Here is a 41184-nt window from a genome sequence, read left to right as displayed (position 1 = left end):
CCCGACGGCCGGATCGTTGTGGGGGGCCTGCTCGGCAGCCTGTTTCAAAGCAGCGATGGGGGGACGACGTGGTCGCCACTGAAGGCGGAAACGAAGAACTCGATCACCGAGCTCGTTGCGACCGGGAAAGGACTGGTCGCGGTCGGGCTCGACGGACTGGTCTTGACGCAGCGCGCCGGCGGCGCGCCGCTCGAGGTCTCGCAGCGTCCGGATCGGGCTGCACTGACTGCGACCGTGATTGATGCAGGCGGAAAGCCGATTCTGTTTTCGAATGATGGTGTGCTTGCGGGACCGTGAGCCCGCATTTCTGTTTACTTCGTATGTCCATAGTAATCCACATAAATATCAAGCAAGGAGTGGCGCAATGGAAGTCGATGCGGCACTGAAGATGACCCGGCAGATGACCTCGAAACGCAAGCCCGATCCACAAACCCGTCGCCAGCTCCTGCGCCTTGCGGCGGTGGGCGCTGTGTCGCTCGCGGCAGGCGAGGTGTCGCTGGCAGCGGGCGGCGCAGCGAAATCCGCGGATCGCGACGTGCTGGACGTCGCGATCATCGGCGCCGGCCTGGCGGGACTCACAGCCGCACGCGACTTGAAGCGCGCCGGGTGTGAATCGTTCGTCGTCCTGGAGGCGCGCAACCGCGTGGGCGGACGCACGTACAACCACGATCTCGGGCGCGGCGTCATCTCCGAAGGCGGCGGCCAGTGGATCGGGCCGGGGCAGACGGCCATCTTCGATCTGGCTCGCGAGCTGGAGGTTGACACCTTCCCGACCCACTACGCCGGCAAGACCGTCGTCCTGGCAGGCGACGCTCGGGTCGCCCAGGACCTTCAAGGAGGCCTCGGCGGCGATGAAGCGATCGCCGCCAAGCTCAGCGCGTTGGCGCGTGGCGTGCCTTCTGCTGCACCCTGGGAAGCACAGCACGCGGCGGAACTCGACAGGCTCACGTATGGCGACTGGTTGCTGCAGCAAGGCGTGAAATATGAGGACGGATACTTCCTTGCACTGGCCGCGAAGCTGTCGCTCGGCGGGGCGCCGGCGCAGCTTGGCCTCTTGCACTACCTGTCGATGATCAACACCGCCGACTGCAGTTACGAGCGGCTGGAGTCGACCAAGGGAGGCGCCCAGGAAACGCGCTTCGTCGGCGGCTCACAGGTTCTCAGCATCAAGATGGCGCGTGATCTTGGCGACAAGGTCAGGCTGTCCTGCCCGGTGCGCAAGATCTCCGGCTGGGATCGCGACATCGTCGAATTGCACACGGATCAGGGCGTCGTGCGTGCGCGCCAGGTGATTGCTGCGCTGAACCCGGCCCTGTGCAACCAGATCGTCTTCGATCCCCCGTTGCCGGCCGGGCGATCCCAGTTGCAGCGACTTTGGCCGGCAAATGCACCGATGCGCAAGACGGTGCACGTCTATGAACGGCCTTTCTGGCGAGATGACGGATACAACGGGCAGATCTTCCAGGTCGACGGCCCTGTCTTCATGGCCTATGACAACTCGCCTCCGGACGGTTCGGTCGGCGTACTCAGCGCATTCGTCTCGCCGGGATCCCTGCCCGGCGAGCCCAAGGCCGCCGAGCGGACGCTGTCGGCCATCTATGCGCAGGCTTTGGGAGACAAGGCGCTGCATCCGAAGCAGTTCCACGATCTCGACTGGGGCAGGGTCGATCCGTGGTCGTTGACCTGTATCCATCCGATACCGCCCGGCTTCTGGACGAAATGGGGCGAGTTTCTCCGTCCCCAGGTGGGCCGATTGATCTGGTCCGGGACCGAGACCGCCGATTTATGGCCCGGCGCGATGGACGGCGCCGTGCGCTCCGGTCACCGGGCGGCCTTGCAGGCGCTAGGCGCCATGGCACATCGCAGTCGGGAGGCCTGAATGATGCGGGCAATGATCATCGGCGCTGTCGTGGCCGCCGCGGGAGTGATAGGCGCGGGCGCGCTCTTTGGACGCGATTACCTCGACGGTATGCGTTTCGAGAAAGCAATGAATCACATCGGCGAAACGAACAAGGCCGACGCCGGTCCCTGGCCGCAGGCGCTGGAGACCTGTTTCGTTTGCCACGGCCCGGGCGGCCGGTCCCGCAACGCGTGGTACCCGGCGCTGGCCGGCCAGCCGGAGGCGTACATTGCCGCTCAACTGCGCGCGTTCGCCGGCGAGCAGCGCCACAACGCGAACATGGGACCTCTCGCCAGGGCACTCAACGAAGAGCAGATCCAGCGGATGGCCGTCTATTTCGCACGGCAGGCGCCGGCGAGAAACGAGGACGTTCCGGCCGAGGCGGCGCTCGAAGAGCGGGGGATGGCTGTGATCCAGGCCAGGAGTTGCCAGGCCTGCCACGGCGCAGGACTGGTGGGCAAAGATCAAGCGCCTCGGCTCGCGGGCCAGGGAGAGGCCTATCTCGCGAACCAACTCTCCGCCTTCAAGACGGGAGAACGCCATGACCCGACCGGCGCAATGAACGGGGTTGCCGCCACTTTGTCGAGCGACGATATCCGGGCGGTGGCCCACTACCTGGCCAGAGCCTCACCCGGACACGACGACATCGGCACCCGATAGTTCCAGCGGGACATATTCGCGTTGCGGTGCCGAACAGGGCAGGGAATACCCGGTCTTTTTTTTGTCCAGTATGTTTGTCATTATTACCTAACATTGGTAGTGTGTTCTACAAATGGCGGCCGGAAGCGTTCGCGACTTGGTTGCCATCCTTCAGTTTTATCGACCCAACTTTCAAGAAACCACGTTTCAGGAGACAACCATGGCAAAGCACCCCGTCGTCGTCTACGGCGCAAGCGGCTACACCGGCATGTTGATCATGGACTGGCTGATCGACCAGAACATCCCTTTCACGGCCGTGGCGCGCAATGCGGGCCGGACGAAGGAAATGATGGCGCAGCGTGTCGTGCGCCTCGAATCGGCGGAATACGAGATCATCGAAGCGGAACATAACGTCGATTCGCTCGTCAACGCGTTCCGCGGCGCGAAGGTGGTGTGCAACACCGTCGGGCCGTTCTCCAATTTCGGGCTCGTCGGCGTCGAAGCCGCGCTGAAGGCGGGGTGTCACCATCTCGACACGACCGGCGAGCAATCGTACATCCGCGACGTGCGAGACCAGTTCGGCGAACTGTATCGGCAGGCCGGCCTGCTGGCGTCCTCGTCGAATGCGTACATGTACACGTTCGCTGAAATCGCCGCCGAGCTGGCGCTCGAGACGCCCGGCGTCGATGCGCTGGAGACCGCCACGCTGACGCGCGGCCCACGCGGTGCGGCGGGCGTGAGCGTGGGCTCGACGGCCACCATCTTCGACGGCTCTCGCCACGAGTCCCACTACCTGTGGGAGAAGAAACTCACCCCTCACGCCCCGGATGCGTCGTTCACCGTTGCCGCGCCCGAGTTCATGCAACCGGTGTTCTGCCTGCCGTGGGGCGGCACGTCGCTGCCCGTCTACTTCGAGCGCGATCCGCGTGTGCGCAGCTGCATCTCGTGCGTAGGCTTCTACGACAACAACGTGATGAAGATGGTGCATCAGTTCGGGCAGAAATGGGAGGCCGAATACAAGCACCTGCCGCGCGAGCAGCAGGACGCGATCCTGAAGCAGGTCGTCGATTCGACCACACCGTCGATGCCGCCGCGCGAACGCACGACGATCCAGCGCAGCGTCGATTTCGCGATCGGGCGCGGTCAGCTCGCATCGGTGCGCGCGACCGTACACGGGATCACACCGTACATCTCGACCGGCGCCATTCATGCCGCCGGCGTCATCAAGCTGCTCGATGGGGAGACCGCCAAGGTCGGCTTCGCGTCCGGCTCGAAGGCGTTCGGGCATCGCTACCTGCTCGGGTTCCTGGAGCAGCGCGGGCTCGCGCGCGCGACGGTGACGCAACTGTGACGCCCGTCGTCGATCCGGTGCCGAACCAAAGGACTACAAGACATGGCAATCATTGATTTCTTCGATCGCGGGTGGCGGATCGCGCCACACGGCATCGCGTATATCCAGGACGAGCGCAGCTATTCGTTCCAGGAGATCGGCGAGCTGTCCTGCCGCGTCGCCAACGGGTTGATCGCCGCCGGATTGGCGAAGGAGACGAAAGCGGCCGTCTGGGCGGACAACGATGTCACGGCCTGGGGCTGCGCGCTCGGACTCTGGCGTGCCGCTCTCGCGTATATCCCCGTCAACGGGCGCAGCACGCCTGCCGAGAACCAGTTCATTCTCGATCTGTTCGACTGCGAGGCGCTGTTCTTCCAGCAGGCGTTCGCGCCGGCCATCGAAGCAGTGCGCGCCAGCTTGCCGAAGGTCAAGCTCTGGGTGTGCATCGATGCCGACCTGGCGTGGGCGCCGTCGCTGGCGACGTGGAGCGCGGGCCAGCCGACGACCATGCCGCTCGTCGATTACGACATGGATGACGTCGTGACGCTATCGGCAACGGGCGGGACGACCGGTGCGCCGAAGGGCGTGATGAACACGCACCGTTCGTTTCAGACCTACTTCGCGCAGTTCATGACAGCATTCCCCTACGGCGTGGAGCGCCCGGTGAATCTCGCCGCGGCGCCCATGACGCACACTGCCGGGATGCTTTCGCTGCCGTGCACGGCGCGTGGCGGCACGGTGGTCGTGCTGCCGAAGCCCGATCCGGCGCTCCTGCTGCGCGCGATCGCGATGCACCGGGTCACCGAGTTCTTCCTGCCGCCGACTGTCATCTATCGCCTGCTCGACATCCCCGGCATCGCGGCGCTGGATTTTTCGTCACTCAAGTATTTCCTCTATGGCGCCGCGCCGATGTCGGTGGAAAAGCTCAAGCGCGCGATCGACGTGTTCGGTCCCGTGATGGCGGGCGGCTACGGGCAGACCGAAGCGCCGGCATCGATTTCCAACATGACGCCGGCCGAGCATTTCGTCGACGGCAAGCTGGCTTCCGACGAACGGCTGTCGTCGGTCGGCCGCCCCAATCCGCTCGTCCGCGTCGACATCATGAACGAGCGCGGCGAAGTGCTGCCGCAAGGCCAGACCGGCGAGATCTGCGTGCGCGGCGACCTCGTGATGAAGGGTTACTACAAGGCGCCGGACAAGACCGCCGAGACGATCATCGACGGCTGGCTGCACACCGGCGACATCGGCCATCTCGACGCCGAAGGCTACCTGCACATCACCGACCGCAAGAAGGACATGATCATCAGCGGCGGGTTCAACGTCTATCCGAGCGAGATCGAGCAGGTCATCTGGGCGCACCCGGCGGTGCAGGACTGCGCGGTGATCGGCGTGCCCGACGAGAAGTGGGGCGAAGCCGTGAAGGCGGTCGTCGAGCTCAACGCAGGCCAGAGCGTGAACGCGGAGGAACTCGTCGCGCTGTGCAAGGAGAAGCTTGGCTCGGTCAAGGCGCCGAAGAGCGTGGACTTCGTCCCCGCGCTGCCGCGAAGCACCGTCGGCAAGGTGTTGAAGAAAGACCTGCGCGAGCAGTACTGGCAGGGCCTGGAACGCAAGATCTGAGCCGACCTTACACCAACGACACACCATGAGCAAAATTTACATCGCTGGTATCGCCATGACCGTGTTCGGTCGGCACATCGAGCGTAGCGTTGAGGATCTCGCAGGCGAGGCGCTGCACGGCGCGTTGCAGGACGCAGGCTGCCGCGCCGACGCCATCGGCGCGGCGTTCTACTCCGGCATCACCAATGGCGCGCTGCAGGGCCAGTTGTCGATCCCGGGGCAGGTCGTGTTCAGCAAGATCGGGATTGAAGGCATTCCGGTGTTCAACGTCGAGAATGCCTGCGCCTCCGGCAGCACCGCGGTTCATTTGGCGGTACAGCGTCTCATGGCGGGCGCCTGCGACGTTGCGCTGGCGCTGGGCGCGGAAAAGATGAACGTCGCCGACAAGGCGAGGTCGTTCGCGCTGTTCGATGCGGGGTGGGACGTGTCCCGCGTGGACGAGAACTTCGCGACGCTGGCAAACCTGGGCGAAGGCATCGAGCCGCCGCCCGGATCGGAATCCGACCGTCCCTACAGCCGCTTCATGAAGATCTATGCGGCAATGTGCAGGCATCACATGAAGACCTACGGCACGACGCAGCGCCAGATCGCCGCCGTGTCGTCCAAGAACCATCTGCATTCGGTGCACAACCCGCATTCGCAGTTCCGCCAGCCTTTCACCATTGACGAGGTGCTTGCCGCGCCGCCGATCACCTATCCGATCACGCTTCCGATGTGCGCGCCGCTATCGGACGGTGCGGCCGCGGCGATCCTCTGTTCCGAAGAGGGCCTGCGGCGCATCGGTGCCGACCGCAGCCGTTGCATCACGATCGCGGCCAGCGTGATCCGCAGCTTCACCCACCGGCGTATCGACGAGCCGGAAAAGAACATCGGCCGCCTCGCCGCGCTGCAGGCATACGAGCAGGCCGGCCTGGGCCCCCAGGACATGGATGTTGCCGAGGTGCACGATGCGTCGGCGATGGGGGAAATCATCCAGGCCGAGAACCTCGGTCTGGTGCCGTTGGGCCACGGCGGGCCGGCTGCCGAGCGCGGCGAATTCACACTGGGTGGGCGCATCCCGATCAATACGTCCGGCGGCCTCGAATCCAAAGGCCATCCGCTCGGTGCAACGGGCATCGGTCAGCTTTATGAACTGGTCACGCAGCTGCGCGGGGAGGCTGGCGCGCGACAGGTGCCGGGCGCGCGTCACGCGATTCAGGAAAACGGCGGGGGACTGCAGGGCGTCGAAGAGGCGGCGCTTGCCATTCATATTCTGAGCAAGCATTGATCGAGGCAGCAATATCACTGCTGCAGGATCAGCCGTGCCGGCGAAGGCTTGCACGGCCATGGCTTTCACGCATTGCGGGGAGGAAAACCAAATGAGTGTGACGCTTGACACGTATCGCCCGCTCGGCGGGTGGGTAGAAAAGCCGGATAACCCGCAACCGCAGCTTGAGGCCGAGGTCTGCGCGGACGTCATCATCGTCGGCGCCGGCTTCGCCGGGCTGTCTACGGCGCTGGAGCTTGCCGCGCACGGGGCGAAAGTGATCGTCCTCGAGCGCGAGTTTGCCGGCTTTGGCGCGAGCGGGCGCAATGCGGGCTATCTCGCCGGCGCTTTGGGGCTCGAATTCGACCTTTTCCTCAAGCGCGTGGGCCGCGAGCAGGCGAAGAAGATCGTCGGTTTCTACGATGAGGGCGTCGCCTACGTCGAAAGGAAGTTTGGCGAATACGGGATCGACTGCGACTACAACGCCTCAGGGATAATCCGCGCGGGCGTGCATCCCTCCCAGGAGGGGAAACTGCGCGAGGGCATGAAGACCGGCATCGAACTCGGCTCCCCCGCCCAGTTCCTGGACCAGGCCGAGATGCGCGCGCGCGGCATCCCGCCGGCATTTCTGTTTGGTGCCTACGCGCAGCGCGGCGGCACGCTGGATCCTGGCAAGTACGTGATGGGACTGCGGCGCGCGGCGCTCCAGGCGGGCGTGCGAGTCTACGAGAACACGGCGCTGCTGTCCTATGCCGAAGGCGAGATCGTCAAGGTGCAAACCGCACGGGGCAGCGCGAGCGCTCCGTTCCTCGTGCTCGCCACCAACGCCTATACGCCGCAACTCGGCCTGCTCGGGGGCAAGGTGGTGCCGCTGCGGGTCTCGGCGATCGAGACCGAGCCTCTGTCCGAGGCGCAGCTGGCGGCTTTGGGCTGGCCGCGACGCGAAGGCATTGTGACCGCGCATTGGACCATGGAGAGCCATCGCTTGACGGCGCGCAACACGCTTGTGCTGACGACGAAGCGGCTCCACTATGTATATGGCTCGCAGACCCCGAATGTGCCGGACAATGCCGCCTATCGCGAGCTGGAAGTGGCGTTGCACGACCGCTTCCCCACCTTGAGGGACCTCGCCATCCGATCATGCTGGAGCGGCTACGTCAGCCTTGCCTTCGATGCGCTGCCGGTGGTGGGCGAAACCGGCGCCCAGCGGAACGTCTTCTATACCGCCGGGTGTTCCGGGCATGGCGTCGGCACCCAGTCGCTGATGGGGCACCTGCTTGCCGAACGGATTCGAGGCACCGAGCATCCGCTACTTTCGGCGTTGCGCCACAAGACGCCGTCGATGCTGCCCGAACCGCTGCGATGGTGTGCCGTCAATTCTGCACTGGGCATGACGAACATGCTCGACGGCCGAGTCAATCGCAAGGTACGCGCTGCCGCCCGATGACAGTGCCCATTGAGCAGCGCAGCCGCCGGAAACGGCGCACATCGAGCGCAGCGCCCGCAGGAACCGGGCATGACGGCGTGCGGGCCCAAGGCCTGCGCACCCGCCATGCCATCGTTCGCGTTGCGAGAAAGCTGCTGCTCGAAGGCGGCCCCCTGGAGTTCTCGCAGCGCGCAGTCGCGCTTGGCGCCGGGATCAGCATCAGCAACCTCCAGTACTACTTTCCGACAAGGCTGGCCGTACTGCGGGCGGTCATTGAGCCCGTCATCGACGCATATCTGGGCGATCTGAGGCGCGCGCTCGACAACAGTGTCTCCCCCCGCGAGACGCTTGACGCGCTCATGGAGCGGGGGTTGCGCGACGCGAACGATGCCGAAAGCGCGGCGCTGTGGGCGCACTTCGTTTCGTTCGCGTCGACCGATCCCGGGTGCTCCCGCCTGCTCGACGAGTGGTACGACACGCTGACGCGCGAGCTCGCACAGCTCGTCCGCGCCGCCAATCCGGAATGCCACGAGGCCGACAGCCTGCACGTCGCCACGCTGCTCATCGCTTTGGTCGACGGGGGCCTGGCGCTTCAACTCGGCGCGGGGCGGCACAAGCGCACGTACATGCAGGGGTTCGACGCCAGATTCCGGGCAACCGCCAAATACCTCGTGTGGGGAAAGTTGCTGGACGTCGGGGGCACGTAGCCTTTGGTCCGTCGCCGCAGTGCCAGGAGGACAGGGAATACCCCGTCTTTTCTTTTTCCTTATGTTTTGTATCATGACCTATAATTGGTAACGTTTTCTAAATACGAGATCGCTGGATGCATCGGCAATCCGGTTGGCATGCTTCCCCAGGAGGAGAACCGAAATGATTCGTCTGTACAAGACTGCAGCGTTGCCCTCGGTCGAAATGACCGGTTTCGAGACGCCGTTGAGCGAAGAGGAAAGCGCGATCCAGAATACCGTCCACCGCTTCGCGCGCGACGTGCTGCGGCCGATCGGACGGGAACTCGATCGTATGACGCCGGAGGAGGTGATCGCCCCCGGATCCCCTTACTGGGCCGCGATGGTCGAGAGCGCGAAGCTGGGGCTCGATCCGCAACTGATCGCGCAGTTTCCCCCGGAGGTCGCCGTGCGCATCGAATCGCTCATCGGCGAAGAACTCGGCTGGGGCGATTCGGGCCTGGCCGTTTCGCTGGGTGCGGCGACTGTGCCGTTGCTGATGGCTCAGTCGCTCGGCAATCCGGAGCTGATTGAAATGTGCACCGGCAAGATCGGATGCTGGATGAACACGCAGCCTGACCGCGGTTCCGATGCTGCGATCCTGTATCGGCAGGAACTCAGCGCGGTGGGCAAGCAGCCGACGGGCAACGTCACAGCGAAGGTCGGCGCCGACGAAATCGTCATCAACGGCCAGAGTTCGGCGTGGGTCTCGAACGGCTCGGTGGCGCAGGTCGCGCTCGCCTACATGGCGGCGGACTACGGCGACGGATTCTACGGTACTGGCGAACAGGGCTCGTTCACCAACGGTGTGGGCATGATCATTCCGCTCGATCTGCCGGGCATCTCGCGCGGCAAGCCGCTCGACAAGATCGGCCAGCGCGCGCTGCCCCAGGGCGAGATCTATTTCGACAACGTCAAGGTGCCGAAGCGCTTCGCCGTTGCGCTGAAGGACGAATATCTCGGCAATCTGGCCTCAACCTGGTCGTACGGCGGCACGCACATGTGCCAGGTTTTCGTCGGCGCGGCCCGCGCCGCGTTCGAGCTCGCGCTTGCCTATTGCCACGAGCGCAAGCAGGGCGGAGCGCTTCTCATCGAACACCAGATGACGCATCTGCGTCTGGGCGACATGCTGCGCCGGCTGGAAATGGCGCGTGCCATCGCCCGCCGCAGCCTGGCCTACTCACGCATGTCGCCGCAGAGCCACCCGTACGCGACCGCGCAGGCCAAGGTCAGCGTGACCGAAGAAGCGATGAAGATCACGCACGAGGCGTTCCAGCTCCTCGGCGGCAATGCCACGACCCGCGAATTCCCGATCGAAAAGCTGTTTCGGGATGTCCGCTCCGCGCTGATCGAAGACGGTGAGAACTACATCCTCACGTCACGCCTGGGCGTGCTGGCGGGACGGCTCTATCAGAACGGATGGACGCGGGAATAAGCGCCGCGCGCAGACGCTCGCGGCAGGCTCGCTGCCCAAGCCGATGCGAAGCCCTTGCAAACACGGTATTTGAAACGGGGGCGTGGTGAACCACCACGCTTCAAAACAGTTACGCGATGCAACATGGACAAGATCTCGTCCTCTGACACTTCAATCAACATGCAGCGAAGGCAATTGCTCAAACTTGCCGGCGCCTCAGCGGCCGTGGGAAGTATCGGCCTGAGCGCCGGGCAGGCAAATGCCGGCCTGTCGGGAGATGTTCTCGACGTCGCCATCATTGGCGCGGGGCTGTCCGGCTTGACGGCCGCGCGGGACCTGCGTCACGCCGGCTGCGAGTCCTTCGTAGTCCTGGAAGCACGAGACCGTGTGGGGGGGCGAACCCTCAACCACGACTTGGGCGGGGGACAGATCTCTGACGCCGGCGGCCAGTGGATTGGACCTGGCCAGACGGCCGTGGCGGATCTCGCCCGCGAACTGGAAGTGGACACGTTTCCAAGCTACTACACGGGAAAAACGGTCATTCTCGGCGGTGACGGCCGGACGGAGATCGACTTGAAGGGTACGTTGGGCACCGACGAGACCATCACTGCGAAGCTCAGCAAGCTCTCGCGCGATGTGCCGTCGGGCGCGCCATGGAAATCGCCCAAGGTCGGCGAGCTCGACAAACTCTCGGTCGGTGATTGGCTGGCAAAGCAAAGCATCAAGGACGAGGACCGCATGGGGTGGGATGTCAGCACCGCACTTTCCGGTGGCACCATGCCTGCAAAAATGGGGCTCCTGCATTTCCTGTCCATGATCAATTCCGCCAACTGCGATTACTCGCAGCTCGACGCGATCAAGCACAGTGCGCAGGAAACCCGATTCGTGGGAGGCGCGCAAGTCCTCAGCATCAAGCTGGCGCAGAAATTGGGTGAGAAGGTGCACCTGTCGTGCCCGGTCCGCAAGATTTCCAATTGGGATCGCGAGATTGTCACGCTGCACACGGACCGGGGAGAGGTGCGCGCGCGTCGGGTCGTCATGGCCATCCATCCGGCCTTGTGCAATCGGGTGCAATTCGATCCACCCCTGCCGCAGAAGCGTGCCGCGCTGCAACGCGCCTGGCCTGCCCATTCACCGGCACGGAAGACAGCCATGGTCTATTCCCGTCCGTTCTGGCGTGACAAGGGGCTGAACGGACACATCTTTCAAGTTAACGGCCCCATTTACTGGGCCTACGACAACTCCCCGCCGGGTGGTGAAATCGGCGTCATCAACGCCTTCATCGCGAACGCAATGGTTCCCTCGGATCTCAAGGCGGCGCAGCGCCAACTGACGGAGATCTATGCCCGAGCTTGGGGCCGCGAAGCGTTGACCCCGGTGTCCTACCACGATCGTGACTGGGGGCGGGCAGATCCCTGGACGCTCACATGCGTGTCCGCGATCCCGCCAGGCTTCTGGAGCACCCACGGCGAAGCGTTGCATCCGCCCTGCGGCAGCCTGATTTGGTCGGGTACGGAGACGTCCGACATCTGGGCAGGCTACATGGATGGTGCCGTGCGCTCGGGCCACCATGCGGCCCTCAAGGCGCTTAATGCCCTGCGGCGGGTTTAGGAGCCGGCGATGAAAAAACGGATATTGCTTGGCGCTTCCGCAATCATTGTCGCCCTGGTGGCGATTATTTTCGGCCCCGAACTCCTCGATCTCTACCGGCTTCAGCGTTACATCGGAGCGTCGGCCGAAGCTTACCGGTCCGACAAAGGCCCGTGGCCACACCCGACCGATACCTGCATCGGCTGCCATGGGGTCAACGGCAACTCGCAAAATCAAGCCTACCCGAGCCTGGCGGGCCAGCCGGCTCCGTACTTGGCGGATCAGCTTCACAAGTTCGCCGGCGGGCAGCGAGCCAATCCGAACATGGGGCCGTTGGCCATGACCATGAGCGAGTCCGAGATCAAGCTCCTGGCGGATCACTTCGCCAAGCAGCCCGTCGGCGAAAACCGGTCCTTCGAACCCGATCCCGGCTTGAGGGAAAAGGGCAGGCAACTGGTGGAGAAAGGGGCATGCGCCGCGTGTCACGGTGCCCGACTGATGGGCCATGACCAGTTTCCGCGACTCGCCGGCCAGGGATATGACTATCTCCTGGCGCAGTTCGGCGCGTTTGCCGTCGGCACGCGAAGCGAGTCCACCGGCATGATGAAAAACATTGCCATAGCCGCGTCACCGGAGGACCGCAAGGCGATCGCGACCTACCTCGCCAGCCTTGCCCCGGAAAATAAATGATGGATCAAACCTCACGAAACTCACGAAAGGATCACCAGGAGTAGCCATGGATATCAAGCTTTACAGCGTCTGCCTCGCCATCCTTTTATTGGTGGTGACTTCATTCATTTATGGTTTGAAGTTTCTCAAGAAACGTAACTATCTCCTCGGAATTGAGTTGCTGATTGTTACGTTCTCGGCGTCGAATTTTCTATTCTATTTCCTGAGCGGTGCGCACTTCGCTTATAGAATCTCGTTCTTTCTGGATGCGTTTTCCAGAGGTTTCGGCATACCCGTTATCGCCGTGGCGGGCCTGATGGCCGTTACGCATCGATACAAGCCATCGATTCTCATGGATGTCGTTTTTTTTGGGGCTGCCATTGCGGGAACGGTCGCATTGGTGGCAGCCGACTTCGTGATTCAGCCCAGGCCATACTTCTATGTGGTGATGTGGGGCGCATTCTCGATTTACCTCGCTTATTTTGCCAAGAGGCTGGTGAGCGCCGGAGAGAACCTTCACGCCATGGGCGTGATCCTGGTTCTATTGTCGTCCCAGGCTATTGCATGCATCTATGATTTCTACACAATACCTGGAGACGACGACCACATTGTTTTCTATATTCTGGCGGTAACTACATGGTCATTCCTGAGTGTCGAACTGTATTACGCCTATTGTGCCCTGGAGGGCGCAGAGGCCAATGAGCAAAACTCGAACAAGGTCAGTACGCAGGTTGCACCGATGTAAGGGGTGTATAGCGCCGTATGGAAAATGAGGCTGGCATCAGGTATAGTCATTTGCGCTCAGCGAAACACTGAGCGCGATTACTTTGGCGAGGCAACAACGCCCAAATCACGACGGAACCGATGACAGTGCCCATGGAGCAGCGCAGTATCAGGAAACGGCGCACACCGAGCGCAGCACCCGCAGGAAACGGAACAGATGGCTTGCGTGCCCAAGGCTTGCGCACACGCAATGCCATCGTTCGCGTTGCAAGAAAGCTGCTGCTCGAAGGTGGCACCCTGGAATTCTCGCAGCGCGCAGTCGCCCTTCGCGCCGGTATCAGCGTCAGCAACCTCCAGTACTACTTTCCGACGAGGCTTGCAGTATTGCGGGCGGTCATGGAGCCCGTAATCGACGGCTACATGGATGAGCTCAAGCGCGCGCTCGACAGCAGCGCCTCGCCCCGCGAGACGCTTGACGCGCTTCTGGAACGGGCGCTCCGCGATGCGAAAGATACCAAAAACACGGCGCTGTGGGCGCACTTCGTTTCATTCGCGTCGATCGATCCCGAGTGCTCACGACTGCTCGACGACTGGTACGACGCGCTGACGCACGGGATCGCAACGCTCGTCCGTGCCGTCAATCCGGAGTGCAGTGAGGCCGACAGCCTGCACGTCGCCACGCTGCTCATTGCGATGGCCGACGGATTGGCGCTTCAATTCGGAGCGGGGCGGCGCGCGCAGGGGCTCGACGCGAGATTCCTGGCGACCGCCAATTACCTCGTGCAGGGGAAGTCGCAGAGCGTCAGGAAGAAGTAGCCGCCGGAACGTCGCCGCAGCGACCAGAAGAGACAGGGGAATACCCTGTCTTTTTTTTCTTCCGTTTGTTTGTCATTATGACCTAAGATTTGTATTTTATACTATAAATGAAACGGCCGGTTGCATGAGCAATTCGGTTGGCATGCAGGCCAAAGCGCGGCCTTGGCATCGGGCTTGGTCAGAACGTGCGGAGTGAAGGGGTTGAATCGGGAGAAGCAATGAAAGTGTTGGTAGCGGTAAAGCGCGTCGTGGACGCAAATGTGAAAGTCCGCGTCAAGGCGGACGGATCGGGCGTCGATCTTGCGAACGTCAAGATGAGCATCAACCCCTTCGACGAAATCGCCGTGGAAGAGGCCGTGCGGCTGAAAGAGGCGGGCGTGGCGACGGAAGTGGTCGTGGTTTCGTGTGGCGGGAGCGCCTGCCAAGAGACGTTGCGTGGGGCAATGGCGATCGGCGCGGATCGCGCAATCCTTGTCGAGTCGAGCGACGACGTCGAGCCGCTTGGCGTCGCGAAGGTGCTGAAGGCGCTTGTCGATAAGGAGCAGCCGCGACTCGTGATCCTTGGCAAGCAGGCAATCGATAACGACTGCAACCAGACCGGCCAGATGCTCGCTGCGCTCGCAGGCCTGCCGCAGGCGACGTTCGCGTCGAAATTGTTGGTTGTCGATGGCAAGGCCGCGGTCATGCGTGAAGTCGACGGCGGGGCGGAAACGCTGTCGCTCACACTGCCGGCAGTGGTCACGACCGACCTGCGCCTGAACGAGCCGCGTTACGTGACGCTGCCGAACATCATGAAGGCGAAGAAGAAGCCGCTGGAAACCGTGAAGCCGGAAGACCTCGGTGTCGACGTATCGCCGCGTCTGAAGACGCTGAAGGTGGTGGAGCCGCCGAAGCGCGCGGCCGGCGTGAAGGTGCCGGACGTGAAGACGCTGGTCGAGAAGCTGACGACCGAAGCCAAGGTGCTGTAAGGGAGCGCAAAGAAATGACGATTCTTGTAATTGCCGAACATGCCCCGAAGGAAATCCCCTTGGGGGACGACGCCGCGAAGGAAGCCCCCCGCCGCGGAGGAAGTCCCCTTGGGGGATTGGGGGGCAGCGCGTCCATCAAGCCGGCGACACTGAATGCGGTGGCGGCCGCAGCTGTTGTTGCCACGTTCCTTGACAAGGAGATCCATGTGCTTGTCTCGGGCCACAACGTGGGGGATGCGGCGGACGAAGCTGCGAAGATCGCCGGCGTCACGAAGGTGCTGGTGGCCGACGCGCCGCAACTCGCTGATGGCCTCGCGGAAAACGTCGAAGCGACCGCGCTGAAAATCGCGAAGGATTATTCGCACATCCTGGTTCCGGCGACCGCTTACGGCAAGAACATTGCACCGCGTCTCGCAGCGAAGTTGGACGTGGCTCAGATCTCGGACATCACGGCGGTCCACTCGGCCGACACATTCGAACGCCCGATCTACGCGGGCAACGCGATCGCGACGGTGCAATCGAGCGATCCGATCAAGGTGATCACTGTGCGCGCGACGGGCTTCGACCCGGTGGCAGCGGAAGGCGGCAGCGCATCGGTCGAGAAAATCGACGCCGCAGCGGATGCAGGCGTTTCGCAGTTCGTAAGCCGTGACGTGACGAAGCTGGACCGTCCGGAACTCACGTCAGCCAACGTTATCGTGTCGGGCGGCCGGGGTCTGGGCAGCGGCGAGAACTATACGAAGGTGCTGGAGCCGCTGGCGGACAAGCTGCAAGCCGCGCTGGGCGCATCGCGCGCTGCGGTGGATGCGGGCTATGTTCCGAACGACTATCAGGTTGGCCAGACCGGCAAGATCGTAGCGCCGCAACTGTACATCGCGGTCGGCATTTCGGGTGCGATCCAGCATCTGGCGGGCATGAAGGATTCGAAGGTGATTGTCGCGATCAACAAGGATCCGGAAGCGCCTATCTTCGGTGTCGCAGACTACGGACTCGAAGCCGACCTCTTTCAGGCGGTGCCAGAACTGACAACTGCGATCTGATCGAATACCCGGTCCTGGTACACCGCCAATCGACGGCGCGTAACCGACGAGCGGGCATCAGGGGGATCGCGTAATCAACGCAAACGACACACACCATGAAAACCAAGATCACCGAGCTCTTCAGCATCGAATATCCGATCATTCAAGGGGGCATGCATCACGTCGGGTTCGCCGAGCTGGCAGCGGCCGTTTCCAACGCAGGTGGCCTCGGCATCATCACGGGCCTCACCCAGCGAACCCCGGATGACCTGGCTGCCGAAATTCGGCGCTGCCGCGAGATGACCGACAAGCCGTTCGGTGTGAACCTGACCTTCCTGCCGACTGTCAATCCCCCCGACTATCCCGGTTATATCCGCGCCATCGTCGAAGGCAGGGTCAAAGTTGTAGAAACGGCCGGCAACAACCCGCAGCGATACGTGGCCGCGCTAAAGGAGGCGGGCGTCAAGGTGATCCACAAGTGCACGTCGGTTCGTCATGCGCTAAAGGCCGAATCCATCGGTTGCGATGCTGTCAGCGTCGATGGGTTCGAATGCGGCGGCCACCCGGGAGAGGACGACGTCCCCAACTTCATTTTGCTGCCACGCGCTGCCGGCGCGCTCAAGATTCCATTCGTGGCCTCCGGCGGCATGGCTGACGGCCGGTCGTTGGCCGCAGCGCTCTCGCTTGGCGCCGATGGCATCAATATGGGCACCCGCTTCATTGCGACTCGGGAGGCGCCGGTGCATCAGAACGTCAAGCAGGCGATCGTCGCCGCCACCGAACTGGATACGCGCTTGGTGATGCGTCCACTGCGCAACACCGAGCGTGTGCTGCGCAATGCCGCAGTGGACCGTCTGCTGGAGAAGGAACGCCTGCTCGGCACCGACATCAGGTTCGAGGACATCGTCGACGAAGTTGCCGGCGTATATCCACGCGTCATGAAGGAAGGCGCCCTCGATGCGGGGGCATGGTCATGCGGTATGGTCGTTGGCTTGATCCACGACGTCCCGACGGTCAAGGAACTCATCGACCGCATCGTGAGCGAAGCGACAGAGATCATCCGCGGTCGCCTGGTGCGTATCGTCGCCTAGTGGGAGGACCGACGAAACACCAGCCAGGCTGTTTGAGATGAGGAAGATCACGCTATCCTTGACGAGGCTCCCGGCGAGCGTCGCCGGCTGTTTGAGCGGTTCATCGCGCACGCGCACGAATCGATCATCTGGATCCGACGCATGAAAACCCGGTAATCGCCAGCGTGCGCGGTGCGGTTGCCGGCTTTTGTCGAGAAGCGCAAGCCGCTATTCAATTGAGGCGGCCGGATGCATCGGCAATTCACGTGATGAATGCCGTGGGATTCAAGAAATAAATTTCAAAAATGAGTGTGCGGCCGCTATGCTGAATACATCTGATTTGGTGAGCATGCGATGGCTGAACTCTATTTGGTGCGGCACGGACAGGCGTCGTTTGGCACGAAGAATTACGATCAGCTCTCCACGCTCGGTGAGCAGCAAGGCGTCTGGCTCGGCGAATACTTCGCGCGGCAGGGCACCGCGTTCGATCGCGTGATTTGCGGCACGCAGTGCCGGCATGCGCAGACGGTCGACGCGATCCTGCGCGGGATGGGCCGGGAGGACGTCCGCTACGATCGACACCCGGGCCTGAACGAATACGACTTCGACGGGCTGATCGCCATCGCCGGTGACAACTATCCGGAGATCGCGCGGCTCGCCGCCGGATCGATGCGGGATCACTTTCGGGCACTCAGGCAGGTGTTGCATTTGTGGTCGGAAGACAGGCTTCGCGGCCCCGTCCCCGAGACGTGGGCGCAGTTCCAGCAGCGCGTCGCCGACGCTCGCGCCGCGATCCGGCAAGGCGGCGGGCAGCGCGTGCTCGCGGTGAGCTCGGGCGGTCCGATCGCCACCACCGTGCAGCAGGTGCTCGCGGCGCCGGCCTCGAGTGCGATCGCGCTGAACCTGCAGATCCGCAACAGCGCCATCTCGCAGTATTTCTTCAACGCCGATGCGTTCCATCTGGCTTCGTTCAACGGCATCCCGCACCTGGACGATCCGGAACGGCAGGCATTCAGGACCTACGGTTGACCCACGAAACGGAACGATCGGGACAATGACGAATACACCGCAGCAACTCGATGTCGCCAGGCTGGCGCGCTATCTGGAAGACCATATGCCCGGTTTCGAAGGGCCCGTCGACGCGGAGAAATTTGCGGGCGGCCAGTCGAATCCCACCTTTCTGCTGAAGGCGCACACCGGCCTCTATGTGCTGAGGCGGCAGCCGCCGGGGGAACTGCTGAAGTCCGCGCATGCGGTGGATCGCGAATTCCGGATCCTGACCGCGTTGTCGGGGACCCGGGTGCCGGTCGCGCGACCGTATCACCTGTGCGAGGACCGCGGCGTGATCGGCAGCATGTTCTACGTGATGAGCTTCGAGGATGGACGGATCTTCTGGAATCCCGCGTTTCCCGATCTGCCGCGGCCGGACCGCGCGGTCTGTTACGACGCGGTGCTTCAGACGATGGCCGCGCTGCATGACGTCGACGTTGACGCAGTAGGCCTCACCGACTACGGCCGGCCCGGCAACTATTTCGAGCGGCAGATCGGCGTGTGGACGAAACAGTACCGCGCGGCGGAAACGGAGCGCCTCGACGCGATGGAGGCGCTGATCGCCTGGTTGCCGAACGCGTGTCCCGCCGACGCGGGCAGGCCGACGATCGTGCACGGCGACTTCCGGCTCGATAACGTGATGTTCGAGCGCGACAGCTACCGCGTGAAGGCCGTACTCGATTGGGAACTCTCCACGCTAGGCAATCCGCTCGCCGATCTCGCGTATTTCTGCATGTGCCTGCGGCTGCCGTCGGACGGCTACATCCCGGGGCTCGCGGGCCAGGACCGGGGCGCGCTCGGCGTGCCGCAGGAAACGGAGATTGTCGCGCGCTATTGCGAGCTGCGCGGGATCGAACCGATCCGCGACTGGCACTTCTATCTCGCGTTCAGCTTCTTCCGGCTCGCGGCGATCGCGCAGGGCGTGAAGTCTCGCGCGCTGAAGGGCAACGCGTCGAGCGCGGCGGCGCTGCGCGTCGGCGCAATGGCGGGGCCGCTGGCCGAAGAGGCCGTGCGCGTGATCGACACGCATCGCTGAGAACTTGAAGCGGCATGTGCCGCACACACAAATGGAGGAGCCAAGCATGGCAACGAATCTGTTCGATCTGTCGGGGAAGATCGCGCTCGTGACCGGCGCGAGCCGCGGGATCGGCGAGGAAATCGCAAAACTGCTCGCGGAGCAGGGCGCATACGTGATCGTGTCGAGCCGCAAGCTCGACGACTGTCAGGCGGTCGCCGACGAGATCGTCAAGGCCGGCGGCCGTGCCGAGGCGCTCGCATGCCACGTCGGCCGGATGGAGGACATCGCCGCCGCGTTCGAGCAGATCCGCGGCAAGCATGGGCGTCTCGACATCCTCGTCAACAACGCGGCCGCGAACCCGTACTTCGGCCACATCCTCGATACCGATCTCGCAGCTTACGAAAAGACCGTCGAAGTGAACGTCCGCGGCTACTTCTTCATGTCGGTCGAGGCGGGCAGGATGATGAAGGCGCAGGGCGGCGGCGCGATCGTCAACACCGCATCGGTGAACGCGCTGCAGCCCGGCGATAAGCAGGGCATCTATTCGATCACGAAGGCCGCGGTCGTCAACATGACGAAGGCATTCGCGAAGGAGTGCGGGCCGTTCGGCATCCGCGTGAACGCGCTGCTGCCGGGCCTCACAAAAACCAAATTCGCGGGCGCGCTGTTCGAGGATCCGGCGATTCACGAAGCCTGGATGGCCAAGATCCCGCTGCGTCGCCACGCCGAGCCGCGCGAGATGGCCGGCACCGTGCTCTATCTCGTGTCGGATGCATCGAGCTATACGAACGGCGAATGCATCGTCGTGGACGGCGGCCTGACGATCTGAGACCGCGAAGAAGACGAACGGAACCGAGGAAACAATCATGGATTTTGCCTATACCCCGAAAGTGGAAGATCTACGCCGCCGCGTGCGCGCGTTCATGGACGAGCATATCGTGCCGCGCATCCGCCAATGGCACGAGGAGGTTCACGCCGGCCGCTATCCGGTGTCGTTCATGGAAGCCTTGAAGGCGCGCGCGAAAGCGGAGGGGCTCTGGAATCTCTTCCTGCCGCATTTGAAGGATGACGAGCCCGGCACGCGCCTCACGAACCTCGAATACGCGCCCCTTGCCGAGATCATGGGGCGCGTGTCGTGGGCGTCGGAAGTGTTCAACTGCAATGCGCCGGACACGGGCAACATGGAGCTGCTGCACATGTTCGCGACGCCCGAGCAGCGCGAGCAGTGGCTGATGCCGCTGCTGCGCGGCGAGATCCGTTCGGCGTTCGCGATGACGGAGCCGGACGTGGCGTCGTCGGACGCGACGAACATCACGACGCGCATCGAGCGCGACGGCGGCGATTATGTGATCAACGGCCGCAAGTGGTTCATCACCAACGCCTCACATCCGGACTGCAAGATCTTCATCGTGATGGGCAAGACCGACCCGGATGCGGCGTCGCACCAGCAGCAGAGCATGATCCTCGTGCCGCGCGACACGCCGGGCGTGACGATCGTGCGCAACATCACCGTGCTCAACCACTTCGCGCCCGAAGGGCATTGCGAAATCACGTTCGACAACGTGCGCGTGCCGGCACGCAACCTGCTCGGCGAGGAGGGCAGCGGGTTCGCGCTTGCTCAGGCGCGCCTCGGGCCGGGGCGGATCCATCACTGCATGCGTTCTATCGGCGCGGCGGAGCTGGCGCTGGAACTGATGGTCGACCGCGCGCAGTCGCGTCAGACGTTCGGCAAACCTCTGAATCAGCACGGTACCGTCGGCGAGTGGATCGCCCGCTCGCGGATCGAAATCGAGCAGGCGCGCCTGCTTGTGCTGAAGGCGGCGTGGATGATCGACAATGTTGGCGCGAAGGCTGCACGCAAGGAGATATCGATGATCAAGGCAATCGTGCCGACAGTGCATACGAATGTCTGTGACCGCGCGATGCAGGTGTTCGGCGCGATGGGTATCAGCCCCGACACACCGCTCGCCGACCACTGGACGTGGGGCCGCGCGCTGCGCTACGCGGATGGCCCGGACGAGGTGCACCTGCAGGCGATCGCGCGGATGGAGATCAAGGACAGCACGCCCGGTTCGACCGCGCCTTATCTGACCGTGCCACCGCGGTCCTGATGGTTGCATTCGCCGCCACCGCGGCGGCGAATGCGGGCTGCGGCAAACGCGACGTCGCGGCCCGGCGTAGCCGCCTGACCGGCATGCGCGTTAAGATGCCGGCAAGGAGGCACCGCAATGCGCTTATCGAAGCTTGATCTGAATCTGTTTGTCGTATTCGAGGCGATATACAACAAGCGCAACCTGACGCGCGCGGCCGAAGTGCTGAACATCACGCAGCCGGCCGTCAGCAATGCGCTCGCGCGGTTGCGCAGAACCCTGAACGACCCGCTGTTCGTGAGCACGCCGGCGGGGATGATGCCGACGCCGATGGCGGAGAACATCATCGGCCGCGTGCGCGAGGCGCTGCAGATGCTCGATTCCAGCGTGCACGAAGGGGATGTGTTCGATCCCGCGTCGTCCGGGCGCGTGTTCCGGCTGAGCATGAGCGATCTGACCGAGGCGCTTCTGCTGCCGGCGCTCGGCGAGCTGCTGCAACGGCATGCGCCCGGCATGCATGTGCGCAGCTACTACACGGATCGCCGCGAGGTGCCGACCGCGCTTGCCAACGGCTCCGTCGACATCGCGATCGACGCACCACTGATCGACGATGCTCATCTACATCAGGCGCCGCTAGTGCGCGACCGCTACGCATGCATGATCCGCCACGACCATCCGTTCAAGGGCAATATCCTGTCGATGGCCGACTATCTCGCGATGGGGCACATCCATGTGTCGAGCCGCCGCGAGGGTAGCGGCTACGTCGACGCGGAGCTGGCGCGTCTCGGGCAGCGCCGCAGCATCCAGATGCGCGTCCAGCACTACATGGTCGCGCCGCTGATCGCGATGCGCGGCGATCTCGCACTGACGGCGCCGGTCCGGCTGCTTCAGCGCTATCCGGCGCGTATTCTCGAACTGCCGTTCGAGTTGCCTGACCTTGAATATTACTGTTATTGGCATCGCAGCGTCGATCGGGATCAGGGCAATCAGTGGCTGCGCGAGCAGTTGATGCGGCTGATGTGCGATGTCGATCCTGGGGCACCGTAAAGCGGGCCATGGGTGGACAGACCCGTTCGCGAATGTCTACACTGAAGGTGCATTCATGCTCGGTCCGGGAACAGATCATGCGAAAGCACCATGCACATCCGTCTGCGCAACTTCCTTCTGGAGTGGCCGAAGCGCTCGAGGGGGAACGGGGTTTCAGGGCATTCGCTGACGCCGTCCCCCAAATCATGTGGATAGCCAATCCGGACGGTTGGATCGACTATGTCAACCAACGTGGGCTTTCCTATGGCGGAGCCACGCTCGAGCAACTCCAGACTTTGGGCTGGGAACGCTTTATTCACCCGGACGATTTGCAAACCGCCGTCGACTTCTGGAGGCGGTCCATCGAGAATGGCAACGAATTTGAAATGGAATATCGTTTCAGACGAGCCTCCGATGGCGCCTATCGATGGTTTCTTTGTCGCGCCTTACCCTTTAAGGATCGCGATGGAAAAGTCGTCAAGTGGTTTGGCACCGAGACCGATATCGAAGATCAGAAGCAGGCCCGGGCCGCGGCGGAGAGCGCCAACCGCGCCAAGTCGGATTTTCTTTCCAGTATGAGCCACGAGTTGCGTAGCCCACTCAATGCCATTCTGGGCTTCGCGCAACTCATGGCGTCCGATTCGCCGCCTCCTACGCCCTCACAACAGACGAGCATCGATCAGATTCTGCGTGCAGGATGGCATCTGCTCGAGTTGATCAACGAAGTGCTGGATCTGGCGAAGATCGAATCCGGGCAAGTATCGATGTCGCCCGAACCCGTATCGTTGATTGATGCCTTGCACGAATGCCAATCCATGATCGAGCCACAGGCGCAGCAACGGGGCATTCGTGTGAGATTTCCACATGTCGAGCCGCTCTGTCATGTCCATGCCGACCGAACGCGCTTCAAGCAAATCCTGATCAATCTGCTCTCGAACGCAATCAAATACAACTGCCCGTCGGGCGCGGTCGACGTTGATTACAGCACGCGCGTACCGGACCGGGTTCGCGTCAGCGTCAGCGACACCGGCCCGGGCTTGTCGCCGGACCAGTTGGCCCAACTCTTCCAGCCATTCAATCGCCTGGGACAGGACGCAGGCGCCGAGGAGGGCACGGGGATAGGCCTGGTGGTGGCCAAGCGGCTAACAGAATTGATGGGTGGCACCATAGGTGTTGAAAGTACCGTCGGGAAGGGGAGTGTCTTCTGGATTGAACTCGATACGGCGCCCGCCCCGGAAATTGCAGCGATGGTTGACGCACAACTCACCCCGTCAGCTGAGGGCGTGACCAAGAGCGGTGCTGTCACCGTGCTCTATGTCGAGGACAACCCGGCTAACCTGAAACTGGTCGAGCAACTGATCGCCAGGCACGCAGACATGCGCATGCTCGGTGCGGTGACGGGACAACTCGGTGTGGAACTGGCGGGCAGGGCGCTACCGCAGGTGATCGTGATGGACATCAATCTGCCCGATATCAGCGGCATCGAAGCGCTGAAAATCTTGCGCAAGAACCCCACGACGGCGGAAATTCCCGTCGTGGCGCTCAGTGCGAATGCCATGCCGCGTGACATCGAGAAGGGCTTGAAAGCGGGCTTTTTTCGCTATCTGACCAAGCCGATCAAGATCGACCAGTTCATGCACGCGCTTGCCGAAGCCATCGCGTTTGCGGAAGGAAAGCATTAGCGCAAGTCAGGTAACCAGGGTTCAAACCATGATCGATTCCTCAGCGATCCTCGACGCCAAAATCCTGGTCGTCGACGATCTGGAAGCCAATGTCCTGCTGCTCGAGCAAATCCTGCACCGGGCGGGCTATGCTCATGTCGCGTCTACGACGGATGCATCCGAGGTTTACGCGCTTCACCGCCAAAATGGCTACGACCTGATCCTGCTCGATCTCCAGATGCCCGGTCTCGATGGTTTTCAGGTGATGGAAAGCCTCAAGGAACTCGAGGCGGACAACTATCTTCCGGTCATTGTGATCACCGCTCAGCCGGCCCACAAATTGCGCGCACTGCAAACCGGCGCGAAGGACTTTGTCAGCAAACCGTTCGATCTGGCCGAAGTTCTGATGCGGGTTCACAACATGTTGGAGGTCCGCCTGCTGCACCGGGAGTCGCGCAACTACAGCAAAGCGCTTGAGCAAAAGGTGCGGGAAGTGGAGGCAAGCCGAGAGCTGATTGGCCGCCAGAGCGACGAGCTCAAGCGTCTATACGCCAAGGTCGTCGCCGAGCAGAAGGTTTCCGAGCGGCTTCTGCTCAACATGCTGCCCTATCCGATTGCGCAGCGATTGAAGGCTCACCTCGATGGCATTGCCGACGGTTTCCCGGAAGTCATTGCGGACCGCTTCCCGGAGGTGTCGGTATTGTTCGCGGATCTCGTGGACTTCACCGGCTTTTCGGCCGGCATGGGCCCCGAGCAAATCGTCGAGATTCTCAATGAGATCTTCACCGACTTCGACATCATCGCCGACAATCGTGGCCTCGAGAAGATCAAGACCATCGGAGATGCATACATGGCGGCCGCGGGACTGCCCGTCCCGGTGGCCGACCATGCGGTGCGGGCGGCGCACATGGCGCTCGACATGATCGACGCGATGGCCCGCTTCAACGAGCTCAGGCGCTGCAACTTGCAATTGCGTATCGGCATCAACAGTGGCGAGGTCGTGGCCGGCGTGATCGGCAAGCGCAAGTTCATCTACGACCTGTGGGGAATGGCTGTCAACCTTGCAAGCCGGATGGAGTCGCAAGGCGTAGCCGGCCGCGTGCAGGTGACCGAGGCCACTCGCGGCAGGCTAGGCGATCCCTTCGTCTTCGAGGAGCGCGGCACGATTGCGGCGAAAGGCATGGGCGAGCTCCACACGTGGTTCCTGGCCGGCAGAACCGGTCATCCTTAGTCCACGTACCGATAGACTCCCCAGCCGGTTTTCCGCCCGAGCCGCCCTGCGGACACAAGTTCGCGAAGCAGCGGGCACGCACGGTACTTCGGGTCGCCGAAGTCTTTCAGGAACACATCCATCACTGACAGACACACGTCCAGCCCGACCAGATCCGCGAGCGCGAGCGGCCCCATCCGGTGGCTGGCGCCGAGCTGCATGCTCTTGTCGATCTCTCCGGCCGTCGCGATGCCTTCTGCAAGCACGAAAAACGCCTCGTTAATCATCGGCACGAGGATACGGTTGACAACGAAACCGGGCGAATTGCGAACACCGACAGGCGACTTGCCGAAGCGCTCCGTCACCTCGTGAACGGCTTGCGCGGTCGCGTCGCTCGATTGCAGGCCGCGAATGACCTCGACCAGAGGCATCTGCGGTACCGGATTGAAGAAATGCATGCCGATGAATCGAGCCGGGCGGTCAAGCGTCGCGCCGAGCGCGGTGATCGAAATCGACGACGTGTTCGTCGCGATGATCGCGTCGGGACGCACTGCAGCCTCGACCTGTTTCAGAATGCGTGTCTTCAGCTCGAGGTTCTCGGTTGCCGCCTCGATGACGAGGTCGGCAGCCGCCAGGCGCTGATAGTCGGTCGACGTCTCGATGCGCACGCGCGCAGCATCGCGCGCCGCGGCATCGAGCTTGCCCTTTGCCACGAGATAGTCGAGGTTGCCCGTCAGCGTGGCGACTCCCTTGGCGAGCGCCGCGTCGGAGACGTCGATCATCACCACCTTGAGTCCGGCGATGGCAGCGGTTTGCGCGATCCCGTTGCCCATCGCGCCGGCACCAATGACACCCACGGTTTCGATTGTCATGAACGTTCCTGTTGTCCGACGCGATGCGTCGCAATAATTATTGAAGGTTTTCAAAAATGGCGGCGATACCCTGTCCACCGCCGATACACATCGTCACGAGCGCGTAGCGCCCACCGACGCGCTGCAACTCGTAGAGGGCCTTGACCGTGATCAGCGCACCGGTCGCACCGATCGGGTGGCCCAGGGAAATGCCCGAGCCGTTCGGGTTCACCTTCGCCGGATCGAGCCCCAGCGTCTGCGTGACCGCGCAGGCCTGTGCCGCGAACGCCTCGTTCGACTCGATCACATCGAGATCCGCGATGGACAGGCCCGCGCGCTCGAGTGCCAAGCGCGTGGCCGGCACCGGCCCGATCCCCATGTGAAGAGGGTCGACACCCGCATGCGCGTAGGCGACCAGCCGGGCGAGGGGGCGGATGCCGCGTTGCTCGGCCTTCTCGCGCGACATCATCAGCACGGCGGCTGCGGCGTCGTTGATGCCCGATGCGTTGCCTGCCGTGACCGACCCGTTCTCCTTCGCGAAGACCGGTTTGAGCTTGCTGAAATTGTCCAGGCTCGCGTCGTTGCGCACATGCTCGTCGGTATCGAAACACACCTCTCGTCCTTTGACGGTTCTCGTCACCGGCACGATCTGGCTCTTGAAGCGCCCTTCGGCGATCGCGCGTTCCGCGCGGCGATGCGATTCCAGCGCCAGCGCGTCCTGCTGCTCACGGGTGATGCCGAACTTTTGCGCGACATTCTCTGCGGTGACGCCCATCGGCACAGTGTGGAACGGGTCGTTCAGCGCGCCGAGCATCATGTCGATGAGTCGCATGTCCCCCATGCGCGCCCCGAAGCGCGCGTCCGTCGCGATGTACGGGGCGCGGCTCATGTTCTCCGCACCGCCGCCAATCGCGATGTCTGCATCGCCGAGCTGGATGGTTTGCGCCGCGGACACGATCGCCTGCAGGCCCGAGCCGCACAGGCGGTTCACATTGAACGCCGGCGTCGACTGGGAAACCCCGGCATTGATCGCGGCGACCCGCGACAGGTAGAAATCCTTGGGCTCCGTCGCAATCACATTGCCGAACACGACGTGACCGACTTCATCACCCGCCACGCCGGCTCGCGCCAGCACTTCGCGCACGACGATCGTGCCAAGCTCCGTCGGTGCAAAATCCTTCAGGCTGCCGCCAAACTTGCCAATCGCGGTACGCACACCGCTGACAACCACCACTTCCTTGCTCATTGTCGTCTCCTTGTGTTGCGGGTGACGGACGCGCTGGACATGCGTCGCGCCCGTCGCACCATTACATATTCGGATAATTCGGCCCGCCGCCGCCTTCGGGTGTGACCCACACGATGTTCTGCGTCGGGTCCTTGATGTCGCAGGTCTTGCAGTGCACGCAGTTCTGCGCGTTGATCAGGAGCCGGTCACTGCCGTCGTCGTGCTTCACGAACTCATACACCGCCGCCGGGCAGAACCGCCCCTCGGGGCCTGCGTACGTGCTCAGGTTGACGCTCACGGGCACGCCGGGATCCTTCAGCGTCAGGTGCGCCGGCTGGTTCTCCTCGTGGTTCGTGTTCGAGATGAACACCGATGACAGCCGGTCGAACGTCAGCTTCCCGTCCGGCTTCGGATACTCGATCGGCACGCACTGCGACGCCGGCTTGAGCATCTCGTGATCCGCATGCTTGTGGTGCAGCGTCCACGGCACATTGCCGCCCATCAGCTTCTGCTCGACGCCGACCATCAGCGTGCCGAGGTACAGCCCTTTGCCCATCCACTGCTTGAAGTTGCGCGCGCGGTGCAGCTCCGTGTGTAGCCAGGACCGCTTGAACGCCTCCGGATATGCGCTCAGCTCGTCGCCCTGGCGGCCCGCCTGCAGCGCGTCGAACGCCGCTTCGGCGGCCAGCATGCCGGTCTTGATTGCCGCGTGGCTGCCCTTGATGCGCGAGGCGTTCAGGAAGCCGGCATCGTCACCGACGAGCGCGCCTCCCGGGAACACCGTCTTCGGCAGCGACACCAGCCCGCCCGCGGTGATCGCACGCGCACCATACGACACGCGCTTGCCGCCTTCGAGGAAGGTGCGGATGGCCGGGTGCGTCTTGTAGCGCTGGAATTCCTCGAACGGCGACAGGTAGGGGTTCGAATAGCCAAGGCCCACGACGAAGCCGGCGACCACCTGATGGTTGTCCATGTGGTAGAGGAACGAGCCGCCGTAGGTGTCCCGCTTGAGCGGCCAGCCCGCCGTGTGGATCACGAGGCCCGGCTTGTGCTTCGACGGGTCGATTTCCCACAGCTCCTTGATGCCGATCCCGTACGCCTGCGGGTCGGCGTTCGCGTTCAGCTTGAACTTGTCGATCAGCTGACGGGCCAGATGCCCGCGACAGCCTTCCGCGAATAGCGTGTACTTCGCGTGCAACGCCATGCCGAGCTGGAAGTTCTCGGTCGGCTCGCCGTCGCGGCCAACGCCCATGTTGCCGGTAGCAACACCTTTCACGGAATCGTCGTCATAGAGGATCTCCGCCGCCGGGAAGCCCGGGAAGATCTCGACGCCGAGCGCTTCGGCTTGTTGCCCGAGCCAGCGCGTGACGTTGCCGAGGCTGATGACGTAGTTGCCGTGGTTCTTGAAGTTGCCCGGCAGCGCCCAGTTCGGCACCTGCTTCGCGCTGCTCTCGGACAGGAACAGGAAGCGGTCTTCCGTAACTTCGACGTCAAGCGGCGCGCCTTGCGCCTTCCAGTCGGGGATCAGCTCGGTGATCGCACGCGGGTCCATCACCGCGCCCGACAGGACGTGCGCGCCGATTTCCGAGCCCTTCTCCAGCACGCAGACGCCGATCTCGACGCCTTTTTCCATTGCGAGCTGCTTTAGCCGAATCGCCGCCGACAGCCCGGCCGGGCCGCCGCCGACGATCACGACGTCGTACTCCATCGACTCGCGCGGCCCGTATTGCGCGATCAGGTCATTCGATGACACGATTGGGTCTCCTCCCTGTTCGGCCAGTCAGAACTGGTCTTCGGTCAGCGCGAGCACGCTTTCGCCGCCCTTCGCGGCGAGGATCGATGCTTCAAGGCCGCTCGCCTGCACGAGGATGTGCTCCGCATAGAACTGCGCGATCGCAATCTTCGCGTCGTAAAACATCGGATCGTCCGTGCGGTTGCGCTGTGCGACGAGCAGCGCGCGCGCCATCTGCCAGCCGCACAGCACGATACCCGCCAGTTTCAGGTACGGCACGCTGCCCGCGAACACCGCGTTCGGGTCGCGCTTCGCGTTCACGACGACGAAATCCACCACCGCTGCCAACGCGCGTGCGCCTTGCTCCAGCCGCGTCCTCATCGACGCGGCCGCTGCGCCCTCGATACCCCCCAGCGTCTCTACCGTCTTGGCAATGTCCGCCAGCAATGTCTTGGCAACGGTCCCCTCGTCGCGCACCGTCTTGCGACTCACGAGATCATTCGCCTGGATCGCCGTCGTCCCTTCGTAGATGGCGAGAATGCGCGCGTCGCGGTAATACTGCGCGGCGCCCGTTTCCTCGATGAAGCCCATGCCGCCGTGCACCTGCACGCCAAGGCTTGCGACTTCGTTGACCATCTCGGTGCTCCAGCCCTTCACGACCGGCACCAGATATTCGTAGATCGCCTGGTGGCGTGCTCGCACCGCCTCGTCGGGATGGTGATGCGCGATATCGTCATGTGCCGCCGCGACATACGACAATGCCCGCGCACCTTCTGTCAGCGCGCGCATCGTGCCGAGCATCCGCCGCACATCCGGATGCTGGATGATCGTCACCGACTGCTTCGCCGACCCGTCGACCGGGCGGCTCTGCACGCGCTCTTTCGCGAACGCCGCCGCCATCTGGTACGCGCGCTCGGCGACGCCGATGCCCTGCATGCCGACGCCGAAGCGCGCCGCATTCATCATGATGAACATGTATTCGAGACCGCGGTTCTCCTCGCCGACCAGGTAGCCGATCGCGCCACCGTGATCGCCGTATTGCAGTACCGCGGTCGGGCTCGCCTTGATGCCGAGCTTGTGCTCGATCGACACGCAGTGAACGTCGTTGCGCGCGCCGAGGCTGCCGTCGTCATTGACGAGAAATTTCGGCACGATGAACAGCGAAATCCCCTTCACGCCTTCCGGCGCGTCCGGCGTGCGCGCGAGCACCAAGTGGACGATGTTCTCGGCCATGTCGTGCTCGCCCCACGTGATGAAGATCTTCGTGCCGAAAATCTTGTACGCGCCGTTTGCCTGCGGCTCGGCGCGCGAACGCACCAACGCGAGATCGGAGCCCGCCTGCGGCTCCGTCAGGTTCATCGTCCCGGTCCACTCGCCCGAGATCAGCTTCGGTACGTAGCGTTGCTTCTGTGCTTCGCTGCCTGCGGTCAGCAGCGCCTCGATCGCGCCGTCGGTCAGCAGCGGGCACAGCGCGAACGACAGGTTCGACGCGTTCAGCATTTCGATGCAAGGTGTCGCGATCACCTTCGGCAGGCCCTGGCCGTCATACTCGACCGGGTGCTGCAAGCCTTGCCAGCCGCCGTCGGCAAACTGACGAAATGCATCCTTGAATCCGGGCGTCGCCGTAACCTCGCCGTCTTTCCAGTGGCTCGGGTTGCGATCACCCTCGGCATTCAGCGGCGCAAGCACCTCGCTGCAAAGCTTGGCCGCCTCGTCGAGTACGGCCTGCGCGGTTTCGAGATTGGCATCCTCGAAGCCCGGCAATGCCGTAACGTCTTCGAGGCCGGCCAATTCCTTCAGCACGAACAGCATGTCCTTCACGGGGGCGGCATAAGTCATCGCGTGTCTCCTGTCGCTGAATGTCCAGCGAAGATATGCGTCGCGCGACAGACTCGGCTTGCGCACGACATGATTCAGATGACGAATCGTAGCGTTCGCGACAGCCGCGTCCCTATAACAAAACCTGCCCATTCATTGACAAAATCTGCCGTCCTCCCCGATCCCCTGCAATCGACGGCCGGACACGCGCGCCTGGCGGCCGGATTGGCAGATTCGGTCAATCAATCGGCCAGTCCTGCCAGTGCCGCGTGTGCAGCGGCTCACTAGAATGAGTCGCAAAACCGATCACTTTGCCGCCCTGCGCGACGTTCGCCAGCGTCCCTCCGACACCTCGCGGTAGATCGTGGCTCATGACAAATTCAGGAGACAGACCCATGAACATGCCCGGACAGATGATGTACGCGCCGTTATTGCTGTCGTCGTTGCTTGCGCAGGCGGCGCAACGCGCGGCGGCAGTCGAAATCGTGTCGCGCCGTGTCGAGGGCGACATTCACCGCTATACCTACCGGGATTGCCACGCGCGCGCGATGCAGCTTGCCAACGCATTGACGCGCCGCGGCATTCACGGGGGCGACCGTGTCGGTACACTGGCGTGGAACGGCTATCGCCACATGGAGCTGTATTACGGCATTTCCGGCATCGGAGCGGTGTGTCACACGATCAATCCCCGGCTGTTCCCTGAGCAGATTGCGTACATCATCAATCACGCCCGCGACCGGATGATCTGTTTCGACGCGTCATTCGCGCCGCTTGTCGAGCAGATTGCGCACCAGTGCCCGCATGTCGAAACGTGGATGATGCTTGGTGACGAGGCGGCCTTGCCAGACGCGTTCGCGATACCGCTGGAAAGCTACGAGGCCTTCATCGGCGAGCATCCTGCGCAGTTCGCGTGGCCACAATTCGACGAACGCGAAGCTGCCGCCTTGTGCTACACCTCCGGCACCACGGGCAACCCGAAGGGTGTGCTGTATTCGCATCGCTCTCTCACGTTGATGGCCTACGCATCGGTGGCCCCGGATGCGCTCTGCCTCTCGGCGGCCGACACCATCGCGCCTGTGGTGCCGATGTTTCACGTCAACGCCTGGGGGCTGCCGTTTTCCGCGGCACTCGTCGGTGCGAAGCTGGTCCTGCCCGGAGCGAAACTCGACGGCGAATCCTTGTGTGCCCTGTTTGAACAGGAGGGCGTGACGTGCTCAGCGGGCGTTCCCACTGTCTGGCTCGGACTGGCGGATTATATGCGCCGTAACGACAAGCGGAGCGGGACGTTCAAACGTGCGATCGTCGGCGGTTCCGCATGCCCGCCGCAACTTGCCGGTTCGCTGGGCGAGCTCGGCATCAACGCGGTCCACGCCTGGGGCATGACCGAATTGTCGCCGGTCGGCACCGTCTGTTCGCCCTCGCACAATTACGCAGACAAGCCCGCTGACGAGCGTGCTTGCCTCGATGCGAAACAGGGCCGCGCGATCGCCGGAATCGAACTGAAGATCGTCGGCGCCGACGGCGAACCTTTGACTTGGGATGGCAAGTCCGCGGGCGATCTGATGGCGCGTGGCCACTGGGTGCTGGACCGCTACTACGGGGTGGAACAGTCGCCGTTGGAGGGTGGCTGGTTCCCGACCGGGGATGTGGCGACCATCGACGCCGACGGCTATATGCAGATTACCGATCGCAGCAAGGACGTGATCAAGTCCGGCGGTGAATGGATCTCTTCCATCGAACTGGAATGCATCGCCATGTCGCATCCGGAAGTCGAGATGGTGGCCTGCATAGCGTGTGAGCATCCGAAGTGGGACGAACGCCCGCTGTTGGTCGTCGTGCGACGTCCCGACAGTACGTTGACAGCATCGGACTTATTGGCCTTTTATGAGGGGAAGGTCGCGAAATGGTGGATCCCGGACGACGTCGTGTTTGTTTCCGAACTGCCGCTCACGGCCACTGGAAAGTTGCATAAGCTGGTGCTCCGGCAGCGCTTCGGCCAGCATTTTGTCGGCACGTGCGCCCGCCCGGCATAGGCGCGCATCTCAGGCCATCTTGCGATACGCTTGCGGCGTGCTGCCGGTCCAATGCCGGAACGCCCGGTGAAATGCAGTGGGATCGTCGAAACCGACGTCGTAGGCAATGGTGCCAATGGCGTCGGCCGATCGTGTGAGCCGCTGGATCGCGATATCGCGACGCAATTCGTCCTTGATCGCCTGGAACGTGGTGCCTTCCGCCGACAGCCGGCGGCACAACGTTCGAACGGAGTAATGCATCTCCCGTGCGACGGCCTCGATCGTCGGGACCGTCGGAAGGCAATCGGCGATGTATTGGCGCACACGGTGGCAGACCATCTGTTCGGCAAACGATACGAAAATCCAGTCCTCCGGGGCACGCGAAAGAAATATCTTCAGGTCGGATTTACGCTGCCGGATGGCCATGTCGAGATACTTCACCTCGAACGAGATGAAGGTGCGCGCGCAGTCGAATCGCACCGGGCCCGGAAAGAGGTAGAGGTAGTCGCTGGCCTGCGGTGGACGCGGGAAATCGAATTCCACCTCGAGCAGGGGGATCCTCTGGCCGATCAACCACGATGCCACCCCGTGAACGAGCTTGAGCATCAGCTCGCGACCCAGCACACTCAATGGCGGGCCGTCAGCTTTGGCCACCAGTTCTATGCGGCAGGCAGCGCCTTCACGCTGCGATTCAAACCTGAACTCATCCAGAATCAGGTGAAAGAATTGGCCGAACCGGTGTATGGCCACTTCCAGACGCGGCGCATCGAGTAGGCTCAGGCAGAGGTATTTGAGCGTGCCGTTGCGCAACGGACGGCTGAAGATCCCCGGCATTTCATCGTCGAGTTCGCTGGCGAGCAGCCGATAGAGCGTGGAAAATTGCTCCTGGGTCACCCGGGCGCCCGACTCGCGCAGCAACTCGTGCGGGATGCCCGATTGCCCGGCCAAGCGCTCGATCGCCGCAGGGTCGGCGCCGGCCAGGAAGCCGTTGACCAGTGAGATCGGTACGGTAGCGGAAAGGGGATTCAAGGGGCCGGTGTCGTCAAATCGCGAGCGCGTACGCTCGCGGTGCGTGGATGGCGTATTTTGTCATAGCTGAGGCGCCGGCAGATTTTTACCCATTTTTTGTCCTGCCGGGGCACGACGTTGGGATCGAACCTATATTTGTTTTGCCGAAGCGCGCCGTTGCTGCCCAAAGGAGCGCTCGCCTGATATTGCCGATGACGCTGCCGAGGAGTTGCCCATGACCCTGCCTCTCACGCTGACCGAAGATCTCGCTGCCCGTTTTGCCCGCATCGCACTCGGGCACGTGACGCGAGAATATCCGAACCATCTGGCCCATGCGCTTGCCGGTCCGGAAGATGTGCGCACGCCGCGCGCGTTGCATCCGGTCTTCTTCGGCAGCTACGACTGGCATTCGTGCGTCCATGGGTACTGGATGCTCGCGTATTTGCTGCGCCGGTTTCCGCAAGCGGTGCCGGCCGCGGAAATCGGCGAACTGTTCGACGCGCATCTCACCCGGGAAAATGTCGCCGGGGAGTGCGCGTATTTCGCACCGGCCACCGCGAGGGGTTTCGAGCGCCCGTACGGGTGGGCATGGCTGCTGAAACTCGCCGCCGAGCTGACGTGTCACGAAGGGCGGGGGTGGTCGGAAGCACTGACGCCGCTGGCCGAGGTGATCGTGGAGCAGTTTCGGGCGTTTCTGCCGAAGGCGGCGTATCCCGTCCGGGTGGGCACGCACTTGAACACGGCATTTGCCCTGAGAATGGCGGCGGACTATGCCGAAGCGGCGAAGGATCCGGCGTTCACGGAATTGCTCGCGAACGCCGCAAATCAGTGGTACGGGTCAGATTCGGATTGCCCGTCATGGGGCGAGCCGAACCTCGACGATTTCCATTCCCCGGCGCTGGTGGAGGCGGAGTGCATGCGGCGCCTGCTGCCGCCCGCACGGTTCCACGCCTGGTTCGACCGCTTCTTGCCCGGCGTTGCCCGGTGCGAGCCCGCCGTGCTGTTCCAGCCGCCCACCGTCACCGACCGTACCGACGGCAAGATCGCCCACCTCGACGGACTGAATTTCAGCCGGGCATGGTGTTGGCGATCGGTGGCAAGCGCACTGGCGCCTGACGACCCACGCCGCGCCATCGCGCAGACAGCCGCACAACGCCACCTTGCGGCGGGCCTGCCGCATGTCGCGGGCGACTACATGGGGGAGCACTGGCTCGCGACCTATGCCGTTGTTGCGCTGGAGGCGGGCAACTAATGTAGATCAGGCGGCGCAGCGGCGGCCGCGTGAGAGCAGCCTGATGGCGGCGGCGTCTGGAGCAATCGCGGCACAACAAACGGCCGAAGTGGCGAAGCAGGTAGCTACGTTTGCCGCAGCGAGTAACCTGATTACGAGCACGGTCGGCGTCTACTTCACGCTCTTCATCTCGCTGCCGTGCGCAGTGCGACTGTATGGATTTCTCGAGCCGAAGATTGGGCGCACTTCTCGTGCATCTGCTGCTACGACTGGCCGCAATCCCGACGCCAAAATCGAGGACGGCAGCTATTCGGTGTTTGAAAAATGGGGCACGTGGCTTGTAGTTGGTGCGGTATCCATCGTCTGCAACTCGATTCTGACGGGGGGCAGCCTGCTGGACCAGCGCCGGATAGATCGCCTCTGCGGCACCGCGTACGCCTGCTGGCACAGGGAATCTAATGAACGCCAAGGCGCGCCGCAGACCGCAGGAGTTCCTCGAGGAATACCTTCACCGCAGGATGCTCCTTTTCACCACTGCGGTATGCCACCGAAATCTTGCGGCGAGCCTCGGGTCTCAACTTGACCGCTCGCACACCAATAATCTTTTTCGTTAACCTCAGGCCTGGTGCCACGGATACGGAACAACCGGCCGACACCATCGCTGCAACCATTTCGAAGCCCTTGCAGCTTGCATTCAGTTCCGGTTCGAATCCTGTTCGGCGGCAGAGGTTCATGATGAAATCTCCAAACGCACTGGATGTCGAGTCGAGCGCCCAGGACTCGTGCTTGAGGTCCGTCACGGAAATGGAATGCCTGCGCGCGAGCGGGTGGTGGTCGGGAAGTAATGCATAGAGCACGTCTTCGGCGAGCGGTACGCGGCTAATGCCCGCCTGCTTGCCTTCGAGCAGGATCGAAAGATCGTCGATCAGGGCGACGTCGGCACGCCACGATCTGAGGGCTGCCAGACCATCCATGGGTTCCATCTCGTCCAGGATGACGTGAAGCCTGGGAAACACTTGCCGCAATGCCGTAATTGTCTGCGGAATGACCACCGATGCGATTGAGGGGAAGGCGGCGACGCGCAGGTCCCCAGCGATCTCGCGTTTCAGTTGGGCCATTTCCGATTTGGCTTCGTCCAACACCACCATCACGCGCTCGGCATAGCCGACCAGAGCCTCGCCGGCGGGCGTCAGTATCACGCCACGCCCGCGCCGCTCCGTAAGGCTCACGCCCGCCTCAAGCTCGAGCTGGGCAATCTGCTGGGAAATGGCAGAGGGCGACAGGGACAGCGCTTCCCCGGCCGCCGCCATGGTGCCGCACCGGGACAGCTCTCTCAGTATCTTCAAACGCGCCAGATCCATGCGAAAACCCTTAGGTAAATACCCGCAATAACTGAACAGTTTTTCTAACGCATCAAATAAGAAAACATCAGTAGACGTAACTATACCAATCTTCTTTAATGAGTCTTGCCGTCACCCCCACTTGAGAACAGGAGCCAGACATGAAGATTGCGGTAAACATCCTTCGCGGCCTGATTGCCGCCGCCTTCGCAGCCGTTGCCGCCGCGCCGGCGCACGCTGCGCCCTCCCTGCTGGATAAGGTCAAGCAACGTGGCGTCCTCAATTGCGGGACGGACAATGCCGCGCCGGGCTTTGGTTACCTGAACACGAAGACGGGACACCTTGAGGGGCTCGACGTCGATATGTGCAGAGCCGTCGCGGCTGCTGTCCTGGGCGATGCAAAGAAGGTGAAGTTCGTCGTCGTGACAGACAAGAGCCGGTTTAATGCGGTCCAGACCAACCAGGTCGATGTCGTGTTTGCGCATACCACGGTCAAGCCGGGACGCGAATCTGCGATTACCGTCGACTTCCTGCCGATCTATTTTTACGACGGGAACGGGGTGATGGTGAAAGGCGACAAGATCAAGAGTGTCAAGGATCTGAACGGCGCCACCCTCTGCACGACACAAGGATCCGCGACGGAACAGACGCTGTCCGCCTACATCAAGGCCGAGGGGTGGAGTCCGTCCACCAAGGTCCTGACCTACGAGAACCTCGAGAAGCTATTTGCGGCGATGGAGTCCGGTCGATGTAACGGCATGAGCACCGACCGCTCGGCCCTTGCGTCGTGGAAGGCAAACGCGCCGAAGCCGCAGGACTACAACATTCTTCCCGAGTCGCTCGACAAGTCCCCATTCGCCGGCTTCACCGTCGCCAACGATTCCCGCTGGCGCAATGCGCTGCGCTGGATCATGTTCGCGACATTCCAGGCCGAGGAAAGCAAGATCGACTCGAAGTCCGTAGCGCAGGCGCTGAAATCCAGGGATCCGTTCGTGCAGAAGTTCCTGGGCGTCAATGGCAGCTTCGGGCCGGACTTCGGGCTTCCCGCAGACTTTGTAGCGAAGATCGTTAGCCAGGTCGGCAACTACAGCGAGATTTACAACCGCAACCTCGGGCCCGGCACGCCTTACCCGATCGGCCGGAAAGGCACGTTGAATGCGCCGTGGTACGAGGGTGGTGCAGTGTACTCACCGCCCTGGATCTGAGGCTGGTCGGCGCACTTCGGAGGGGACACACCATGGAACAACCGATGACGCTCTCGCCGCCTGCCACAGGCGGTCTGCTGACACCGCGCGTGCGGACTCGACGCAAAGCCCTGTACGCGATCAAGCAAGCCGCAATCGTGCTTGCCGTCCTGGCGATAATCGCGTGGTTCGCACTCAGCGTGCGAGCGGGTCTCGCACGCAACGGGATCGCCTTCGACATGGGCTTTCTGAAGCAGGCGGCGGGATTTGACATCAGCGAAGGACTTGTCGTGGTATCCGACGGCATACGTGCATTCCAGTCCAACGACAGCAATGCCGACGCGCTGCTTGCCGGCTTCGTCAATACGCTGAAAGTGGCCAGCCTTGCGATCGTTCTCAGCACCATCCTCGGCGTACTTCTCGGGATGGGGCGAGTCGCCCACAACTGGCTCGTCCGGCAATTGTCGTTCGGTGTCGTCGAGTTGCTGCGCAATACGCCGATGCTGATTCAACTGGTGTTCTGGTACTTTGCCGTGGTGCTCAAGCTTCCACTGCTTGACAATGCCGTGCGCTGGTACGGCGGGCTGATCGCCAGCCGACAGGGCATTTTCCTGCCAGGACTCGCAATAGCCCCGGACGCCTCCGCCGCGGCAGCCTGGGCCTTGATCGGCGGATGCGTCCTGTTGGCGGGCGCCGCTGCCTTGCGCAAGTTCCGCTGGCGGCTGCTGGCTGCGGGACTGGCTGCGGTGGCCATCTCGTTCGCACTGGGATTCCCCCTGGTCCGAACCGTTCCCATGGTCAAGGGTTTCGTTGTGCAGGACGGACTGTCCCTTTCCCCTGAGTTTGTCGCGCTCCTGCTGGGCTTGACGGTCTACACGGCTGCCTTCATCGCGGAAATCGTACGCGGTGCCATCCTGGCGCTCGCCCGTGGCCAATGGGAGGCGTCGGCTGCGCTCGGCATGAGTCGTCGCACGACGTATCGCGATGTCGTGGTGCCGCAGGTATTCCGGGTGGTGCTGCCGGCCTTTGGCAACCAGTACATCAGTCTGGCCAAGACGTCTTCGCTTGGCATTGCGATCGGTTATCCGGACCTGTTCAACGTGTACGGCACTGTCGCGAACCAGTCGGGCCGTAGCCTGGAAGGCGTGATCGTGGTGATGCTGGCCTACCTCGTTCTGAGCTGGAGCATCAGCGCGTGCGTGAACCTTCTCAATCGCCGCATCGTGGCCAAAGGGGGTGTGAAATGAGCAACAACGGTCTCGTGCGCTGGTGCCGGGTCAACCTGTTCGCCAGTCCGTTTGACACCTTGCTGTCCGTGGTCTTCATCCCTGTGACGCTGGCGTTCGGCTGGCGCCTCGGTGAATGGGCACTGACGCAGGCGAAGTGGGCCATCGTCGCGGACAACCTACGCGTGCTGATGGTGGGAACTTTTCCCGGCGAGTACACCGGACGCGCCTGGTTTGCGGCGAGCATCCTGGCGGTGATGACCGGGGCAACGCTCGGTCTGGTGGCGCGGCCCCGGCGCCTTGTCCTGTTGGCGGGCGCCGTCGTCGCGGCTGCCGTGGCTTGCCTGCTTGCAGGCCTGGATCGCCTCAGCGCCTCTCTCGCCTGTCTGGCGGCGGGAATTCTGCCGTGGTATGTCGTCTCCCGCTTCGACGCAGTCCTCCGGACGACGACCAAAGCGCTGGGCCCCGCATGGCTGGCCGCCGTTGCCGCCGTCGGTGTTGCGCTTGCACCGGTCGGCATGGAGCACTGGGGTGGTCTGCTGATGAGTGTCCTGGTCACGTTGCTCGCATCGGTACTCAGCATTCCCTTGGGCGTTTTCCTCGCCTTTGGGCGCCGGAGCCGGTACGCGAGCGCCAGGGTGCTGTGCACCGGCTACATCGAACTGATGCGCTCCCTCCCTCTGATTCTGATCGTGTATTGGATCTGGGTGGTGACGCCGCTGTTGGCGCCGGAGAGCCCTGTACCGGATCTGGCCCGCGGACTTGTCGCCTTCACGCTGTTCTTCGCCGCCTACGTTGCCGAGTACGTACGCAGCGGCCTGCAGAGCGTGCCGCGCGGACAAACGGAGGCCGCGGCGTCGCTCGGAATGAGTACCGCCCAGACCAGCCGGGATGTGGTGCTGCCGCAGGCCCTTCGCGTGGTCACACCTGCGCTGGTTGGCAATGTGCTGGATATCTTCAATACCGTGCCGCTGCTCTTCATTATCGGACTGACGGACTTCCTGCGCGCCGGCCAGATGGTCCTTGTCGATCCGCAGGCGAATGGCCGGACCTACGAGATCTATCTGTTCATGTTCGCCGTCTATCTCACCGTCTCCTCCCTGATCACTTATGGCGCACGGCGCCTCGAGTTCAGGATGGCTGCCGGTCATCGCTAAACAGGAGCCCGCAATGACACCAATCGTTCAGTTGCGCAACGTCGACAAGTATTTCGGTACCGCCCATATCCTGCGCGAGCTCAATCTCGAGGTAGCGCGGGGGGAAGTCCTTGTCATCATTGGCGCGAGCGGCTCCGGGAAGTCCACGTTGATTCGCTGTGTCAATGGGCTGGAGGTATTCCAGAAGGGGCAGATCGTGGTGCACGGGTGCGAACTGCCCTGCGAGGCAGACCGTGAACTGGGTGAGGAAAAGCGCCTGGCGGGAGTACGGCAGCGCGTCGGCATGGTTTTCCAACAATTCAATTTGTTCCCGCACAAGACTGTTCTGGAGAACATCTGTCTCGCACCGATGCGTGTCAAGCGCAAGCCGCAGGCCGAGGCGGAAGCCGTCGCGATGAAACTGCTCGATCGCGTAGGCCTCGCCGAGCATGCGCAGAAGTACCCGGGACAGTTGTCAGGCGGACAGCAGCAGCGCGTAGCCATCGCGCGGGCGCTGGCCATGGAACCGGAGGTCATGCTGTTCGATGAGCCCACTTCCGCCCTCGATCCGGAGATGGTCGGAGAGGTCCTGGATGTGATGCGCGAGCTTGCCGCGGAAGGCATGACCATGATGATCGTCACCCATGAAATGGGCTTTGCACGAGAGGTTGCCAATCGCGTCGTCTTCATTGACCGGGGGAATGTGCTCGAACAAGGCACGCCCGCACAAATATTCGATGCACCCAAAGAGGAGCGGACCCGCGCATTTCTTGGCCGTGTACTCAAGCACTGACATCGGTACGAACTGACTTACCTAGAGGAGTTTCCCATGCTGAATCCCCGTCCGTGGGTGCCGGAAGGCCCCGAGCACTACATCCACGCCCTGGCTCAACGCTTTGCTGCCCAGACGCCTGACCAGAACGAGCGCGACCTGCTCGCCTTCGTCGAGGAGAACCGCGTCATTCATGAGCGCGATTGCTTTAACCTGAACCCGGCAACGAATGCGATCAGCCCCAAGGCAGAGGCGCTCCTGGCGTCGGGCGTGGGATCGCGCCCGTCGTTGGGCTATCCCGGCGACAAGTACGAGATGGGGCTCGAAGGCGTCGAGAAAATCGAGATTCTCGCGGCGGAACTGGTTGCCGAGGTGTTTGCGGCGCAGTACGCGGAGATTCGTGTGGCATCGGGCGCGCTTGCCAATTTGTACGCATACATGA

35 protein-coding genes and 2 pseudogenes (1 of these 37 only partly in view) are annotated in these 41184 nt (G+C 62.9%); 31 read left to right on the top strand and 6 right to left on the bottom strand.

The features are described from left to right. The 23 genes and pseudogenes from PTE30175_RS13135 to PTE30175_RS13025 form a co-directional block, all read left to right on the top strand. Nucleotides 1-297 (top strand): annotated as a pseudogene (locus PTE30175_RS13135) (glycosyl hydrolase); the annotation flags it as partial. A gap of 103 nt (nucleotides 298-400) precedes the next feature. Next, a complete protein-coding gene (locus PTE30175_RS13130) occupies nucleotides 401-1879 on the top strand; it encodes a flavin monoamine oxidase family protein (RefSeq protein ID WP_150697509.1) in 1479 nt (492 codons plus the stop codon). After that, nucleotides 1880-2560 carry a c-type cytochrome gene (locus PTE30175_RS13125; RefSeq protein ID WP_150697488.1) on the top strand — a complete coding sequence of 227 codons (681 nt, stop codon included), beginning with the start codon at nucleotides 1880-1882 and terminating at the stop codon, nucleotides 2558-2560. A 199-nt stretch (nucleotides 2561-2759) separates the two neighbouring features. Continuing rightward, complete coding sequence (locus PTE30175_RS13120) at nucleotides 2760-3890, top strand: saccharopine dehydrogenase family protein (RefSeq protein WP_150697487.1); 1131 nt, start codon at nucleotides 2760-2762, stop codon at nucleotides 3888-3890. A gap of 42 nt (nucleotides 3891-3932) precedes the next feature. Continuing rightward, nucleotides 3933-5486 (top strand): class I adenylate-forming enzyme family protein, encoded by a 1554-nt coding sequence (locus tag PTE30175_RS13115; RefSeq protein WP_150697486.1) that lies wholly within the window; start codon nucleotides 3933-3935, stop codon nucleotides 5484-5486. Nucleotides 5487-5511: 25 nt separating this feature from the next. Then, the gene (locus PTE30175_RS13110) at nucleotides 5512-6753 is read left to right on the top strand and encodes a thiolase family protein (RefSeq protein WP_150697485.1); all 1242 of its coding nucleotides are present in this window, start codon (nucleotides 5512-5514) and stop codon (nucleotides 6751-6753) included. Between the two features lie 58 nt (nucleotides 6754-6811). Then, nucleotides 6812-8179, top strand: a complete 1368-nt coding sequence (locus tag PTE30175_RS13105) for an NAD(P)/FAD-dependent oxidoreductase (protein ID WP_150697484.1) — start codon at nucleotides 6812-6814, stop codon at nucleotides 8177-8179. Next, entirely contained in the window at nucleotides 8176-8865 is a 690-nt protein-coding gene (locus PTE30175_RS13100; RefSeq protein WP_150697483.1) for a TetR/AcrR family transcriptional regulator, read from the top strand. Before PTE30175_RS13105 ends, PTE30175_RS13100 begins: the two co-directional genes overlap by 4 nt. A 163-nt stretch (nucleotides 8866-9028) precedes the next feature. Next, nucleotides 9029-10318, top strand: a complete 1290-nt coding sequence (locus PTE30175_RS13095; RefSeq protein WP_150697482.1) for an acyl-CoA dehydrogenase family protein — start codon at nucleotides 9029-9031, stop codon at nucleotides 10316-10318. Between the two features lie 123 nt (nucleotides 10319-10441). Continuing rightward, complete coding sequence (locus PTE30175_RS13090) at nucleotides 10442-11908, top strand: flavin monoamine oxidase family protein (RefSeq protein ID WP_150697481.1); 1467 nt, start codon at nucleotides 10442-10444, stop codon at nucleotides 11906-11908. Nucleotides 11909-11917: 9 nt separating this feature from the next. Further along, entirely contained in the window at nucleotides 11918-12577 is a 660-nt protein-coding gene (locus PTE30175_RS13085) for a c-type cytochrome (RefSeq protein ID WP_150697480.1), read from the top strand. Nucleotides 12578-12623: 46 nt separating this feature from the next. After that, nucleotides 12624-13301 (top strand): hypothetical protein, encoded by a 678-nt coding sequence (locus PTE30175_RS13080; RefSeq protein WP_150697479.1) that lies wholly within the window; start codon nucleotides 12624-12626, stop codon nucleotides 13299-13301. Nucleotides 13302-13420: 119 nt separating this feature from the next. Beyond that, complete coding sequence (locus tag PTE30175_RS13075) at nucleotides 13421-14095, top strand: TetR/AcrR family transcriptional regulator (RefSeq protein WP_150697478.1); 675 nt, start codon at nucleotides 13421-13423, stop codon at nucleotides 14093-14095. A gap of 218 nt (nucleotides 14096-14313) precedes the next feature. Then, nucleotides 14314-15063 carry an electron transfer flavoprotein subunit beta/FixA family protein gene (locus PTE30175_RS13070; protein ID WP_150697477.1) on the top strand — a complete coding sequence of 250 codons (750 nt, stop codon included), beginning with the start codon at nucleotides 14314-14316 and terminating at the stop codon, nucleotides 15061-15063. Nucleotides 15064-15077: 14 nt separating this feature from the next. Further along, nucleotides 15078-16103, top strand: coding sequence for an electron transfer flavoprotein subunit alpha/FixB family protein (locus PTE30175_RS13065; protein ID WP_224788747.1), 1026 nt, complete (start codon nucleotides 15078-15080; stop codon nucleotides 16101-16103). 95 nt (nucleotides 16104-16198) lie between these two features. Further along, a complete protein-coding gene (locus PTE30175_RS13060; RefSeq protein WP_150697476.1) occupies nucleotides 16199-17173 on the top strand; it encodes an NAD(P)H-dependent flavin oxidoreductase in 975 nt (324 codons plus the stop codon). Nucleotides 17174-17506: 333 nt separating this feature from the next. Further along, nucleotides 17507-18181, top strand: coding sequence for a histidine phosphatase family protein (locus PTE30175_RS13055; protein ID WP_150697475.1), 675 nt, complete (start codon nucleotides 17507-17509; stop codon nucleotides 18179-18181). A gap of 25 nt (nucleotides 18182-18206) precedes the next feature. Further along, entirely contained in the window at nucleotides 18207-19238 is a 1032-nt protein-coding gene (locus tag PTE30175_RS13050; protein ID WP_150697474.1) for a phosphotransferase, read from the top strand. A 46-nt stretch (nucleotides 19239-19284) separates the two neighbouring features. Next, nucleotides 19285-20049 carry an SDR family oxidoreductase gene (locus tag PTE30175_RS13045; RefSeq protein WP_150697473.1) on the top strand — a complete coding sequence of 255 codons (765 nt, stop codon included), beginning with the start codon at nucleotides 19285-19287 and terminating at the stop codon, nucleotides 20047-20049. Between the two features lie 37 nt (nucleotides 20050-20086). Beyond that, on the top strand, nucleotides 20087-21331 hold the full coding sequence (locus tag PTE30175_RS13040) for an acyl-CoA dehydrogenase family protein (RefSeq protein WP_150697472.1): 1245 nt from the start codon (nucleotides 20087-20089) through the stop codon (nucleotides 21329-21331). Nucleotides 21332-21448: 117 nt separating this feature from the next. Then, complete coding sequence (locus PTE30175_RS13035) at nucleotides 21449-22357, top strand: LysR family transcriptional regulator (RefSeq protein WP_150697471.1); 909 nt, start codon at nucleotides 21449-21451, stop codon at nucleotides 22355-22357. A 77-nt stretch (nucleotides 22358-22434) separates the two neighbouring features. Then, nucleotides 22435-24018: a PAS domain-containing hybrid sensor histidine kinase/response regulator gene (locus PTE30175_RS13030; protein ID WP_150697470.1), complete on the top strand. Its 1584-nt coding sequence runs from the start codon at nucleotides 22435-22437 to the stop codon at nucleotides 24016-24018. A 28-nt stretch (nucleotides 24019-24046) separates the two neighbouring features. Next, nucleotides 24047-25228: an adenylate/guanylate cyclase domain-containing protein gene (locus PTE30175_RS13025; RefSeq protein ID WP_150697469.1), complete on the top strand. Its 1182-nt coding sequence runs from the start codon at nucleotides 24047-24049 to the stop codon at nucleotides 25226-25228. Here PTE30175_RS13025 and PTE30175_RS13020 read toward each other — a convergent pair. The 4 genes from PTE30175_RS13020 to PTE30175_RS13005 all read right to left on the bottom strand — a co-directional run bounded on the left by PTE30175_RS13020 (nucleotide 25225) and on the right by PTE30175_RS13005 (nucleotide 30854). Next, the gene (locus tag PTE30175_RS13020) at nucleotides 25225-26079 is read right to left on the bottom strand and encodes a 3-hydroxybutyryl-CoA dehydrogenase (RefSeq protein WP_150697468.1); all 855 of its coding nucleotides are present in this window, start codon (nucleotides 26077-26079) and stop codon (nucleotides 25225-25227) included. The genes PTE30175_RS13025 and PTE30175_RS13020 overlap by 4 nt on opposite strands. A gap of 37 nt (nucleotides 26080-26116) precedes the next feature. Continuing rightward, complete coding sequence (gene bktB, locus PTE30175_RS13015; protein ID WP_150697467.1) at nucleotides 26117-27304, bottom strand: beta-ketothiolase BktB; 1188 nt, start codon at nucleotides 27302-27304, stop codon at nucleotides 26117-26119. A gap of 61 nt (nucleotides 27305-27365) precedes the next feature. Beyond that, complete coding sequence (locus PTE30175_RS13010; RefSeq protein WP_420819632.1) at nucleotides 27366-28991, bottom strand: electron transfer flavoprotein-ubiquinone oxidoreductase; 1626 nt, start codon at nucleotides 28989-28991, stop codon at nucleotides 27366-27368. A 72-nt stretch (nucleotides 28992-29063) separates the two neighbouring features. Next, nucleotides 29064-30854, bottom strand: coding sequence for an acyl-CoA dehydrogenase (locus PTE30175_RS13005; protein WP_150697465.1), 1791 nt, complete (start codon nucleotides 30852-30854; stop codon nucleotides 29064-29066). Between the two features lie 380 nt (nucleotides 30855-31234). Here PTE30175_RS13005 and PTE30175_RS13000 point away from each other — a divergent pair, with 380 nt between their 5' ends. Then, complete coding sequence (locus PTE30175_RS13000; protein ID WP_191629042.1) at nucleotides 31235-32866, top strand: 3-(methylthio)propionyl-CoA ligase; 1632 nt, start codon at nucleotides 31235-31237, stop codon at nucleotides 32864-32866. A gap of 9 nt (nucleotides 32867-32875) precedes the next feature. Here PTE30175_RS13000 and PTE30175_RS12995 read toward each other — a convergent pair whose 3' ends face one another. Next, nucleotides 32876-33874 carry an AraC family transcriptional regulator gene (locus tag PTE30175_RS12995; protein WP_191629030.1) on the bottom strand — a complete coding sequence of 333 codons (999 nt, stop codon included), beginning with the start codon at nucleotides 33872-33874 and terminating at the stop codon, nucleotides 32876-32878. A 214-nt stretch (nucleotides 33875-34088) separates the two neighbouring features. On the opposite strand from PTE30175_RS12995, the gene PTE30175_RS12990 reads away from it, so the two are divergent. Next, complete coding sequence (locus PTE30175_RS12990) at nucleotides 34089-35105, top strand: DUF2891 domain-containing protein (protein WP_150697463.1); 1017 nt, start codon at nucleotides 34089-34091, stop codon at nucleotides 35103-35105. 37 nt (nucleotides 35106-35142) lie between these two features. Then, nucleotides 35143-35350: pseudogene (locus PTE30175_RS29320) on the top strand (DUF3100 domain-containing protein); the annotation flags it as partial. A gap of 189 nt (nucleotides 35351-35539) precedes the next feature. Here PTE30175_RS29320 and PTE30175_RS12980 read toward each other — a convergent pair. Next, nucleotides 35540-36445 carry a LysR family transcriptional regulator gene (locus PTE30175_RS12980; protein ID WP_150697461.1) on the bottom strand — a complete coding sequence of 302 codons (906 nt, stop codon included), beginning with the start codon at nucleotides 36443-36445 and terminating at the stop codon, nucleotides 35540-35542. 140 nt (nucleotides 36446-36585) lie between these two features. On the opposite strand from PTE30175_RS12980, the gene PTE30175_RS12975 reads away from it, so the two are divergent. The 5 genes in view from PTE30175_RS12975 to PTE30175_RS12955 are tightly spaced (at most 36 nt apart) and all read left to right on the top strand, a layout consistent with a single transcriptional unit that may run on beyond the window. Further along, nucleotides 36586-37629 (top strand): transporter substrate-binding domain-containing protein, encoded by a 1044-nt coding sequence (locus PTE30175_RS12975; protein ID WP_150697460.1) that lies wholly within the window; start codon nucleotides 36586-36588, stop codon nucleotides 37627-37629. A 32-nt stretch (nucleotides 37630-37661) separates the two neighbouring features. Continuing rightward, the gene (locus PTE30175_RS12970; protein WP_150697459.1) at nucleotides 37662-38855 is read left to right on the top strand and encodes an ABC transporter permease subunit; all 1194 of its coding nucleotides are present in this window, start codon (nucleotides 37662-37664) and stop codon (nucleotides 38853-38855) included. Beyond that, the gene (locus PTE30175_RS12965) at nucleotides 38852-39991 is read left to right on the top strand and encodes an amino acid ABC transporter permease (protein WP_150697458.1); all 1140 of its coding nucleotides are present in this window, start codon (nucleotides 38852-38854) and stop codon (nucleotides 39989-39991) included. Before PTE30175_RS12970 ends, PTE30175_RS12965 begins: the two co-directional genes overlap by 4 nt. 13 nt (nucleotides 39992-40004) lie before the next feature. Further along, on the top strand, nucleotides 40005-40763 hold the full coding sequence (locus tag PTE30175_RS12960; protein ID WP_150697457.1) for an amino acid ABC transporter ATP-binding protein: 759 nt from the start codon (nucleotides 40005-40007) through the stop codon (nucleotides 40761-40763). Between the two features lie 36 nt (nucleotides 40764-40799). Further along, on the top strand, nucleotides 40800-41184 hold the beginning of the coding sequence (locus tag PTE30175_RS12955; RefSeq protein ID WP_150697456.1) for a serine hydroxymethyltransferase. The gene runs 932 nt beyond the window's last position; only the first 385 of its 1317 coding nucleotides appear in the window; it begins with the start codon at nucleotides 40800-40802; its stop codon lies off the right edge, out of view.

The organism is Pandoraea terrae, assembly GCF_902459695.1.
Taxonomy (GTDB): domain Bacteria; phylum Pseudomonadota; class Gammaproteobacteria; order Burkholderiales; family Burkholderiaceae; genus Pandoraea; species Pandoraea terrae.
Note: the sequence above shows the minus strand (reverse complement) of the source record. Positions and strands in the feature narration are given on the sequence as shown.

Coding starts and splice junctions, on each gene's coding strand:
- PTE30175_RS13030 (WP_150697470.1), top strand. CDS start 22,435: ATGCGAAAGCACCATGCACATCCGTCTGCGCAACTTCCTTCTGGAGTG.
- PTE30175_RS13040 (WP_150697472.1), top strand. CDS start 20,087: ATGGATTTTGCCTATACCCCGAAAGTGGAAGATCTACGCCGCCGCGTG.
- bktB (WP_150697467.1), bottom strand. CDS start 27,304: ATGAGCAAGGAAGTGGTGGTTGTCAGCGGTGTGCGTACCGCGATTGGC.
- PTE30175_RS13105 (WP_150697484.1), top strand. CDS start 6,812: ATGGCTTTCACGCATTGCGGGGAGGAAAACCAAATGAGTGTGACGCTT.
- PTE30175_RS13060 (WP_150697476.1), top strand. CDS start 16,199: ATGAAAACCAAGATCACCGAGCTCTTCAGCATCGAATATCCGATCATT.
- PTE30175_RS12960 (WP_150697457.1), top strand. CDS start 40,005: ATGACACCAATCGTTCAGTTGCGCAACGTCGACAAGTATTTCGGTACC.
- PTE30175_RS13070 (WP_150697477.1), top strand. CDS start 14,314: ATGAAAGTGTTGGTAGCGGTAAAGCGCGTCGTGGACGCAAATGTGAAA.
- PTE30175_RS13095 (WP_150697482.1), top strand. CDS start 9,029: ATGATTCGTCTGTACAAGACTGCAGCGTTGCCCTCGGTCGAAATGACC.
- PTE30175_RS12975 (WP_150697460.1), top strand. CDS start 36,586: ATGAAGATTGCGGTAAACATCCTTCGCGGCCTGATTGCCGCCGCCTTC.
- PTE30175_RS13115 (WP_150697486.1), top strand. CDS start 3,933: ATGGCAATCATTGATTTCTTCGATCGCGGGTGGCGGATCGCGCCACAC.
- PTE30175_RS13090 (WP_150697481.1), top strand. CDS start 10,442: ATGGACAAGATCTCGTCCTCTGACACTTCAATCAACATGCAGCGAAGG.
- PTE30175_RS13100 (WP_150697483.1), top strand. CDS start 8,176: ATGACAGTGCCCATTGAGCAGCGCAGCCGCCGGAAACGGCGCACATCG.
- PTE30175_RS13065 (WP_224788747.1), top strand. CDS start 15,078: ATGACGATTCTTGTAATTGCCGAACATGCCCCGAAGGAAATCCCCTTG.
- PTE30175_RS12980 (WP_150697461.1), bottom strand. CDS start 36,445: ATGGATCTGGCGCGTTTGAAGATACTGAGAGAGCTGTCCCGGTGCGGC.
- PTE30175_RS12970 (WP_150697459.1), top strand. CDS start 37,662: ATGGAACAACCGATGACGCTCTCGCCGCCTGCCACAGGCGGTCTGCTG.
- PTE30175_RS13080 (WP_150697479.1), top strand. CDS start 12,624: ATGGATATCAAGCTTTACAGCGTCTGCCTCGCCATCCTTTTATTGGTG.
- PTE30175_RS13055 (WP_150697475.1), top strand. CDS start 17,507: ATGGCTGAACTCTATTTGGTGCGGCACGGACAGGCGTCGTTTGGCACG.
- PTE30175_RS12965 (WP_150697458.1), top strand. CDS start 38,852: ATGAGCAACAACGGTCTCGTGCGCTGGTGCCGGGTCAACCTGTTCGCC.
- PTE30175_RS13045 (WP_150697473.1), top strand. CDS start 19,285: ATGGCAACGAATCTGTTCGATCTGTCGGGGAAGATCGCGCTCGTGACC.
- PTE30175_RS13130 (WP_150697509.1), top strand. CDS start 401: ATGACCTCGAAACGCAAGCCCGATCCACAAACCCGTCGCCAGCTCCTG.
- PTE30175_RS13110 (WP_150697485.1), top strand. CDS start 5,512: ATGAGCAAAATTTACATCGCTGGTATCGCCATGACCGTGTTCGGTCGG.
- PTE30175_RS13020 (WP_150697468.1), bottom strand. CDS start 26,079: ATGACAATCGAAACCGTGGGTGTCATTGGTGCCGGCGCGATGGGCAAC.
- PTE30175_RS13120 (WP_150697487.1), top strand. CDS start 2,760: ATGGCAAAGCACCCCGTCGTCGTCTACGGCGCAAGCGGCTACACCGGC.
- PTE30175_RS13025 (WP_150697469.1), top strand. CDS start 24,047: ATGATCGATTCCTCAGCGATCCTCGACGCCAAAATCCTGGTCGTCGAC.
- PTE30175_RS12990 (WP_150697463.1), top strand. CDS start 34,089: ATGACCCTGCCTCTCACGCTGACCGAAGATCTCGCTGCCCGTTTTGCC.
- PTE30175_RS13125 (WP_150697488.1), top strand. CDS start 1,880: ATGATGCGGGCAATGATCATCGGCGCTGTCGTGGCCGCCGCGGGAGTG.
- PTE30175_RS13010 (WP_420819632.1), bottom strand. CDS start 28,991: ATGGAGTACGACGTCGTGATCGTCGGCGGCGGCCCGGCCGGGCTGTCG.
- PTE30175_RS13075 (WP_150697478.1), top strand. CDS start 13,421: ATGACAGTGCCCATGGAGCAGCGCAGTATCAGGAAACGGCGCACACCG.
- PTE30175_RS13035 (WP_150697471.1), top strand. CDS start 21,449: ATGCGCTTATCGAAGCTTGATCTGAATCTGTTTGTCGTATTCGAGGCG.
- PTE30175_RS13050 (WP_150697474.1), top strand. CDS start 18,207: ATGACGAATACACCGCAGCAACTCGATGTCGCCAGGCTGGCGCGCTAT.
- PTE30175_RS13000 (WP_191629042.1), top strand. CDS start 31,235: ATGCCCGGACAGATGATGTACGCGCCGTTATTGCTGTCGTCGTTGCTT.
- PTE30175_RS13085 (WP_150697480.1), top strand. CDS start 11,918: ATGAAAAAACGGATATTGCTTGGCGCTTCCGCAATCATTGTCGCCCTG.
- PTE30175_RS13005 (WP_150697465.1), bottom strand. CDS start 30,854: ATGACTTATGCCGCCCCCGTGAAGGACATGCTGTTCGTGCTGAAGGAA.